The 57,671-nt window shown below is 38.7% G+C and carries 57 protein-coding genes, 1 tRNA gene, 1 pseudogene, 1 riboswitch and 4 other annotated features (2 of these 64 cut by a window edge); of the genes and pseudogenes, 5 read left to right on the top strand and 54 right to left on the bottom strand.

Translation table 11 applies throughout. The features are described from left to right. The 28 genes from ACLHDF_RS14055 to ACLHDF_RS13920 form a co-directional block, all read right to left on the bottom strand. Positions 1–720, bottom strand: the start of a protein-coding gene (locus ACLHDF_RS14055; protein ID WP_413919360.1) for a 2-isopropylmalate synthase. It extends 816 nt beyond the left edge of the window; the window shows 720 of its 1,536 coding nt (coding positions 1–720); it begins with the start codon at positions 718–720; its stop codon lies off the left edge, out of view. Continuing rightward, positions 707–1,732: a ketol-acid reductoisomerase gene (gene ilvC, locus ACLHDF_RS14050; protein WP_221779420.1), complete on the bottom strand. Its 1,026-nt coding sequence runs from the start codon at positions 1,730–1,732 to the stop codon at positions 707–709. The genes ACLHDF_RS14055 and ilvC overlap by 14 nt, the downstream gene beginning before the upstream one ends. 64 nt (positions 1,733–1,796) lie before the next feature. After that, positions 1,797–2,309 carry an acetolactate synthase small subunit gene (ilvN, locus tag ACLHDF_RS14045; RefSeq protein WP_251391588.1) on the bottom strand — a complete coding sequence of 171 codons (513 nt, stop codon included), beginning with the start codon at positions 2,307–2,309 and terminating at the stop codon, positions 1,797–1,799. After that, entirely contained in the window at positions 2,306–4,033 is a 1,728-nt protein-coding gene (gene ilvB, locus ACLHDF_RS14040) for an acetolactate synthase large subunit (protein ID WP_413919359.1), read from the bottom strand. The genes ilvN and ilvB overlap by 4 nt, the downstream gene beginning before the upstream one ends. A gap of 69 nt (positions 4,034–4,102) precedes the next feature. After that, positions 4,103–4,356: a binding site (T-box leader), on the bottom strand. Between the two features lie 327 nt (positions 4,357–4,683). Next, a tRNA-Arg gene (locus ACLHDF_RS14035) sits at positions 4,684–4,757 on the bottom strand. A 125-nt stretch (positions 4,758–4,882) separates the two neighbouring features. Further along, positions 4,883–5,395 carry a metallophosphoesterase gene (locus ACLHDF_RS14030; protein ID WP_413919358.1) on the bottom strand — a complete coding sequence of 171 codons (513 nt, stop codon included), beginning with the start codon at positions 5,393–5,395 and terminating at the stop codon, positions 4,883–4,885. Positions 5,396–5,410: 15 nt separating this feature from the next. Next, on the bottom strand, positions 5,411–6,004 hold the full coding sequence (locus ACLHDF_RS14025) for an XTP/dITP diphosphatase (RefSeq protein ID WP_413919357.1): 594 nt from the start codon (positions 6,002–6,004) through the stop codon (positions 5,411–5,413). Between the two features lie 9 nt (positions 6,005–6,013). Continuing rightward, complete coding sequence (gene rph, locus ACLHDF_RS14020; protein ID WP_413919356.1) at positions 6,014–6,760, bottom strand: ribonuclease PH; 747 nt, start codon at positions 6,758–6,760, stop codon at positions 6,014–6,016. Between the two features lie 135 nt (positions 6,761–6,895). Beyond that, positions 6,896–7,981 carry a GerMN domain-containing protein gene (locus tag ACLHDF_RS14015; protein WP_413919355.1) on the bottom strand — a complete coding sequence of 362 codons (1,086 nt, stop codon included), beginning with the start codon at positions 7,979–7,981 and terminating at the stop codon, positions 6,896–6,898. A 112-nt stretch (positions 7,982–8,093) separates the two neighbouring features. Next, positions 8,094–8,888 (bottom strand): glutamate racemase, encoded by a 795-nt coding sequence (gene racE / locus ACLHDF_RS14010; RefSeq protein WP_413919354.1) that lies wholly within the window; start codon positions 8,886–8,888, stop codon positions 8,094–8,096. A 10-nt stretch (positions 8,889–8,898) separates the two neighbouring features. Continuing rightward, a complete protein-coding gene (locus tag ACLHDF_RS14005; protein WP_413919353.1) occupies positions 8,899–9,342 on the bottom strand; it encodes a MarR family winged helix-turn-helix transcriptional regulator in 444 nt (147 codons plus the stop codon). Positions 9,343–9,552: 210 nt separating this feature from the next. Next, on the bottom strand, positions 9,553–10,167 hold the full coding sequence (locus tag ACLHDF_RS14000; RefSeq protein ID WP_013059383.1) for a PH domain-containing protein: 615 nt from the start codon (positions 10,165–10,167) through the stop codon (positions 9,553–9,555). A 113-nt stretch (positions 10,168–10,280) separates the two neighbouring features. Beyond that, positions 10,281–11,279, bottom strand: a complete 999-nt coding sequence (locus ACLHDF_RS13995) for an inorganic phosphate transporter (protein WP_116742491.1) — start codon at positions 11,277–11,279, stop codon at positions 10,281–10,283. 15 nt (positions 11,280–11,294) lie between these two features. Continuing rightward, positions 11,295–11,927, bottom strand: a complete 633-nt coding sequence (locus ACLHDF_RS13990; protein WP_223260325.1) for a DUF47 domain-containing protein — start codon at positions 11,925–11,927, stop codon at positions 11,295–11,297. 442 nt (positions 11,928–12,369) lie between these two features. Then, positions 12,370–14,388 carry a penicillin-binding transpeptidase domain-containing protein gene (locus ACLHDF_RS13985; protein ID WP_413919352.1) on the bottom strand — a complete coding sequence of 673 codons (2,019 nt, stop codon included), beginning with the start codon at positions 14,386–14,388 and terminating at the stop codon, positions 12,370–12,372. Positions 14,389–14,899: 511 nt separating this feature from the next. Beyond that, on the bottom strand, positions 14,900–16,024 hold the full coding sequence (ssuD, locus tag ACLHDF_RS13980; RefSeq protein WP_413919351.1) for an FMNH2-dependent alkanesulfonate monooxygenase: 1,125 nt from the start codon (positions 16,022–16,024) through the stop codon (positions 14,900–14,902). Then, positions 16,021–16,575 carry an NADPH-dependent FMN reductase gene (gene ssuE / locus ACLHDF_RS13975; protein WP_413919350.1) on the bottom strand — a complete coding sequence of 185 codons (555 nt, stop codon included), beginning with the start codon at positions 16,573–16,575 and terminating at the stop codon, positions 16,021–16,023. Before ssuE ends, ssuD begins: the two co-directional genes overlap by 4 nt. Before the next feature lie 69 nt (positions 16,576–16,644). Then, the gene (locus ACLHDF_RS13970) at positions 16,645–17,499 is read right to left on the bottom strand and encodes an ABC transporter permease (protein ID WP_413919349.1); all 855 of its coding nucleotides are present in this window, start codon (positions 17,497–17,499) and stop codon (positions 16,645–16,647) included. Between the two features lie 10 nt (positions 17,500–17,509). Then, positions 17,510–18,496, bottom strand: a complete 987-nt coding sequence (locus ACLHDF_RS13965) for an aliphatic sulfonate ABC transporter substrate-binding protein (RefSeq protein WP_413919348.1) — start codon at positions 18,494–18,496, stop codon at positions 17,510–17,512. A gap of 34 nt (positions 18,497–18,530) precedes the next feature. Beyond that, complete coding sequence (locus tag ACLHDF_RS13960) at positions 18,531–19,274, bottom strand: ABC transporter ATP-binding protein (RefSeq protein WP_413919347.1); 744 nt, start codon at positions 19,272–19,274, stop codon at positions 18,531–18,533. Between the two features lie 188 nt (positions 19,275–19,462). Then, positions 19,463–20,677 carry a cation:proton antiporter gene (locus ACLHDF_RS13955; RefSeq protein ID WP_413919346.1) on the bottom strand — a complete coding sequence of 405 codons (1,215 nt, stop codon included), beginning with the start codon at positions 20,675–20,677 and terminating at the stop codon, positions 19,463–19,465. Further along, positions 20,678–21,178, bottom strand: a complete 501-nt coding sequence (locus tag ACLHDF_RS13950) for a cation:proton antiporter regulatory subunit (protein ID WP_013085158.1) — start codon at positions 21,176–21,178, stop codon at positions 20,678–20,680. A 148-nt stretch (positions 21,179–21,326) separates the two neighbouring features. Continuing rightward, positions 21,327–21,653 (bottom strand): hypothetical protein, encoded by a 327-nt coding sequence (locus tag ACLHDF_RS13945; protein WP_413919345.1) that lies wholly within the window; start codon positions 21,651–21,653, stop codon positions 21,327–21,329. A 202-nt stretch (positions 21,654–21,855) separates the two neighbouring features. Continuing rightward, positions 21,856–22,080, bottom strand: coding sequence for a spore germination transcription factor GerE (gene gerE / locus ACLHDF_RS13940; RefSeq protein ID WP_013059396.1), 225 nt, complete (start codon positions 22,078–22,080; stop codon positions 21,856–21,858). Positions 22,081–22,253: 173 nt separating this feature from the next. Further along, positions 22,254–22,703: an acyl-CoA thioesterase gene (locus tag ACLHDF_RS13935; RefSeq protein WP_413919344.1), complete on the bottom strand. Its 450-nt coding sequence runs from the start codon at positions 22,701–22,703 to the stop codon at positions 22,254–22,256. A gap of 63 nt (positions 22,704–22,766) precedes the next feature. Next, positions 22,767–23,540 (bottom strand): succinate dehydrogenase iron-sulfur subunit, encoded by a 774-nt coding sequence (gene sdhB / locus ACLHDF_RS13930; protein WP_013059398.1) that lies wholly within the window; start codon positions 23,538–23,540, stop codon positions 22,767–22,769. A gap of 3 nt (positions 23,541–23,543) precedes the next feature. Beyond that, on the bottom strand, positions 23,544–25,331 hold the full coding sequence (gene sdhA, locus ACLHDF_RS13925; RefSeq protein ID WP_413919343.1) for a succinate dehydrogenase flavoprotein subunit: 1,788 nt from the start codon (positions 25,329–25,331) through the stop codon (positions 23,544–23,546). Positions 25,332–25,360: 29 nt separating this feature from the next. Further along, positions 25,361–25,969: a succinate dehydrogenase cytochrome b558 subunit gene (locus ACLHDF_RS13920; protein ID WP_057245013.1), complete on the bottom strand. Its 609-nt coding sequence runs from the start codon at positions 25,967–25,969 to the stop codon at positions 25,361–25,363. 500 nt (positions 25,970–26,469) lie between these two features. On the opposite strand from ACLHDF_RS13920, the gene ACLHDF_RS13915 reads away from it, so the two are divergent. Beyond that, the gene (locus tag ACLHDF_RS13915) at positions 26,470–26,997 is read left to right on the top strand and encodes a YslB family protein (protein ID WP_413919342.1); all 528 of its coding nucleotides are present in this window, start codon (positions 26,470–26,472) and stop codon (positions 26,995–26,997) included. A gap of 51 nt (positions 26,998–27,048) precedes the next feature. Here the strand turns inward: ACLHDF_RS13915 and ACLHDF_RS13910 are convergent, their stop codons facing one another. The 8 genes from ACLHDF_RS13910 to ACLHDF_RS13875 all read right to left on the bottom strand — a co-directional run bounded on the left by ACLHDF_RS13910 (position 27,049) and on the right by ACLHDF_RS13875 (position 36,216). After that, positions 27,049–28,281 (bottom strand): aspartate kinase, encoded by a 1,233-nt coding sequence (locus tag ACLHDF_RS13910; protein WP_413919341.1) that lies wholly within the window; start codon positions 28,279–28,281, stop codon positions 27,049–27,051. Between the two features lie 141 nt (positions 28,282–28,422). After that, positions 28,423–28,600, bottom strand: a riboswitch (Lysine riboswitch). A 65-nt stretch (positions 28,601–28,665) separates the two neighbouring features. Continuing rightward, positions 28,666–30,432, bottom strand: a complete 1,767-nt coding sequence (uvrC, locus tag ACLHDF_RS13905; protein ID WP_413919340.1) for an excinuclease ABC subunit UvrC — start codon at positions 30,430–30,432, stop codon at positions 28,666–28,668. Between the two features lie 224 nt (positions 30,433–30,656). Further along, complete coding sequence (trxA, locus tag ACLHDF_RS13900) at positions 30,657–30,971, bottom strand: thioredoxin (protein WP_013059404.1); 315 nt, start codon at positions 30,969–30,971, stop codon at positions 30,657–30,659. A gap of 196 nt (positions 30,972–31,167) precedes the next feature. Then, positions 31,168–32,148, bottom strand: coding sequence for an electron transfer flavoprotein subunit alpha/FixB family protein (locus ACLHDF_RS13895; RefSeq protein ID WP_413919339.1), 981 nt, complete (start codon positions 32,146–32,148; stop codon positions 31,168–31,170). 33 nt (positions 32,149–32,181) lie between these two features. Further along, positions 32,182–32,955: an electron transfer flavoprotein subunit beta/FixA family protein gene (locus tag ACLHDF_RS13890; protein ID WP_413919338.1), complete on the bottom strand. Its 774-nt coding sequence runs from the start codon at positions 32,953–32,955 to the stop codon at positions 32,182–32,184. 18 nt (positions 32,956–32,973) lie between these two features. Beyond that, on the bottom strand, positions 32,974–33,747 hold the full coding sequence (locus ACLHDF_RS13885) for an enoyl-CoA hydratase (RefSeq protein WP_413919337.1): 774 nt from the start codon (positions 33,745–33,747) through the stop codon (positions 32,974–32,976). An 80-nt stretch (positions 33,748–33,827) separates the two neighbouring features. Next, complete coding sequence (locus tag ACLHDF_RS13880) at positions 33,828–34,412, bottom strand: TetR/AcrR family transcriptional regulator (RefSeq protein WP_413919336.1); 585 nt, start codon at positions 34,410–34,412, stop codon at positions 33,828–33,830. 112 nt (positions 34,413–34,524) lie between these two features. Then, on the bottom strand, positions 34,525–36,216 hold the full coding sequence (locus tag ACLHDF_RS13875) for an AMP-binding protein (protein ID WP_413919335.1): 1,692 nt from the start codon (positions 36,214–36,216) through the stop codon (positions 34,525–34,527). Between the two features lie 151 nt (positions 36,217–36,367). Here ACLHDF_RS13875 and ACLHDF_RS13870 point away from each other — a divergent pair. Next, positions 36,368–36,772 (top strand): annotated as a pseudogene (locus ACLHDF_RS13870) (5-methyltetrahydropteroyltriglutamate--homocysteine methyltransferase); the annotation flags it as partial. A gap of 199 nt (positions 36,773–36,971) precedes the next feature. Here the strand turns inward: ACLHDF_RS13870 and ACLHDF_RS13865 are convergent. From ACLHDF_RS13865 to zapA, 5 genes are all read right to left on the bottom strand, one after another. After that, the gene (locus tag ACLHDF_RS13865; protein ID WP_413919334.1) at positions 36,972–37,379 is read right to left on the bottom strand and encodes a DUF350 domain-containing protein; all 408 of its coding nucleotides are present in this window, start codon (positions 37,377–37,379) and stop codon (positions 36,972–36,974) included. Positions 37,380–37,559: 180 nt separating this feature from the next. Continuing rightward, entirely contained in the window at positions 37,560–39,923 is a 2,364-nt protein-coding gene (locus ACLHDF_RS13860; protein WP_413919333.1) for an endonuclease MutS2, read from the bottom strand. A 19-nt stretch (positions 39,924–39,942) separates the two neighbouring features. Next, complete coding sequence (gene polX / locus ACLHDF_RS13855; protein ID WP_413919332.1) at positions 39,943–41,655, bottom strand: DNA polymerase/3'-5' exonuclease PolX; 1,713 nt, start codon at positions 41,653–41,655, stop codon at positions 39,943–39,945. Positions 41,656–41,854: 199 nt separating this feature from the next. Continuing rightward, a complete protein-coding gene (locus ACLHDF_RS13850) occupies positions 41,855–42,412 on the bottom strand; it encodes a CvpA family protein (protein ID WP_413919331.1) in 558 nt (185 codons plus the stop codon). Next, the gene (zapA, locus tag ACLHDF_RS13845) at positions 42,409–42,669 is read right to left on the bottom strand and encodes a cell division protein ZapA (RefSeq protein ID WP_013059415.1); all 261 of its coding nucleotides are present in this window, start codon (positions 42,667–42,669) and stop codon (positions 42,409–42,411) included. Before zapA ends, ACLHDF_RS13850 begins: the two co-directional genes overlap by 4 nt. Positions 42,670–42,812: 143 nt before the next feature. Between zapA and rnhC the strand changes: the two genes are divergently transcribed. Further along, positions 42,813–43,727, top strand: coding sequence for a ribonuclease HIII (gene rnhC / locus ACLHDF_RS13840; RefSeq protein ID WP_413919330.1), 915 nt, complete (start codon positions 42,813–42,815; stop codon positions 43,725–43,727). A 33-nt stretch (positions 43,728–43,760) separates the two neighbouring features. On the opposite strand, the gene pheT is transcribed toward rnhC, so the two are convergent. From pheT to ACLHDF_RS13825, 3 genes are all read right to left on the bottom strand, one after another. Continuing rightward, positions 43,761–46,175 carry a phenylalanine--tRNA ligase subunit beta gene (gene pheT, locus ACLHDF_RS13835; RefSeq protein WP_413919329.1) on the bottom strand — a complete coding sequence of 805 codons (2,415 nt, stop codon included), beginning with the start codon at positions 46,173–46,175 and terminating at the stop codon, positions 43,761–43,763. Between the two features lie 13 nt (positions 46,176–46,188). Continuing rightward, a complete protein-coding gene (gene pheS, locus ACLHDF_RS13830) occupies positions 46,189–47,223 on the bottom strand; it encodes a phenylalanine--tRNA ligase subunit alpha (protein WP_413919328.1) in 1,035 nt (344 codons plus the stop codon). Between the two features lie 54 nt (positions 47,224–47,277). Further along, positions 47,278–47,513: a binding site (T-box leader), on the bottom strand. A gap of 48 nt (positions 47,514–47,561) precedes the next feature. After that, the gene (locus ACLHDF_RS13825; protein WP_413919327.1) at positions 47,562–48,326 is read right to left on the bottom strand and encodes a TrmH family RNA methyltransferase; all 765 of its coding nucleotides are present in this window, start codon (positions 48,324–48,326) and stop codon (positions 47,562–47,564) included. 140 nt (positions 48,327–48,466) lie between these two features. On the opposite strand from ACLHDF_RS13825, the gene sspI reads away from it, so the two are divergent. After that, on the top strand, positions 48,467–48,673 hold the full coding sequence (sspI, locus tag ACLHDF_RS13820) for a small acid-soluble spore protein SspI (protein WP_413919326.1): 207 nt from the start codon (positions 48,467–48,469) through the stop codon (positions 48,671–48,673). Between the two features lie 56 nt (positions 48,674–48,729). Here the strand turns inward: sspI and ACLHDF_RS13815 are convergent, their stop codons facing one another. Both ACLHDF_RS13815 and ACLHDF_RS13810 read right to left on the bottom strand, forming a co-directional pair. After that, positions 48,730–49,815 carry a M42 family metallopeptidase gene (locus ACLHDF_RS13815; protein WP_413919325.1) on the bottom strand — a complete coding sequence of 362 codons (1,086 nt, stop codon included), beginning with the start codon at positions 49,813–49,815 and terminating at the stop codon, positions 48,730–48,732. Between the two features lie 77 nt (positions 49,816–49,892). Further along, complete coding sequence (locus ACLHDF_RS13810) at positions 49,893–50,381, bottom strand: dUTP diphosphatase (RefSeq protein ID WP_413919324.1); 489 nt, start codon at positions 50,379–50,381, stop codon at positions 49,893–49,895. Positions 50,382–50,513: 132 nt separating this feature from the next. Between ACLHDF_RS13810 and ACLHDF_RS13805 the strand changes: the two genes are divergently transcribed. Beyond that, positions 50,514–50,891 (top strand): hypothetical protein, encoded by a 378-nt coding sequence (locus ACLHDF_RS13805; protein WP_413919323.1) that lies wholly within the window; start codon positions 50,514–50,516, stop codon positions 50,889–50,891. Positions 50,892–50,909: 18 nt separating this feature from the next. On the opposite strand, the gene ACLHDF_RS13800 is transcribed toward ACLHDF_RS13805, so the two are convergent. The 8 genes from ACLHDF_RS13800 to ACLHDF_RS13765 all read right to left on the bottom strand — a co-directional run. Further along, positions 50,910–51,170, bottom strand: a complete 261-nt coding sequence (locus ACLHDF_RS13800) for a DUF1294 domain-containing protein (protein ID WP_413919322.1) — start codon at positions 51,168–51,170, stop codon at positions 50,910–50,912. Between the two features lie 61 nt (positions 51,171–51,231). Then, complete coding sequence (gene rplT / locus ACLHDF_RS13795) at positions 51,232–51,591, bottom strand: 50S ribosomal protein L20 (protein WP_013059425.1); 360 nt, start codon at positions 51,589–51,591, stop codon at positions 51,232–51,234. A gap of 39 nt (positions 51,592–51,630) precedes the next feature. After that, the gene (rpmI, locus tag ACLHDF_RS13790) at positions 51,631–51,831 is read right to left on the bottom strand and encodes a 50S ribosomal protein L35 (protein WP_013059426.1); all 201 of its coding nucleotides are present in this window, start codon (positions 51,829–51,831) and stop codon (positions 51,631–51,633) included. 21 nt (positions 51,832–51,852) lie between these two features. Further along, positions 51,853–52,356 carry a translation initiation factor IF-3 gene (infC, locus tag ACLHDF_RS13785; protein WP_413919321.1) on the bottom strand — a complete coding sequence of 168 codons (504 nt, stop codon included), beginning with the start codon at positions 52,354–52,356 and terminating at the stop codon, positions 51,853–51,855. Positions 52,357–52,425: 69 nt separating this feature from the next. Beyond that, positions 52,426–52,548: a sequence feature (ribosomal protein L20 leader region), on the bottom strand. A 171-nt stretch (positions 52,549–52,719) separates the two neighbouring features. Continuing rightward, on the bottom strand, positions 52,720–54,678 hold the full coding sequence (gene thrS, locus ACLHDF_RS13780) for a threonine--tRNA ligase (RefSeq protein ID WP_413919437.1): 1,959 nt from the start codon (positions 54,676–54,678) through the stop codon (positions 52,720–52,722). 44 nt (positions 54,679–54,722) lie between these two features. Continuing rightward, positions 54,723–54,971: a binding site (T-box leader), on the bottom strand. A 60-nt stretch (positions 54,972–55,031) separates the two neighbouring features. Next, positions 55,032–55,892 carry a sporulation protein YtxC gene (ytxC, locus tag ACLHDF_RS13775; protein WP_413919320.1) on the bottom strand — a complete coding sequence of 287 codons (861 nt, stop codon included), beginning with the start codon at positions 55,890–55,892 and terminating at the stop codon, positions 55,032–55,034. A gap of 96 nt (positions 55,893–55,988) precedes the next feature. Continuing rightward, positions 55,989–56,921: a primosomal protein DnaI gene (gene dnaI / locus ACLHDF_RS13770; RefSeq protein WP_413919319.1), complete on the bottom strand. Its 933-nt coding sequence runs from the start codon at positions 56,919–56,921 to the stop codon at positions 55,989–55,991. Between the two features lie 32 nt (positions 56,922–56,953). Next, a protein-coding gene (locus ACLHDF_RS13765) for a replication initiation and membrane attachment family protein (RefSeq protein WP_413919318.1) crosses the window boundary here: on the bottom strand, positions 56,954–57,671 show its 3' portion. It continues 710 nt past the right edge of the window; the window shows 718 of its 1,428 coding nt (coding positions 711–1,428); its start codon lies off the right edge, out of view; its stop codon occupies positions 56,954–56,956.

Here is a 57,671-nt window from a genome sequence, read left to right as displayed (position 1 = left end):
AAGAGCAGCGTTACCCGCACGCTCTCCGATTCCGTTAATTGTTCCTTCAATTTGAGTAGCTCCTGCTTCAATAGCAGCCATTGAATTGGCAACAGCTAGCCCTAAGTCATCGTGACAATGAGCTGACAAATCGACTTTATGAATATTTGATACATGTTCTTTTAAGTAATTAAATACTGATTGGTAGTCACCAGGAGTAATAAATCCCACTGTATCTGGAATATTAACGACTTTTGCACCTGCATCGATAACTGCTTCTACAATTCTAGCTAAAAACGGTAAATCTGTTCGACATGCATCTTCAGCAGACCATTGAACAACCGGGAATTTCTTGCTTGCGTATTTCACCATTTCCACTGCTGTTTCAAGTACTTCATCAGGTGTTTTTTTCAATTTATGCTGCATATGAATTTCGGAAGTAGCGATAAAGACATGCAGTCTTGGTTCTGCACTTTCTTTTAACGCTTCCCATGCAATGTCAATATCTTTTGTAACAGACCTTGCAAGGCCTGTTACAGAAGAATTTTTGACAATAGACGCAATTTCTTTTACGGATTGAAAATCACCTTTTGAAGAAGCGGGAAATCCGGCTTCAATGATGTCGATACCTAATCGCTCTAACTGCTTAGCAATTTCAAGCTTTTCTTGTAGGTTCAAATTGACTCCAGGTGACTGTTCACCATCGCGTAGCGTCGTGTCAAATAGTTTAATTTTTTGCACTAGCGATCACCGCTTCTTTCTTTTGTTTTTTAACAAACGGCATCATTTCACGTAATTGAGCGCCAACTTTTTCAATTAAATGTTCGTTTTCACGGTTATTGATAGCAGTAAATTCTGGACGGTTTGCTTGGTTTTCTAGGATCCAGCCTTTTGCAAATTTACCTGTTTGGATATCTTCAAGCACTTTTTTCATTTGTTCTTTTGAGCGCTCATCTACAACGCGTGGTCCTGAAACGAAGTCACCCCATTGAGCTGTATCAGAGATTGAATAACGCATGCCTTCCATTCCGCCTTCATACATAAGGTCAACAATTAGTTTTAATTCGTGTAAACACTCAAAATATGCAACTTCCGGTTGGTAGCCAGCTTCTACAAGCGTTTCAAAACCTGCTTTAACTAATGAAGTTAAACCGCCGCAAAGTACTGCTTGCTCACCGAAAAGATCTGTTTCTGTTTCTTCTTTGAATGTTGTTTCTAATACACCCGCACGAGCCGAACCGATTGCTTTAGCATAAGCTAACGCTACGTCTTTTGCTTCACCAGTTACATCTTGGAATACTGCGAATAATGCTGGTACGCCAGCTCCTTCTTCATATGTTCTTCTTACAAGGTGACCAGGACCTTTTGGAGCTACTAAGAATACGTCAACGAATTCAGGTGCGACGATTTGGTTAAAGTGAATGTTGAAACCGTGAGCAAATACTAAAGATTTTCCTGGTTTTAATCCCGGAAGAATTTCTTCGTTATAAACTTTCGGTTGATGCTCATCTGGAAGTAATACCATTACTACTTCTGCTTGTTGAACTGCGTCTTTTACAGATAATACCGTAAAGCCGTCTTGTTCTGCTTGGTCCCATGATTTACCTTTACGCAACCCTACTACCACGTTCACTCCGCTGTCGCGTAAGTTTTGTGCATGAGCGTGACCTTGTGAACCATAACCTACGATTGCTACTGTTTTACCTTGTAATAATTGATCCTTTGCATCTCCGTTATAATATACCTTTGTCATAATAAATCTCTCCTCTTAGTTTATATAGTTTTATATAGTTTACTTTTTTAGTAACTAGCTAGAATTAGATGATTGATGAAAGTTTAGTTGCTGCTTTTTGCGTGCCGCGTGGAACGGCTACTGTTCCTGTGCGCGTTACTTCTTTTAATCCATAGGGTTGAAGTAAATCAATCATTGCTTCAATCTTGCTGGATTCACCTGTTACTTGAATAATTAAGCTGTCGCGGCTTACATCAATGATAGTTGCACGGAAAGGCTCAATTACTGCATAAAGTTCGTTACGGCTTGCTGGTGTAGATGCTACCTTCATTAAAGCAAGCTCTCTTGACACCACCGCTTGATCCGTAATATCTTGAACTTTCAACACGTCAATCTGCTTATTTAACTGCTTAATCACTTGTTCAGCAGCATTATCATGCTCTACGTTCACAACAAACGTCATGCGTGATACATCCTCAGATTCAGTGTGTCCTACTGAAATACTCTCAATATTAAAATTTCTTTTTGTAAATAAACCCGTCACACGATTTAAAACGCCCGCACGGTTTAATACAGTTGCTGTAATGATTCGCTTCATGGTTTCACCCCTACCATTTCATGTAATCCTTTTCCAGGTGCAACCATTGGATATACGTTTTCTTTAGGTGCGACAAAGAAGTTTAGTAAAACAGGTCCCTCTGTTTCCATTGCTTCTTGCAAAGCTGCATGTGCTTCTTCTTCAGTAGAAGCCTGTAAACCTTTGATATCATAGGCTTCTGCAAGCTTCATTAAATTAGGCTGATTCGGAATTAAAGAGTGCGAGTAGCGTTCTTCATAGAAGATTTCCTGCCACTGACGAACCATTCCAAGCGACTGATTATTAAGCACAACCACTTTAACCGGTAAATTTAATTCTCGAATAACTCCTAATTCTTGAAGCGTCATTTGAAATCCACCGTCACCAACGACTGCTACAACTGTTTTATCTTTATTTGCCAGCTGAGCGCCGATTGCAGAAGGTAATCCAAAGCCCATGGTGCCAAGACCACCTGAAGTTACCCATCGATCTGGGTTATTAAATGTGTAGTATTGAGCTACCCACATTTGATGTTGCCCAACGTCCGTTGTGACAACGGCATCTCCATTTGTATACTTGTGAAGCAACTCAACTACTTTTTGTGGTTTTAACACGTCCGCTGAGTTCTGATACCATAATGGATATTCTTGTTTCCACGCTGCTAATTTCTCATGCCATTTCGTATAATCTCCAATTTCTCCTTCTTGCAAAAGCAATTGCTTTAATACTTCTTTCGCATCTCCAACAATTGGAATTTTAGTTGGGACATTTTTTCCAATTTCCGCTGGGTCGATGTCAATGTGAGCAATTTTTGCATTTGGTGCAAAATGCTTTAAGTTACCTGTTACACGGTCATCAAAGCGTGCACCGATACTAATGAGAAGATCGCTCTCATAAATTGCCATGTTCGCTGTGTATGTTCCATGCATGCCAGCCATTCCTAAATGAAGCGGATGATCCGCAGGAAAACAGCCTAATCCTAAAAGCGTATTAATAACCGGAATATTTTGACGCTCAGCATAATTTTTTAATTGTTCTGAACCTTTACTCAATAACACTCCCGCACCTGCTAAGATAACAGGTTTCTTTGCAGCTGCTACTGCGTCTGTTAATTTTTTCACCTGCAGCTGATTTGGAAAATAAGTTGGCTGATAGCCAGGTAAATCAATTTCTCCTTCGTAACTGAATGTTCCATCACCCTGTGCCATATCTTTTGGAATGTCAATTAAGACTGGACCAGGTCTTCCTGTTGTCGCAATATGAAATGCCTCTTTGATGATTCTCGGCATATCGCTGATATCGCGTACTTGATAGCTATGTTTCGTAATTGGCATTGTGATTCCTAGTACATCTGCTTCTTGAAACGCATCAGAACCAATTACACTTGAAGCTACTTGACCAGTAAAAACAACTAAAGGAAGTGAGTCAATCATCGCATCTGCCAAACCTGTTACGATATTTGTTGCACCAGGACCACTTGTTGCGATAACTACACCGGGTTTGCCTGAAATTCTTGCGTACCCTTCTGCTGCGTGAATTCCACCTTGTTCGTGACGAGCAAGTACGTGAAACATTCCTGAACCGTATAGCTTATCGTAAATCGGTAAAACGGCTCCCCCTGGGTAACCGAAGATGACGTCAACATTTTCTCTTCTTAGAGATTCAATCAACATGTCAGCTCCATTCATTTGTGCCCCAGTGCTTACAGGTTCTTTCGTTTGCATATTGGCTCCCACTTTTCTCATCCTTTCGTTTTCTAGATAAAAGAAAAAAAGACTTTTCACCCCTAAATAGACCCTATCAATTGATATAGGTCAAGGGGCGAAAAGTCTTTTGTACTTTACGCGGTACCACCCTCGTTTGTAATCGTAATGATTACCTCATGAATGTATACTATACATTCTTTTTGATAACGAGTGCTTTGGAAGTACACTCGGTCACCCTTACTGAATTTCAGGGTGACACTCTGAGGTGAGTTCATTTTGAGTTGGTAACATCGGCTTCCAGCAACCCGACTCTCTGTTGATACCTAAACATCAAAACTAATTATCCTCTTCAACGTTTTAAAACGCTATATGCTTTTTAATGAGTGCTTTGCACATCATATTTTAAATTAATTGTAACTAATTAAAATTTTTAGAAAACTTATATTTGAGGACTATCTTACGCCCATTTCTATGCATAGTCAACCACTTTTCGATATTTTTTTAGATAATTTAGACTAAACAGAATATTTGAATGCGTTTTCATTATTGATGTAATGAGGGTTTGCAGCAGTTCAAAAAGTTTTTCTGAAACGTTCATTTGTACACACTGAATGAACAAACATTCACTTTTAAAGTAAATAAAAATCCCAGCTTTTACTTTTTAGTAAAAGCCGGGATTTTTTATTGGACGTCCCAGGAGAGATTCGAACTCCCGACCGACGGCTTAGAAGGCCGTTGCTCTATCCTGCTGAGCTACTGGGACATAATATTAAAATGTATCAAGGACAATACTTATTATATTCAAATATAATTTAAAAGTCAACGTTTTTTTGAAATTTTATGAGAAGAGAGGTAAAAAACCTTCTCTTCTCCTTATATTTGGCTATATTATGCTGAAAGTGTACAGGTTAACTGCATGCTAGGGATATGTTTACCGCTTATATCGTAAAACTGCACGGTAGCTTCTGTACCATCCATTACTAATATAGCATACGTACATTCTTTTCTCATACGAGGAAGTAACATACTTCCCGGATTGATAAATAAAACTCCGTCCATGAGCTCAGCTCCCGCTATATGAGAATGCCCAAAACAGACAATATTTGCCCCGACTTCTCTCGCTTTATAATGCAAGTTCATCATAGACATTTTAACATTGTATAAGTGACCGTGTGTAACCAGACACGTAGCTTCTCCAAGTGACTCTACTCGATCATTGACATAAGATGCATCGTAGTCACAATTTCCTCGAACGCCTAAAAATGCAGACATTTCTTTGCTGTCTTGCGGCAACTCAGAGTCGCCACAATGAATCATCTTATCTACATCAGCATGTCTCTCTCTTATGGTGAGCAGTTCTTCTTGTAGCCCGTGGCTATCGCTTACAATTAATAGTTTCACACGTCATCACTCCTTCTAAAATTGCGCATCAATTAGCGGTGCTAGTTTTTGTAACGCATTTGCTCGGTGACTAATTTGATTTTTTTGTTCTTTAGACAACTCTGCCATGGAGCAGTTCCATTTTTCTACAAAGAAAATAGGATCGTACCCAAAACCGTTTTCTCCTCTTTTTTCCTCCAAGATGCGCCCTTCACACGTGCCTTCTACAATTTCTGTGCTCTTTCCAGGCACTGCAATGGCAAGAGCACAATGAAAGCGTGCCGTGCGCTTTTCAAACGGCACGTCACTTAATTTTTGAAGTACCTTCTCTATATTAGCATTATCATCTTTATTTTCACCAGCATAACGCGCGGAATAAACGCCTGGCTCCCCGTTTAAGACATCGATAGCAAGCCCAGAATCATCGGCAATGACCGGCTTATTTAACGCTGATGAGATGGTCTCTGCTTTTAGCGTTGCATTCTCTGCAAATGTAACGCCCGTTTCTTCCACATCTTCAATCTCAGGAAAATCAAGAAGCGATTTTACTTTAAATCTCTTCGGTGAGAAAAGTGTTTCAAAATCTTTTACTTTGCCTGCATTTTTAGTTGCAATAATAATTTCACGCACGTGAATCCCTTACCTTTCTTTAATCGGAATGTAAGCAGCTAGGTGATTAAGGACTTCCTTTTGCTGTTCAACCAATTGATAAATACCATTTTCCCCTAAATCTAGAAGATAATTTAACTGCTCTCTCGAAAAAGTCGATTCCTCTCCCGTTCCCTGCAGTTCTACAAACTGTCCGCTTCCTGTCATCACAATGTTCATGTCAACTTCCGCTGTCGAATCTTCTTCATAATTTAAATCTAAAATCGCATTTTCTCCATGAACACCTACCGAAGTCGCAGCTAAGTAGTCACGAATAGGAATTTCTGTCAGCTTGTTCTCTTCAACCAGCTTCCCAAACGCTAAAACCATAGCCACAAAAGCACCTGTAATGGATGCTGTTCTTGTTCCACCATCTGCTTGAATCACATCGCAGTCAATCCAAATTGTCTTTTCTCCGACCTTTTCAAGATCGACTACAGAACGAAGAGCTCGTCCGATTAGACGCTGAATTTCCATTGTTCGGCCCGTAACTTTACCTTTTGTTGATTCACGCATATTTCTTTGTGCTGTAGCTCGAGGCAGCATAGAATATTCAGCTGTAATCCATCCTTTTCCTTGTCCACGCATAAAAGGAGGTACTCTGTCGTCTATGCTTGCTGTACAAATAACCTTTGTGTCTCCTACCGAGATTAATACAGATCCCTCTGGATGCTTTAAGTATGAAGTATGAAGAGATACAGGTCTCAATTCATTAAATTCTCTACCGTCCAAACGCATTAAGCATGTCCTCCTATTAATTCATTTATATGTATATAGCCTCTTCCATTTTAACTATAAAACAGCGGAAAGAGGTCGCTGTTTCAGCAGACCTCTTTCTACTTAGTCTTTTACTAGTATAACAAAAATTTGTTTTTAAAAACTACCTGTGTTCACATTTTTAGGTCTTGCAACTGGTTCCGTTAACTTTTTCCCTTTTTCATCTTTTAGCGTTTTTTTGCCGTCTACCTTAATTGCAACGCTGTCTACAGCTTTTTGTTCCGTCAGTGATAACACTAAGGAGTCAAGAACACGCTGAGAAATTTCGGTTCCTTTTAAATTTCCAAAGATGTTTTTGTTAAAATTCAACGTTAACTCACCGTCTGCATACTTTGGAGCTGCTACTAGCTTTGCGTCAGGATTAAAGTCTGTCACTAAACCTGACGCAGGTGCGGGCCCTTCTACAAGCTCATTTACAATCGCAGTGTACATATCTTTGTCATCAGAAGCAATCCGTTTTGTCACAGGCACATAATACGTTTGTTTGCCTTCTTGAGCTAAGTAATAGATCGTAACGGGCTTCGTTTGGGTTACGTCAACTACTCCAGTATTATCAAAGTTAATGCCATCGGCTCTGCTCAACCCTTTACTGATTGGCGTATGATTTACAGGCATCTCATCTTTGTCATAGCCGTTAATACGAATTTTAACTTTATTTACTCCTTCAAACTGCGTCAGCGTCCACGTGACGGCCTGCAAGATACGTAGTTCATCTTCTTTTTTATACTCAGCAAATTCCGGTGAAAAATCTGCTACCATTGTGCCGTCACTTTCCAGCTTTGTCCCTAAAACTCTTGTATCAGCAGGAAGAACCGCTCGAAAATTATTCGGCAATAGGTTTGAGACTGGTCCACCTTCTACTAGATATTCAAGAGACTGCTTAGCCACTCCTTTTGATTTAGGGATTTCAAGCGTCTGGGGAACAACATAACCGTTTTTATCAATTAAGTAGAGTTCTCTTTTTGTAGGTGCAGATGTTTCTGCCGCTTTACTCTGTTTTTTATTAGCTTCCGTTAATTTCGCTTCGGTCGCTAATGATTTTTCATCTTTCACATAGGTGACATCCTTTGGCGGATCAATCTCCTTGGCTGCATTATCCCCTCCGAAAAGTCCACAGCCGGATAACAACACAGACGTGGTCACCACGGCGGATATGAGAACAAATTTGGTCTTTTTGGACATTCCTTTCCCTCCTCAGACTGTTTGTACTACTATGTATACGAGCTTTTTTGCATTTTAGACCAGCTCAAAAAAGTTTTTGCCCACAAAAAAACCGTGCATGATATGCACGGTTTTAAAGCTTAATATGTTCAACATTATATACAGGGTGCTCAAACCATTTAGATGCAATCGATTGAAATAGTTCTGTTGATCCTGTTGTAAAGAAGTAGTGTTCAGGCTCCATGTTTCTAGGAGCTAACAAATTGCTGTAAGAAAGAATGGCACTTACCTCTATTGCCGTTTCTTCGCCAGAACTGATTAACTGAACTCGAGGCCCAATTGCCTCTTGAATGACGGGCTTTAATAAAGGATAATGCGTACAGCCTAAAATAAGGGTGTCCACATCTGTATGATAAAAAGGTTTTAATGTTTCTTTTACAATTCGTTGTGCTTCCGGTCCTTCATAATTGCCGCTCTCTACAAGAGGTACAAACAAAGGGCATGCTAAATTTTCCACTTCTACTCTCGTATGAAGAGCGCGTAGTGCATGTGTATAGGCTTGGCTTTTTACGGTTCCGTTTGTGCCGATTACGCCTATTTTATGATTTTTAGTTACTTTAAGCGCAGCGCGTGATCCTGGTTCAATAACGCCTAAAACCGGAATATCGAGCTGTTCTTGAATTTCATCTAGTACAACTGCCGTAGCCGTATTACACGCAATAACAAGCATTTTAATATCTTTATCTACTAAATAATTAGTCATCTCCCACGTAAAAGCTCGTACTTCTTCACTAGGGCGAGGACCGTATGGGCATCGGGCTGTATCTCCGATGTACATAATTTGTTCTTTCGGAAGTTGCCTCATAATTTCTTTCGCTACCGTTAATCCGCCCACACCTGAATCTATAACACCAATTGGTCTACTCAAAACAATCGCCTCATTTTTCTTTCATTTCGTCATGTAATTTTCGTAACGTTACTCGTAAAACTTCCGTTTCACTGGGAGAGAAATTTGCCAGTACGCCATTTAAATACGTTTGTCTCTTTTCAATTACTTCTTCGATAACGCGCTCTCCTTCAGGAAGCAAATGAATACGTACTACGCGGCGGTCTTTCGGATCTTTCACCCGAACCACCAACTTATTTTTTTCCATACGATCTACTAAATCTGTCGTTGTGCTACAAGCAAGAAAAATACGATTTGATAAATCGCCAATCGTCATATCCCCACATTCAAACAGCCACTGCAAAGCAATAAACTGAGGTGGCGTAATCGTATAGTCTTCTAAAATTTCTCTTCCTTTTTGTTTCACAATCGCCGCAATATGTCGAAGTGACTTTTCTAATTCTGCCACTGTATCCTCATTATTTTTTGCTGTCATACCGTAATCCTTTCCACCTATAAGTCTTATTTTCTATTATTTCTATTAGTTAAACCCGCCTCTATTGTTTCTCTTTTCTATTTTATATTGTGCTCTTTTTTCGGTGATTTTTCAAGATTAACATGAGGATTATGCAACGTTCATCATAAGTCTACATACTCTTATTCAGCATAAAAAACAGCTGTTCCATAAAAGGAGCAGCTGTTTCTATTAATTATTGATATACAGCTCGAAAACTGAGCTGAAATCTTTTGTTGTGTAGGCTGTTTTCTTATCTAATAACCAAGAAAACGCAGCCTCGTTAATTTCTTTAAATTCACCAGCGACACTTCCGCTTGTATTTCTTGTACTGCTTAGCGTAGAAGAAGCTAGCTGAATGCTTTGTTTAGCAAAATCGAGCGCAATTTCATTTTCACGCGTTATTTCAGACATTTTAAACAGTGCTTTGTATAAATCTTTTACCTCTTCTATATGCTTTTTATGTACATCGATAGAAAAAGTCTCCGAGCCAATTTTAAATTTAATTTCTACATCTAAATCGACAGTTCCAGCCGTTTCTAGCATCACGTTTGAAATGTGATTTGTGCTGTAGTTATAGCGGCGAAGCATTCGCTTTTTACTTGTAGCACTTGTTCCATCAAGGTGAATGAGCGCTTTGTTAGTAAAGCAGTATTCATCTGACTTTGATTTGATTAGAAAATAAATCTTTTCTTGCTCTTCATGCATGACGTAATCGTCTGCATCTACCTTATCATAATCAACTGGCTTAATAACAGAACCAATATCACTTAGCCCCAACACATCAGCAGCTACTTTTCCAAACATTCTCCCATCTCCCTTTTAAAAACGATTGTATTATTTTCATGATTTAAGTGTACTGTGCAAATGGTGGGATGTAAACAAAAAAAGGAGCTTCTTTAAAAGAAGCTCCCTATTTATTAAAAGAATACATTTAAAATCATATAGATAAGTGCAGCTAATGAAGCTGAAATCGGCAATGTGATAACCCATGTAATCACCATACGCTGTGCAGTTCCCCATTTTACACCTTTCACTCGGTGAGCAGAACCTACACCTAAAATAGAAGATGAAATAACATGAGTAGTACTAACAGGTAAATGAATAAATGTTGCTCCAAAAATAATTGCAGCACCTGTTAAGTCCGCAGCTACTCCATTAACAGGACGAATTTTCATAATTTTACCGCCGACGGTTTTAATGATTTTCCATCCACCAATTGACGTACCAAGCCCCATTGCAACCGCACAAGCCAGCTGTACCCACCACTGAATCTCCGTACCGCTTTGCATATTGTTCGCAATAAGCGCTAGCGTAATGATCCCCATTGCTTTTTGCGCATCATTCGTACCGTGCGTGTACGATTGTAGGGCTGCAGTTAAGATCTGAACGCGTCGAAAACGCTTATTCGTTTTCGTTAAGTTATGATTTTTAAACGTTAGTTTGATAATTGTATAGACAATATAACCTACTACAAAGGCTAGAACCGGTGAAATTAGAAGTGCTTCAATAATTTTAATGAAACCTTTATAATTTAAAGCACCAAATCCAGCTGCTGCAATAGCTGCTCCTGCAATCGATCCAATAATTGCATGAGAAGAACTACTCGGAATACCGAAATACCACGTGATTAAGTTCCACGCAATAGCAGAGATTAACGCAGCTAAAATAACGACAGAACCATTTTGAAGCGTATAAGGGTCAACGATATCCTTTGTAATCGTTTTGGCTACGCCCGTAAACGTCATAGCACCGACAAAGTTCATAGTTGCGGCTAAAAGAATTGCATGTCTCGGTTTTAAAGCTTTGGTTGAAACAGAAGTCGCAATTGCATTAGCTGTATCATGAAATCCGTTGATAAAGTCAAATGCAAGTGCACCAACTACAATTAGAATGGTTAATATTAGCATCGAATCCATTATAATATAGCCCCGTTACGCATTCTTCATAATAACTGATTCTAAGTTGTTCGCAACCGTTTGACAGTAATCCGCAATTTCTTCTAGCGTTTCATAAATTTCTTTATATTGAATAACTTTAATTGGATCTTTACATGTTGCAAATAATTGTTTTAGCGCACGACGATATAATGTATCACAATGTGACTCATACTCTTTAATTTTAATTGCATGCTCACTAATTTGAAGAAGCTTTTTCTCAGACAACAAATTAATAGTAATTAAAATCTCTTCAGCACAACCTTGAATATTTTTAACAAATTCAGCTACATATTCATCAAATTTCGTAATTGAATGAATTTCCATTAAAGCAGCAAAGCTGTCGATGCCATCAAGTACATCATCCATGCTCATCGCTAGCTGTAAAATATCTTCACGCTCAATTGGAGTAATAAATGCTTTGTTCAACTCAGTAATCACTGTATGCACGTATTTATCGCCTTTTGATTCATACGCTTTTAAAACGTTGGCAAATTCCTTTAGGTCAGATACATTTTGAAGTTCAAAGCTGCCTAAAAACTCCGCTGAGTCCTTAATATTTTGGGCAATGTCCATTAACATTTCAGAAAACTTATCTTTTTTTCTTTTGATCACGTTGCAATCCTCCATCCAATTTATCGAAACTTTACCACTCGTTTTTTCTCTCTATCTTTTTATATGTGTTCTAGTTTCTTTTTTCCTTTAAAGTAATGGATAAAACTTAGCTGTTCATTACTATAACGAGAGAAACCACCTCTCTTGTGTATCAAAAAATTCTAAAAAAACAAACGTTTACCAGAGCAAAAGTTCCAAAAAGTGGTTCTTTCACTTATAGGTTATGCGATTCATTTTTTTACGCCAAGTCAAAAATTACTCCTATTATTGTTAATTGTCAATAACTTTTCAAACACATTTTTTTAGGCCTCTTTACAATACATTAACAATAATACGTTAATTTCCTTTAAAATAAGGGTTTTCAGAGTTTGTATAAAAATGGGATTTACAAAAACTTAACATTACTCCTCTTGTGTAAATAATAAAAGCCAGCTCTTTTAGAACTGGCTTTTATTATTTACTTATTGTATTGCTGAAATACATTTTTTACTTTTGGTACGACGTAATGACTTCCGCCTTTATCTTCTACTCCTTCAACCATCATTGAAACGAGTAGGTTTTTCTGTTTTGTGTCCACAGCTACAAACCAGCCGTTTTCCTGACCTTTTTCACCTTGACTTTTCTTTAACTCTGCCGTTCCAGTTTTCCCAGCCAGTGTTAATCCACCTATCTTTGCGGCATGACCCGTACCGTTTTTATCTTCAATGACATCCACTAAATCATTTTGAATTAATTGCGCTGTTGATTTAGATATCACTTGTTTTTTCCATACTCCACTCTGGTCACCGTTCATAAGAATAGGCTTTACTATGTTTCCATCGTTTACAATCGATGTATACATCAAGGCTAGGTGGAGAGGGTTTACTTGCAGTTTCCCTTGTCCATAGCCAGAGTTTGCTAATACTCCTTCATCTTTAATATCTTGATCGCCTGCAATTTTAGACGTTTCAAAAGGATAATTAACAGGCATTTTTTGATTGAATCCAAATTGTTTTAATCCACTGTTAAATTTGTCTAAACCTAGCTTCAATGCAGTCTGCGCAAAATAAATATTGTCAGATGTAACATAAGCATCACGTAAATTAACATTCGGCTTGCTGCCCACTCGTGTTACGTAGAAATTCCCCCAGCTTTTATCCTTCTGCCATTTCTTTCCGCTAATTGGTATACTTTCGTTAGGATTTAGCACGCCTTCATCAACAGCTAAAGCTCCTGTGACTAACTTAAATGTAGATCCCGGAGAATACGTTTTAGTAAAGCGATTCAATAAAGGCTTATTGGGATTCGTCGAAAGGGCTTGATACGCATTAGCATCGATTCCAAAAGAAAAAGAATTTGGATCAAAAGCCGGCGTGCTTACAAGACCTAATATTTCTCCCGTTTTAGGCTGAAGAGCAGTAGCTACTCCTTTTTCGTCTTTTAACTGTTCATACAGGGATTTTTGAACATCCATATCTACTGTAACTTGGATGCTTTCCCCGTCTTTCGGATTTAATTTCGCAATTTCGCTTTTTTTATTACCACCTTTATCTACAGTGTAAATTGTGACACCGTGTCGAGCACGTAGCTTATCTTCATATAAAGATTCTAAGCCAACCATTCCAGCCTTAGACTGAGCATTATACCCTTCATCTTTATGCTCTTTTAAATATTCCGCCGTAACAGGTGCAACGTATCCAACTAAATGAGCACAAGCTTCTTCACAAGGATATACACGCGCATTTATCTTTTTCTGCTGAATGCCTTCTATATTTTTCAAAGAATTCTCTAAATTAGAGGCATCCTTTTGACTAACTGTTTTAATAGGAACAAATTGATTCTCTTTTACCCAAGAAGCGCTCAGTGCTTGATTAATACTTTTTTCTGAAAGAGCAAGGGTCTTACTTAATTGTTGTATAGCTTGCTCTCCGCCTTTAGAAAACTGCTGGGGAACAACTCCCACTTGAATCGCTTCTCCGTTTTGAGCTAAGTATTTTCCTGAACGATCCATAATTTCTCCACGCACAGCGGACTGAGTAGCTACTCTTACTTGCTCTCCTTGCTTAAGTCCTTTAAAAATCATATTAGGCTTCCAATTAATATACCAATTTTCTGCATTCCCTTGTTTTTCTTGAACTACAGCAGCATTTTCTTTAAATGAAATTTCACCCGCTACAGAATTCATGTTCACTTCAAAAGGTAAAACAGTTTTATCGTCTTTTATTTCTAAGTCTTCTACTTTGTGTGCCTTCACTTTAAGCTTGTCCGCTTCAATTGCATCATAGATATTTTTATATCGATTTACAAATTCTTTTTCTGAAATCGTCTTTTTAGCATCTTTAGACAAGTATCCATACATACCTTTAAAATCTTCTTTATTCCACATGGCTACATATTTAGCAAATCGATCCTGTGCTTTCTGTTGATCATTTGAGCAACCGGCAGTTATTAATAAGAGAATTGCCATAGTAAAAAATAGCCACCCAATTCGTCTCATGGTGATTTTCCCCCTTTTTTCAATACCATTTCTATCATATAGAATTTTACATAAACTTTCCATCACAAAGTTATATACAGGAATTAATTGGTATTACAACCCACTAATTTTACATATCGACAAAAAAATCAATAGGTAAATGAGAAAAAAATTGAACATTTTGTGAATATTTTGTGTCTTTTTTGGAAAGTATTTGATATAATAATTGTAAGAAGAAAAAGAATAGGAGGCGACTAAAATGAGAAGATTCTTACAGTTTTACTTTATGTTTAGTTCTCTGTTCTGTTTTGGAAGCGTTTTCGTCCTGCTTATGTCTCAAGAATATTATTTCGCACCGTTATTCCTCACACTGGGATGTTTAAATATTTTTCTCTTTAAGGTATATATTCAGGAAAGTCGAAAAGATAAACAAGCTGCACCTGAAAAACCAAAACCAACAATTTAACGAACTCGTCTCTCCGTTGAGATGAATGTGAAAGAAGAACCGGTGAATTTTTCACCGGTTCTTCTTTTACGACGTTGAAGCTTTTGGAAACCTATCGTTTGCAATAATCTCGCCGATGCTTTCACTCTTTCCTTCACTGTCATCAATATTCAAAAGGGGGAACAATAACTCCCCTACGTGATAAGCTTCTTCTAGATGCGGATAGCCTGATAAAATGAAAAATTCAATTCCTAAAGCTTCATATTCTTTTATTCGTTTCGCTATATTTTCAGCACTGCCTACTAAAGCAGTTCCTGCACCTCCACGAACGAGCCCTACACCTGCCCATAGATTAGGACTAATTGTAAGTTCCTCCCTAGTTCCTCTATGAAGGCTCGCCATTCGCTGCTGTCCCACTGAATCATACCTAGAAAAAGTGCGCTGTGCGGCTTGAATAGTGTCGTCGTCCAAATGCTGAATTAATCGATCGGCTGCTTGCCAAGCCTCTTCTTCTGTTTCTCGCACAATAATATGCAAACGAATCCCAAACTTAACAGTTCTGCCTTCTGCTTCTGCTTGCTTTCTCACAGCGGTTATTTTTTCTCTTACTTGTTCAGGAGGCTCGCCCCACGTTAAATATACGTCTGAATGTTTCGCTGCCACTTTTTGTCCTGCGGGTGAAGATCCTCCAAAATAAATAGGTGGAGAAGGTTTTTGAACAGGCGGATACAACAGCTGACTGTTCTCTACACAAATGTGTTTTCCTTCATAATTAACCGTATCTCCAGCCAATAATCCTTTCCACACATCTAAAAATTCATCCGCAGCTTCATAACGTTCATCATGTGATAAGAAAAGGCCGTCTCCAGCTAATTCTGCTGGGTCTCCTCCTGCTACTACGTTGACCAATAAACGGCCGTTTGAAATTCGATCAAGAGTGGAAGTCATGCGCGCTGCCACGGAAGGAGCCATAATGCCAGGGCGTACAGCTACTAAAAATTTTAAGCGCTCTGTCTCAGGTATAAGTGAAGCAGCCAATAGCCATGGATCTTCGCATGATTTCCCCGTTGGAATCAGCACTCCTTCAAACCCTAACCGGTCAGCTGCTTGAGCAACTTGCCGGAAATATGAATAGTCTGCTGAACGACCTCCTCGATTTGTCCCTAAATATCTTCCATCTCCATGGGAAGGAATAAACCATAATATTTTCATGATTCAACACCCCTTTTCGTTTGTTCTAAATGATACCCCAGCTCTTTTAATGAACGTTTAACTCTCACTTCCGCTTCTTCCGCAATAAACTCAATTTCATTTTCTTTGGTATAGGCCACTTCTGAATCAATAATATAAACTCCATGGATAAGAGCAGTAGCTCCTAAAACGGATAAAGTCGGCTTAAATACATAGTCGAGCGCTAATAGATGAGCAATGGTTCCTCCTGTAGCTATTGGAAGCACCGTTTTATGGTTCAAACCTTTTTCAGGTATTAAATCTAAAAATGTTTTTAAGATTCCTGTGTAGCTAGCTTTATAGATTGGACTGATAATAATAACGGCATCAGCATCTGCCACTTTCTTTTGAGCTTCTTGAATCGCTGGGCTAGAAAAGTTAGCATATACTAAGTCTTCAGCGGGCAGATCGCGGACATGCACGGTTTTTACTTCATATTTCTCATCTTGTAGATATGCTGCAATATACTCGCTTAAAGCAGTTGACCTTGATTGTTTTGAAGGACTTCCTGTGATAATTGTAACCTGGCTCATCAACATCTCTCCTTTTAACTTATAAAACTGATAGATTTACAAGGATTAATACGTATATAAATCCTTATTTTATTTGTCACCTGCGTAGCTGTCTCTCCATTTGAGAAGACGCTTTTCTAATATTCGGACGAAAGAATCTGTTAATTTTCCTACAACAGCAAAAATGATAATTCCAACAAAAACTACGTCCGTTTGAGAAAACTGTCTAGCATCCATAATCATATATCCTACACCTTCACTTGCTCCCATTAATTCAGCAACTACCAGTCCGAGCCAGGCAATACCTAAAGACAATCGGACACCAAGTAAAATATTAGGAAGCGCAGCTGGCAAAATGAGCTTTGTTATTTGTTTCCATTTACTGAATTGAAGAACACGAGCAACGTCAAATAATTTTGAATCAACACCACGAATGCCCAGATACGTATTTACATATATCGGAAAAAAGGCACCATTTGCAATTAACAATACTTTTGAAATTTCCCCAAAACCAAACCATAGGATAAACAAAGGAGCCAATGCAAGATGGGGAACAGTTCTAAGCATTTGAATAGAAGGATCCATATACTGCTCCGTTTTCTTTGAAAAACCGACAATGACACCAAATAGCAACCCTAGACCTGCTCCAATGCCAAAACCTATAGCAGCACGCAAAATACTAATTTGAAGGTTAGCTCCAAGTTCCCCTGATACAATTAGCTGTTTGAAAGAAAGTACAATATCAACAGGTGTAGGAAGAACTGTTTTGGATACATAGCCTGCAGAACCAATAATTTGCCACGCAACGATAAGCAGAATCGGCACGACAAGAGAACGAAGGAAAATTCCCTTCTTATTTTTCGCTTCTTCTTTTCTTTTTTTCACTTTTTGCAAGTGAGCTGCTGAAGACTGAACATGACCTGAAACCACAGATGTTTTACTCATTTTCATCACCTCATTTTTCTTTTAATGCTTTCTCAATAAATGAATTATCAACAACATCCCCAGTGTCAATTTTCTTTCTAATAACGCCTAAAGATTGTTGAAAATCAGCCGTACGCTGCTGTTCTGCAATAATTTCTTTAGAAGTTGGGCGATTGTAGGCAGGATTATTTTTTAATACTTGTCTTACTACATCTTTATCTAGATTTTTTTGCTTTGCTAAAATATCCGCGGATTCTTCAATATGTTCGTTTTGCCACTTGAGCGCTTTTTGATAAACTTGTAAAAACTTAACGACTAAATGTGGATGTTCTTTCGCAAACCCTTCTCTTACAATAGTAAAACCTGGTGAAGCAACCTTTAATGAATCCCCGTCTGCTAAAATATGCGCTTCATTTTTTAAGTTTTGCAGTGAGATAAACGGTTCCCAAATTGACCATGCATCAACTGATCCATTTTCAAATGCTGGCTGGGCTTCGTCTGGCTGAAGCTGAATAATCTTTACATCGCTTGGCTTCAAACCATTTTGGTCAAGAGCTCTGTACAATAAATTAAAACCACTGCTTCCTTTTGCAACCGCAATCTTTTTACCTTTTAAATCTTTTATGCTTTTAATCTTGCTGTTTTTTCCTACTAAAATAGCATTCCCTTTTAATCCGTCGCTGGAATTAGCAATTTCTAAAAATGGAATGTCTGCGCTTTGACCAGCAATAACCGGTGAATTTCCAACTTGACCGAAATCCAAGTGTCCAGATGCTAAACCTTCAAATTGCGGAGGGCCGCTTTGAAACTCTGTCCATTTGACATTTACACCTATTTTTTTAAATTCTTTTTCAAACCATTTTTGGTTTTGTGCCAGCATTAAAGGACCTAGGCTTTGTTGGATACCAATATTAATTGTAACGTTTTTTGGGTCTTCTCCGCTCGCTTTTTCTTTCGTTCCGCACCCAGCCAATGCGAGAACAAGTACAATAGCTGCGGTTAAAAGTAGCTTCTTCATCAGTTCTTGTCTCCTTCTCTGTCTTATTGAACCTTTAATGTTCTCCTGCTTCTTCAAATTCTTTTAATACTTGCTGCCTTAGCTGTTGGAAAGGTAATTCTGTCTTTTTTCGCGGATGACTAATTTCTACTGGAACGACCCGGCTAATTTCTCCTGGTCTAGCACTCATAATCACAATTTTAGTCCCCAAGTAAATTGATTCATCTAAATCATGTGTAACAAAAATCATGGTTGTTTTTTCTTTTTTCCATATATCTAGCAGCACAGCTTGCAAATGAGTGCGAGTGAAAGCATCTAACGCACCAAACGGTTCATCTAACAATAAAACCTCTGGATTTCTTAAAAGAGCACGCGCTATAGCAACTCGTTGAGACATCCCTCCAGATAGTTCTCGAGGATAAGCTTTTTCAAATCCTTTTAGCCTGACAATATCAATTAGCTCATCTACGCGACGCCGAACGTTCGAATCTTTCAGCGATAAGTCAGCAGCTATATTTTGCTCAACGTTAAGCCACGGGAACAAGCGGTGTTCTTGAAAGATCATTCCTTGCTTAATACTAGGGCCAGCTATGTGCTTCCCATTAATTTCAATGCGCCCTTCATAATCCATATCAAGTCCTGCGATCATTTTAAGCAGTGTACTTTTCCCGCATCCGCTCGGACCAATAACGGTTATAAATTCACCTTTATTAATAGTAAGATTTACATTTCGCAATGCTTGAGTTACTTGTTCCCCTTTTTGAAATGAGCGGTTAACAGATTGAATCATGACACTCACAGCAATTCCTCCTTTGGTAATTTTTAAATCAGAAGCTATTTCACCTAAAAAACACAAAAGCTCCTACCTGAAAAAGGTAGGAGCTTTCGGTTGACCGATCAGCCCGTTGCTATATTTAACTGATTTGTTATTGGATTATTTTGAATTTTATCATATTAATCCGATTTGTCAACTTTGTTTTGTGTATTTTATCCTTCTGATTCTCGAGGATTTGGCTTTTTCCATTTAAATATTCGATTTAAAAATCCGTATATATGCTTAGACTCCTTCGTTAACAAAGGACCAATAATAGCTAAAATCAATACATAAAGCGCAGCGAATGGCTGAAGAATGGCAGATAATCCTCCTTCAATTCCAATGTTAGCCATAATGATAGAAAACTCGCCTCGTGACATGATTGTTAGCCCAATGTTGGTAGAAGCCTTGTGTGACAGCCCGCTTTTTCTTCCTGAAATCATACCAGCTGTAAAGTTACCAATGATCGTAAGCGCAACTGCTCCAAGCGCAAGCCAGCCTGCATCCCATAACGTGAGAGGATCAATACTTAATCCAAAACTGAAGAAAAAGATGGCTCCAAAGAAATCACGAAACGGTACGACAAGATGTTCAATACGATCGCGATGCTCTGTTTCAGAAAATACAAGTCCAAGCAATAATGCGCCAATTGCTTCTGCCACGTGGATCGTTTCTGAGAAGCCTGCCACAAAAAACAACACCGCAAAAACTACAATAATAAAGATTTCATTTGATGAAATATTTAAAAGTTTATTTAATAGCGGCGTGGCTTTTCGAGCAATGATAAAGAATAGCATCATATAGCCAAACGCAATCAAAATAGATGTTAAAGACCCAGCAAGCGATCCGTGATCTCCAAGCACCAACCCTGAAACGACAGAAAGATAAACGGCTAAGAAAATATCTTCAAACATGATAATCCCTAATATTAGTTCCGTTTCTGGATTCGCTGTTCGTTTTAAATCCACCAATACTTTTGCGACAATTGCACTGGAAGAAATCGTAATAATTCCAGCGATTATAAGCACTTCAAGAAGAGGATTTCCTGTCAGGTATCCATACAATAATCCTAAAGTGAAGTTAATTAAAATATAAATAGACCCTCCTACGGCGATGGACCTACCTGATTTAATTAACTTTCCAACTGAAAATTCTAATCCTAAATAAAACAGTAAAAAGAGAACTCCAATTCTTCCCATAAATTCAATAATCTCTTGGCTTTCAATAAACTTTAAACTGAATGAGCCAAATTCAGGAGCATGAGGACCAACCGCCATGCCTAGCAGAATGAGGAATGGAATAATTGTGAATTTAAATTTATGTGCTAGTATAGCCGCTAAAGCGACTAGTAACAAAGCTGTCCCAACTTCAAATACTAAATGATTCAATTATGAACTACCTCCTTGTGAAAGCAATTCTTTAATGAGCGTTTTTAAATTTCCTCTTTCTCCAGAGATGACAAGCGTGTCTCCTTCTTCAATTAACGTATCTGGTCCTGGAGTTGATAATTTTTTTTGCGTATTTTTAATGACGGCAATGATGGTGACGTCATAGTTACTGCGAACGTCAATTTCACCAATTGTTTTGCTGTGAGCTTTCGCCTGTTTTTCAACTTTGTACCATTCAATAACTAAGTCATTGAATGCCACTTCAATAGTTTCCATTGCTTTGGGCTTGTAAATCATGCCGCCTAAAATTGCAGCTAGCTGTCTTGATTCCGTATCTGTTAACGTAATATCAAAAATGCTTTCTTCTAAATCTTTTTGATCGAAGTGGTAGATTTCACGTCGTCCATCATCATGAATGATAACGACTACACGGTTTCCTCCGCTTGTCTCAATTTCAAATTTACGTCCGATTCCTGGTAATTCCGTTTCTTTAATCATCATTGAAAGATCACTCCTATAAAGTTTTTAAGAAGAATTTTAAAATTTTATCGCATTATTTGTATAGAAAATTTGCATAACAAATAAGCCTAAGAATAGTTGGTAATTTTAGGTTTGAAGAAAAGGCTGTTGAAATTTCAACCTTTTTTATTTAATTGAGGTAACTTGATTGAAAGATTTTCGGATAAAAAAGTGTTTTCTTGAGGATAAAATACGCAATTTGATGCGTCGGAATGATGAGTTTGGCACTCGCCCATACTAAAGCAAAAGTTAAGATCACACTTTGTATGAGGGATCCTATTTGTTTAACGCTGTGCTTGGCTCCTGGAGACATGTGCACGATATCCGTGTAATGCTGCACCGAACTTTTTGTGACTTTTACTTTTTCAAAGTCATTATCAATAAATTTATCTGGCAAACTCGCAAAAGGCAAACAGAATATCATACACAACAATACGCTCACCCATACGTTTTTCATCATCTCACCTCTCTTTCTTTTGAACTAATATCTCCTTACTTAAAAGTATACGTACTCTGAATTTTAATTTCAAGCAATAAGTTTTTTTTATAAAGATTTACCTTTTTTATAACATTTCCTTAACGAAACTCTTTCTAGATACATATGCGACACTTTAAAAATAAACAAAAAGCTGGCTTTCTAAAAAGAAAGCCAGCTCATGTTATAGTTCAAGTTCTCCCATTCGAAGGAGTTCTACGACTGCTTGAGAACGCCCCTTGACTCCAAGCTTTTGCATCGCATTAGAAATATGATTTCGAACTGTTTTTTCGCTAATGAATAGTTCACTCGCGATTTCTTTTGTTGTTTTGTCCTGTACTAAAAGCTCGAATACTTCTCGTTCACGCTTTGTAAGTAGCGGTTTAGGTTGAAACTCTTTTTCTTTCAATGTAACCCTCCTTGCCTGATCCTGAGTTGAACTATCGGATGGGTGTAAATTTAGTCAACATATCTTATGTGCGGTATGCCTACGCGGTTACTAGTTTTAGAAAAAATATGAAAAAAAACTCTTTTTTACCTTTTAAAAAGAAAAAAGCCTGAAGGAAGAGCCTTCAAGCCATTTTATATATTTGATAAACTCTTTTTCATCTCTTCATTCCAAGGCACACTTTTTCCTGTTTCCTTAGAAATTTGCACCATTGTCCCTCTCCCTGTGAGTACAACCTCTCTTTGCTCATTTTGAATCATGTAGTGTAAATCAACCGAAGAACGTCCAATTCTATGAGCTTTTACAAAAACAGATAGGATATCGCCGAAATATACTTGTTTTACATAATCGCACTGCAAATCAGCCACTACTGGTATCGTTCCCTCGTGCCCACTTGTCCACTTTTGCATAAAGCCAATATACTGAAAGAATTCAGTGCGTATTTGTTCAAAATAAACAAAAGGAACCGTATTGTTTAAATGCCCAAACATATCTGTTTCAGAAAATCTCACCTTGATTTTCTGCTTAAACGAAAATGACTCTTTCCAGTGATCCATGTCCTCAATATACGAAATATTATTCATCTATATTTCCTCCGTTCGTCATAGGCAAAATAAAACCTCTCCATAGGGAGAGGTTTTGAGTGATTATACTTGATCGCTACCAAAGAAGCTTCTAAATGCTTGAATTGTTGTATCGCGGTTCAAGGCTGCGATTGAAGTAGTTAATGGAATTCCTTTTGGACATGATTGAACGCAGTTTTGAGAGTTCCCACAGTTCGCTAGTCCTCCATCACCCATAATAGTCTCTAAGCGTTCTCCTTTATTTAACGCACCCGTTGGATGGGCATTAAACAAGCGAACTTGAGAAAGCGGTGCTGGACCGATAAAGTTTGACTTGTCGTTTACGTTTGGACAAGCTTCTAAACAAACGCCGCATGTCATGCACTTGGATAACTCATACGCCCACTGACGTTTCTTTTCTGGCATACGGGGTCCTGGACCTAAATCGTACGTGCCATCAATCGGAACCCATGCTTTTACTTTTTTTAGTGAATCAAACATACGGCTGCGATCTACCTGCAAGTCACGAACAACAGGGAATGTTTTCATTGGCTGCAAGCGAATCGGCTGTTCTAGTTTATCAACAAGAGCTGTACATGACTGACGAGGTTTACCATTGATAACCATTGAACAGGCTCCGCATACTTCCTCTAAACAGTTCATTTCCCAGTTTATCGGAGCAACCTCTTTACCTGAAGCATCAACAGGGTTACGTCTAATTTCCATCAGTGCTGAAATAACGTTCATATTCGGACGATACGGAATTTCAAACTCCTGATTGTAAGGAGCAGATTCAGCTGAATCTTGACGTGTAATAATGAAGCGCACTGTCTTTTGGACTGTTTGTTGTTCACTCATTGATTAACGAACCCCCTCTTGTTGTTTTTTTGGCTTTTCATCTTTTTTCTTAGTGTAATCACGCTTACGCGGTTTGATTAACGATACGTCTACCTCTTCATAATGGAAAGAAGGAGCCGTTTTCTTATCAACGAAAGCTGCCATTGTTGTTTTTAAGAATTCTTCATCGTTACGATCTGGGAAATCTGGCTTATAATGAGCACCGCGACTCTCATTACGGTTGTAAGCTCCCAGCGTTACAACACGTGAAAGCTGAAGCATGTTTTGTAGCTGACGAGTAAATGTTGCCGCTTGATTACTCCATTTGGCCGTGTCATTAATGTTAATACGATCATAACGTTCAATTAACTCTTGAATCTTTTCATCTGTTTTTAATAGTTTGTCATTATATCGTACGACTGTCACGTTGTCAGTCATCCATTCCCCTAGCTCTTTATGAAGAACGTATGCATTTTCTGTACCTTGAAGATTCATGATATTGTTCCATTTCTCTTCTTCTTCTTTTACATGACGATCATATACGCTTGAAGAAATAGCATCTGCGCTCTTTTCTAAACCATTGATGTATTCAACAGCTTTAGGACCTGCGACCATACCACCATAAATAGCTGATAATAATGAGTTTGCTCCTAAGCGGTTCGCTCCGTGCTGTGAATAATCACACTCGCCAGCTGCAAATAATCCAGGGATATTTGTCATTTGGTCGTAATCCACCCATAAACCGCCCATTGAATAGTGCACGGCTGGGAAAATTTTCATTGGTACCTTGCGTGGATCATCACCCATGAATTTCTCATAGATTTCAATGATCCCTCCAAGCTTGATGTCTAGCTCTTTTGGATCTTTATGTGAAAGATCAAGATAAACCATGTTCTCTCCATTAATTCCTAACTTCTGCGCTACACAGACGTCGAAAATTTCACGCGTTGCAATATCACGAGGTACCAAGTTACCATATGCCGGATATTTTTCCTCTAAGAAATACCAAGGCTTACCATCTTTATATGTCCAAACGCGTCCGCCTTCTCCACGAGCAGATTCACTCATAAGTCGAAGCTTGTCATCTCCGGGAATAGCAGTTGGGTGAATTTGAATAAATTCTCCGTTTGAATAGTATGCACCTTGCTGATAGACGATAGATGCCGCTGAACCTGTATTAATGACGGAGTTCGTTGATTTTCCAAAAACAATCCCAGGTCCACCTGTAGCCATAATAACTGCATCAGCTGGGAACGTTTTAATTTCCATTGATTTTAAATTCTGTGCAGAAATCCCACGACAGTTGCGCTCGTCATCAAGAACAGCACCTAAGAATTCCCATCCTTCGTACTTTGTCACAAGTCCGGCAACTTCATAGCGACGAACCTGCTCATCTAATGCGTATAATAATTGTTGACCCGTTGTTGCTCCAGCAAAAGCTGTACGGTGATGCTGCGTACCGCCAAATCGTCTGAAGTCTAACAAACCCTCAGGAGTACGGTTAAACATAACACCCATGCGGTCAAGTAAATGAATAATACCAGGAGCTGCCTCACACATTGCCTTTACAGGTGGCTGGTTGGCTAAAAAGTCTCCGCCATACACTGTGTCATCAAAGTGTTCCCATGGTGAATCTCCTTCACCTTTTGTATTTACGGCTCCGTTAATTCCACCTTGCGCGCAAACTGAGTGAGATCTTTTTACCGGAACTAGTGAAAATAAATCTACTTGCTTGCCAGACTCAGCAATTTTTATTGTTGCCATCAAGCCAGCTAAACCGCCACCGACTACGATGATTTTTCCGTTACTCATCGGAACCCCACTCCTTCAAAACCTTAATTTTATGCAAATGCGAATAATGTACGAACACCTACGAATGTAAGTGCTAAGAAGATTGCTAATGTCACATAAGTTGAAATTCTTTGAGAACGTGGTGTTACAGTTAACCCCCAGCTAACTCCAAATGACCATAGACCATTTGCAAAGTGGAAGATTGTAGATACAACACCAACTATGTAGAATGCAAGCATTGCCGGGTTGCTTAAAATTTGTTCCATCATTTGAAAATCTACTTCTTTTCCAAGCGCAGCTTGTATTCTGGTTTCCCATACGTGCCATGTGATGAAGATAAGTGTGATTACACCTGAAACACGCTGAAGGATAAACATCCAGTTACGGAAAAATCCATAGTTGTTAACGTTTGTTTTAGCAGTGAATGCGATGTAAAGACCGTATATTGCGTGAAAAACGATTGGTAAGAAAATAATGAAAATTTCTAGAGCATAGCGGAAAGGTAAGCTCTCCATGAAGTGAGCTGCTTGATTAAATGATTCTTCTCCCTTTGTCGCGAAATGATTCACAACTAAATGCTGTGTTAAGAAAATCCCGATTGGTATTACTCCAAGTAATGAATGGATTCTCCGATATTGAAACTCTCTGTTTGCCGCCATCTGCGTAGACCCCCCTTAGTTAAATGAACATAGTTTGTGAAGAACTTTCTTACTCCCACTAGACAAATAGATTAATCGTTAATACAGGAAATGAAAACCTTTGCATTTCCTAATAAAGTATGTGACAGGTTAATTTTACTCCCATCGATTAAGAGCGTCAAGGCAAGATGTTTAAATCTTCTATAAAATATAAATTTATAAAATTTTAATTTTGTTAACGCTTACTATATTAATATTAAAGGAATATTAAAGATTTTTTCTTTCTATTATATTATCGCTTGTCAAAATTAAGTAAGCGTTTACTTTATACTTTTATTGTAAACAAGTTCACAAAACATTTACACAGGTAAGATTACCCTTTTAAAAGGAATTTTATGGATTTTCCACCTTTACATATAACTCTTTTTACCATAATAAAGATCCTCTTACATTTTATCAAAAAAATGCGTGAGAGGTTTTTTAGATTTGTATATAATAGTAGTAAAGAAAGAGGGGAAAGCATGAGCAATTTACAAACAGAATTACAGCAAGAACTTGAAGAGACGATGGAAACATCAGAACCTAATGTCGCAACTCAAACAGAGAAAGCTCTTGATCACGTTCCATATTTCGGATACAGCCTTTTACGCGACGTTTTAATTCCAGAGCTTCTTGGAGACGAAACGAATACCATCTCATACTGGGCAGGAAAACACCTTGCGCGTAAGTATCCATTAAATACAATGGATGAAATCGTCGCCTTTTTTAAAGCAGCCTCTTGGGGAACACTGACGCTTGCAAAAAAAGACAAATATTCATTAGAACTTGAATTATCAGGTGATGTGGTCTGCAAAAGATTTCATCAGGAAACTTGTTCGTTTCATCTTGAATCAGGGTTTGTAGCTGAACAGATTCAGCGGCAAAACAACTGCCTAACAGAAGCCTATTTAACACCTAAAGAAAAGAACGGAAAAGTGCTGATTTCAGTTCAGTGGGATCGAAAAGATATCTTACCTACCGAAACACGTGCGGAGCGTTATAAAAAGTGAGAAATACGTATATATAAAAGACGTGGAGGCACCACGTCTTTTTTCTATTCTTTATACTTGTACTGCTTGCTGCTCTTCTAATTCAAATGCTACGTGGAGCGTCTCAACAGCTTTTACCATATCAGCATGCGGTACAACTGTAGATACTTTAATTTCAGACGTGCTGACCATCTTCACTTCAATTTTCTCTCCTGCTAGTACTTCAAACATTTCGGCTGCAACACCTGGATTAGAAATCATACCAGATCCGACAATCGATACTTTAGCGAGGCCGCTTTCATGTTCAATACGCGTATATCCTAAAATAGATTTATACTCTTTTAAGACAACAAGAGCAGCTTCTACATCTACGGTTTTAATAGAAAATGAGATGGATAGACGATTATTAGCCGTTACGTTTTGAATAATAATATCCACATTTAACTGTTCTTTTGCTAATGCTGTAAAAATGGTAGAAAGAGTTTGTAACTCGTTGTTTAACCCTTCAATTGTCACGCGTGAAATGTTATCTTCAAACGCAATTCCTCTTACGACTAAGTTTTGTTCCATTGAAACTTCCTCCTCAACAATCGTTCCATTCTCGTTTTCTAAGCTTGAACGTACCTCTAGCGGTACTTGATAATTTTTTGCAAATTCAACAGCGCGCGGATGCAGCACCCCGGCTCCCAAATTTGCTAATTCTAACATTTCGTCATATGAAATAGAGTGAAGTTTACGAGCATCTTCTACATAGCGTGGATCTGTCGTAAACACTCCTGTTACATCTGTATAAATATCACATTTTGCAGCTTTTAGTGCTGCGGCAAGAGCTACCGCCGTAGTGTCAGAGCCGCCTCGACCTAATGTTGTAATGCTTCCATCTTCTGAACAGCCTTGGAATCCAGCTACTACTACGATTCGTCCGCTATCTAACTGACTTTGAATGCGAGTCGTGTCAATATGCTGGATTCGTGCATTGCTGTGAATTGCTTCCGTCTGGATGCCAGCTTGCCAACCTGTTAGCGAAGTGGCTTCATGTCCTTTGCATTGAAGAGCCATTGTTAACAGTGAAATCGTCACTTGTTCTCCAGTTGTAAGAAGCATATCCATTTCGCGTTTGCTTGGACTGTCCGTAATATCACTTGCTAATTTCACCAATGCATCTGTGGTTTTGCCCATCGCGGATACCACAACGACTACTTGGTTACCGCGCTCTGCTTCTTGAATAACACGATTTGCTACATGTTGAATACGTTCAACAGAACCAACAGATGTTCCACCAAATTTTTGAACGATTAATGCCATAATTTTGTTCATTCCTTTTCAATAAATTTGCATATGCAGGATGATGAGAAGCTAAATTTTTTTACTCAGACAATAAAAAAAGCAATGAGATGAGCTCTCATTGCTTAACGAACGAAAATTATAAAACATAACCGTCCACTGCCGTGAGATAGCTCTCCAAGAATCTACATCTTGACAATCCTACGTTTATTCAACGCAGAACCAGCAATCATTACTATGAGGTAATGTTCACTTCGGCAAATTTCCCTTTCCGTATCATTCATAAGGGCTCATACCCTTCCTGATACGTACTGATTAAATTTGCACCTCTATCTTCACTTCATTTGATGAAGTGTCGTATGAAATTAGTTAATAGCTTATCAAATATTTTCTATTATTTCAAGACTATTTTTGCAATGTTTCATAAATTTTTTCAGCGATGTTTTGAGGAACACCTGAATTCCGAATATCTTCAACCGTTGCTTCTTTTAATTTTTTCACAGAACCAAAATGCTTTAACAAAGCTTTTTTCCGCTTTTCTCCCACTCCTGGAATGTCGTCTAGAACGGACTGAAAAACGGACTTAGAACGCACTTGACGGTGGAAGGTAATCGCAAAGCGGTGAACTTCATCTTGAATTCGCTGAAGCAAATAGAACTCTTGACTATTGCGTTCAAGCGGTATGATTTGAGGAGGCTCACCAATCATCAAGTTGGACGTTCTGTGCTTATCATCTTTGACAAGACCTGCTGTAGGCACTAAAAGTCCTAATTCATTCTCGAGAACGTCCTGCACCGCAGCCAAATGACCTTTGCCTCCATCTACAACAATCAAATCGGGAAGCGGAAGGCCTTCTTTTAACGCTCTCGAATATCGCCTGCGAACTACTTCTCTCATGGAACTGTAATCATCTGGTCCCTGTACGGTCTTAATTTTATATTTGCGATATTCTTTCTTTTCAGGTTTCCCATCAACAAAAACAATCATCGCAGAAACTGGGTCTGTTCCTTGAATATTTGAATTATCAAATGCTTCTATTCGGTAAGGTGCGGCGATTCCAAGCTCTTCTCCTAACCGCTCGACTGCGCCAACCGTCCGCTCTTCATCTCGTTCAATTAAATAGAATTTTTCACCGAGCGCAATTTTTGCATTTTCACACGCAAGTTCTACCAATTCTTTCTTTTTACCTCTCTTTGGATGCTGAACCTCTACTTCTACTAATTTCTCAGCTAATTCTGCATCAATCGTTGCTGGAACCATCACTTCTTTTGGCTTAATATTTTTGGTATAAAACTGTCCAATAAAAGTTAAGAAATCTTCTTCTGGCTCTTTATAAAACGGAAACATAGAAACTTCTCGCTCGATTAATTTTCCTTGGCGAATAAAGAAAACTTGAACACACATCCAGCCCTTATCATAGGAGTAGCCAAACACATCACGATTAACAAAATCATTAAACGTTACTTTTTGTTTTTCCATCGTCGCTTCAATATGAGCAATTTGATCTCGATATTCTTTAGCCCGTTCAAAGTCGAGTTCTTCTGAAGCTTTTAACATTTTTTCGGTTAACTCTGTTTTGACATGCTCATATCCACCATTTAAAAACCGGGTAATATTTTCAATAATTTGCTTGTTTTGCTCTTCTTTTACTTCTTTTACGCATGGAGCTAGACATTGACCGATATGGTAATACAAACATGGCCTGTCTGGCATGGTAGAGCATTTTCTCAATGGATAAATGCGATCAAGAAGCCGCTTTGTTTCATTTGCAGCTTGAACGTTAGGATAAGGACCGAAGTATTTTCCTTTATCTTTTTTTATTTTTCTTGTAATAACAAGTCTAGGCTGTTTTTCAGCTGTAATCTTAATAAATGGATAGCCCTTATCATCTTTAAGCATGATATTGTATTTGGGATCATGCTTTTTAATTAAATTCATTTCTAAAATAAGCGCTTCTAAATTAGAAGATGTGACAATATATTCAAAATCGACAATGTCGTTTACAAGTCGAAGCGTCTTACCGTCATGAGATCCCGTAAAGTAGGAACGTACTCGATTTTTTAATACTTTTGCTTTTCCTACGTAAATGACCGTTCCATATTTATCTTTCATCAAGTAACAGCCGGGCTGATCCGGTAAGATAGCCAGCTTTTCTTTTAAATAATCGTTCATACTTTTCTCCTTTCTCTTCTCTTACTCTGTCCATCTATGCAATCGCTTATGAAGCGTAACCTGCCTTCTTTATTGCTTTACACTACATGGATAGAAGCCTGATTTATGACAGTGTTCCTTACATCTAGTATAAAACAAACGAACGCATATTCGCTAAATAAAAGTATTCCCAAAACAGAAAAAGTGGAGAAAAAGAAAAAACCTAGCCTGAGCTAGGTTTGGACTTACGCGTGTTTATTAATCAATTCTGTTAATGCTTCTTTTGGTTGGAAACCAACTACTTGGTCAACTTTCTCTCCATCTTTGAATAGTACTAAAGTTGGGATACTCATAACACCAAATTTTCCAGCTGTTTCTTGGTTTTCGTCAACGTCTACTTTCACGATTTTAACTTTATCATTAAGCTCGCCATCGATTTCTTCAAGAACTGGAGCAATCATTTTACAAGGTCCACACCATGGTGCCCAAAAGTCAACAAGCACTAGGCCTGATTTAATTTCATCTGTAAAGTTTTTATCTGTAGCATGTGCAATAGCCATTTTAATTCCTCCTAAATATATGCAATATCCAAATTCTAATCACAGTATATCACCTTCAAATAAGGTTTGCTAACTTTTTGCTTACATTTATACTGTTTATTCTCCGCTCTAGTTTGTACAATTTACATAAAAACATGCATAGAAAATTTCTTTTTCCATGTAAAAAAGCCCTTTTAAGTAAAAGGACTTTTACTATTTATGCAGACTGTACTTTGAGCTTTTTGAATTCTTCTGTTAGAAGAGGCACCACTTCAAATAAATCTCCAACGATTCCGTAATCCGCTACTTTAAAAATGTTTGCTTCAGGATCTTTATTGATTGCAACAATAATTTTTGAATTTGACATGCCGGCCAAATGCTGAATGGCACCTGAGATTCCGCAAGCAATGTATAAATCTGGTGTCACTACTTTGCCCGTCTGACCGATTTGAAGAGAATAGTCGCAGTAATCTGCATCGCATGCTCCGCGAGATGCTCCAACAGCCCCATTTAACACGTCCGCCAGTTCTTGGAGAGGTCCAAAACCTTCCGTGCTTTTTACACCTCGACCACCTGCAATTACGACTTTGGCTTCAGATAGATCAACCCCTTGTGTTGCTTTACGTATAACTTCTTTTACAACTGTACGCAAGTTTTTGATTTCAACATTTAAATCCTCTACATCGCCTGTACGTCCCTCATCTTTTGCAGGCGGTGAAATATTATTTGGACGAATCGTGACAAACGTAAAAGCATCAGTCATGATTTTCTTTTCAAATGCTTTACCAGAATAAATTGGGCGAGTGAAGACTACTTGACCCCCTCCAACTTCTACATCCGTCACATCGGAGATAAGTCCTTTGTCTAAGCGAGCTGCCAGTTTTGGCGCTAGATCTTTACCAAGAGCCGTATGTCCAAATACGATAGCTTCAGGCTGTTCACTTTCAATGATGGCTAATAATGCCTGAGCGTAACCATCGGATGTGTAAGCAGCTAAGTCTTCGTGCTCCGTCACAACAACTTTATTCGCTCCGTACGCAATAAGCTCTTCACTTAAAGCTTTTACGCCCTTTCCTACTAATGCTGCAACAATTTCTCCCCCGTCAGCTACAGTAGACGCTGCGGAAATCGCCTCGAACGATACGTTTCGTAATCCCCCATCACGTGCTTCTCCTAGAACTAACACTTTGCGTCCCATTACAATACCCCCATTGTTTTGACTTTTGACTTATTAAATGACTTTTGCTTCCTTATGCAGTAAATTGACCAGCTCTGTTACTTGATCTTTTATATCTCCTTGTAATACGCGCCCTGCATCTTTTTTCGGTGGTAAATAAATTTCAATTGTCTTTGTTTTTGCTTCTACATCATCTTCATCTAAATCTAAATCATCCAATTCCACTTCAACCAACGGTTTCTTCTTCGCTTTCATAATCCCTGGAAGAGATGGATAGCGAGGCTCATTAAGTCCCTGCTGAGCTGTTACTAAAAGAGGAAGCGACGTTTCAATAACCTCCGAATCGCCTTCCACGTCACGTACAACAGTCACTTTTTCACCTTCAATATCCAGCTTTGTAATCGTCGTAATATAAGGGATCTCTAACTGTTCTGCTACGCGCGGCCCCACTTGGCCAGAACCTCCGTCAATCGCTACGTTTCCTGCCAAAATTAAGTCAGGAGATTGTTCTTTTAAGTACTGTGCCAGCAGCCTAGAAGTCGTGTACTGATCGCCATCTGCTATGTCATCTTCCGTATTGATTAAAACTGCTTTATCTGCTCCCATAGCCAAAGCTGTTCGGAGTTCTTTTTCTGATTCTTCCCCTCCTACACTCACGACCGTAATCTCTCCGCCATGCTTTTCCTTTAGCTGAATAGCTTCTTCAACTGCATACTCATCGTAAGGATTAATAATAAATTCAGCTCCATCTTCAACAATTTGACCATTTTTTAGTGAAAGTTTCTCCTCTGTATCGAATGTTCTTTTTACTAACACATAAATATTCATTCAATTCCCCTCCTAAACTTATTTTCCTAAAAATTTAGGCTCGCGCTTTTCAATAAAAGCGGCTACGCCTTCTTGAGCATCGCGGCTTTTGAATACGCTTCCAAAAAGCTGCGCTTCTTTTTTGATGCCGCTGTAATAGGCATCTGTTTTTACATGCTGAAGCAGCTGCAAGGTAGCTTTGACAGAGATTGGACTTTTTTTGGCAATTTTTCTAGCAAGTAAAAATGTCTCATTGATAAGCTGACTTTCTTCAAAAGCTGCGTTTGCTAACCCTAACTTCACTGCCTCACTTCCAGATATTGGATCACTTGTCAGCATCATTTCACAAGCCTTGTGAACCCCGACGTAACGAGGCAATCGCTGAGTCCCTCCAAACCCTGGTATAATTCCTAACTGAAGCTCAGGTAAGCCTAGCTTAGTATTTTCCGTTACCAAACGGATATGGCAGCTCATAGCAAGCTCCAACCCTCCACCTAACGCAGCTCCGTGAATAGCTGCAATCACTGGTTTTGGGTAATTTTCAATATACTCAAAGAGCTCTTGACCATTAACAGCAAGCTTCTCGTATTCTTTTTCCTGCTGAAGTGCTGTGAACTCTTTTATATCAGCCCCAGCACAAAAGAACTTCCCTTCGCCTTTAATGACGATAACCCTTGTCTCTTTACTATCTTCTAAGTGTTTTAAAACACTTGAAAGATCTTTTAATAAATCTTGAGACAAAGCGTTGGCAGGTTGTCTATTTAACGTAATGAAGCTTATTGCATCAACAGTTTCAACCTGAATAATCTCCATTTGTTTACGCCACCCTTTCTTTTGATCTTAATCACCTTGCACTTCTTTTCCTTGCAAGGAAGCAGCAGACTCTCTTATGATTAAGAGCCGCTGCAGCCGTTTAACAGCAAGGAATGGACTTTATCCACCGATTCTACTAGACCGTATCGATGATCGTTCATTACCCATGTGGTGACAGTTTCATCAATCGTTCCAAAAATCATCTGCCGTGCAAGACGGATATCTATATTTTCAGAAAACTCACCTGTTTCAATCCCTGTCTGCAATATAGAATCAATGAGAGTCAGGTAATCTTTTAATACATCGTTAATTTTCAATCTTAAATCTTTGTTAGATTGACGCAGTTCGAGCTGTGTTACTGTAGCTAAATGATGATCCTCCGCTAGAAACGAAAAATGCTTATCAATTAACACATGAAGTTTTTCTCCCGCGGTTTCAATTCCCGCCAGTTCTTCATAAATTTTTTCTACAAATTGTCCCATCTTCTCTTGAAACAAGGAAATCAAGACATCTTCTTTGTTTTTAAAATATAAATATATCGTACCGTCTGCAACTCCAGCCTGCTTAGCAATTTTAGAAACCTGAGCATTGTGGTATCCGTTTTCTGCTATTACTACTACAGCTGCATCGATAATCTGCTTATACTTTGGCTTATTTCTTCTCAATCTTATACGCTCCTTTAAAATATGAATGATTATTCATTCATATCTTTATAATAAAGAAACCGCAAGTATCTGTCAATTATGTTTCAGCAAAAAAATCAAAGGCGACGATCGGTTATGTCGCCCTTTTATGCTTTTCATTTTCTTCATCAATCAGCGCTCGTCGCAGAATCTTACCGACCGCTGTTTTGGGAAGCTCATTTCGAAATTCATACAGGCGCGGAACTTTATAAGCAGCTAAATATTTTCTAGAAAACTCATTTAACTCTTCTTCAGTACATCTTACACCATTTTTTAATACAATGTAAGCCTTCACTGTTTCTCCTCTATATGGGTCAGGCACACCTACCACTACAGCTTCTTGAATTTTTTCATGCTCATATAATACTTCTTCAACTTCTCGAGGATAGATATTATATCCCCCAGCAATAATAATATCTTTCTTTCGGTCTACTACATAAAAATAACCTTTATCATCCATATAGCCAACATCACCTGTTAGCAACCATCCGTCTTGCATAACAGCCTCCGTTTCTTCAGGCTGATTCCAATATCCTTTCATTACCTGAGGGCCTTTAACTGCAATTTCACCTACCTCGCTCACAGCAGCTTCTTTGCCTGTTTTAAATGAGAGAATTTTGGCATCCGTGTCTGGCCACGGCACTCCAATACTTCCTGATATTCTCTCTTTCCAAAGAAAATTAGCATGAGTCACGGGAGAAGTTTCTGTTAAGCCGTATCCTTCCACTAATTTACCCCCGGTGAGCTTTTCAAACTGCTCCTGCACTTCAACAGGAAGAGGAGCGGAGCCGCTCATACATGAATCAACGGAAGATAAGTTGTATTTTGCTAAATCAGGATGGTTTAATAATGCGATGTAAATTGTGGGGGCACCTGGAAATAAAGTAGGCTTCTGCTTATGAATCGTTTTGAGCGTCGTTTTCGGATCAAATTTAGGCAGAAGAACCATCTCATAGTTTTGCAAAACCGATAAAATGAGTACCGTTGTTAAGCCGTACACGTGAAAAAATGGAATGATTCCAAGCACTTTTTCTTCTCCATACTTGCAGCGGTATAACCAATGTGAACACATCGTTGCATTGGCTACCAAATTTTTATGAGTAAGCATGACTCCTTTTGGAAAACCTGTTGTTCCCCCGGTGTATTGTAAAATCGCGATATCTTCGTCTGAAATTCCCTCGGCATTACATACTTCTGGAGAGGATTCATTTATAATGCGTTTAAATAAATGAGTAGTCTCCGTATGACTTACATTCACGCTTATCTGCTGCTGTTTGCGCTGAATAAATGGATAAAGTATGTTTTTGGGAAATGGGAGATAATCTTGAATAGAGGTGATGACTACGTGCCTTATTTTTGTTAACGCTTTCATTTTTGCTACACGCGGATATATCAAATCGAGTGCAATAATCATGGTGGCTTCTGAATCATTAAGCTGATACTCTAATTCTCTTTCCGTATACAAAGGGTTTGTTTGAACGACTACTCCCCCTGCAAGAAGAACAGCATAAAAGGAAATGACAGCTTGAGGGCAATTTGGGAGCATAATGGCTACTCTATCCCCTTTTTTTAATCCCAATTCAATAAGGTAAGATGACAGCTTCAGAGAATCTTGATGGAGCTGGGAAAACGTCATTTTTTTCCCTAGAAAATAGATTGCGTTTTTTTTAGGATCTTTTTGAACTGCTTCCTCAAAAAGCTGCGCTAAATTTTTTCGTTCATAATGAAGTGTAGCAGGTATTTCATCTGGATATTGAGAAAGCCATATCTTTTCGGTGGATTCCACGCGTATCCTCTCCCTCAAAAAAATAAAAAATTAGAATTTTCTAATTAAAATTATAGTTCATTCTTTTTTTAGATGCAATCGTTATTAAATGTTCTCTTTCCAACCTATTCATCTTTTCATCCTGCAGCTTAATAAATAAAAATTAGATTTTTTTACGGATGCGATAAATGAATCCATTGCTCATAAGCCAGATGATATGGTCATTACAATGCATATTTGCAGAGGGAATTTTCAGTCCAATTATACAACAAGCGGCGGATATGAAAATGCGTCAAAAGCTATTTTCGGTCAGTTAAACGTGGGTAGATTATTTTTAGAATTTGATGATAAACGCTCCGAAAGATTTGAACCTCTTCGCCATGTAAAGCGAGATGACCTTCAGGTTGTACTTGGCCTTATCACATCGAAATTTGGAGATTTAGAAGACCCTGAGTCAGTAAAAAAACGAATTGCTGAAGCGGAAAAATTTGTTTCTCTTGATCAAATTTGTTTGAGTCCCCAGTGTGGATTTGCTTCTACAGGAGAAGGAAATTTACTAACAGAAGAGCAGCAGTGAGATAAAGTAAAACACGTGATTTCAATTGCCGAAGACGTATGGAAGTAATCATAAAAAAAGCTGGCCTTAAAACAGACCAGCTTTTTTGCTGTCATCACAATGTTAGGAAAAGCTATATAGATAAATAGATAAGACCAATAAGCATAAACACTCCGCATAAAACAAGCAAAATTTTCGCTAACTTCTCCATGACTCTCTCCTATCCTATTCCCGCTCCTATTACATAGGACATACCGATTGAAATAACAAGTGAAATAAACCCAACGGCTCTGTTATCTTGTTCAATTTCATCATCGATTCGAAATTTTGGCGTCAAAAATTCGAAAATAAAATAGCTGACTAGTAAAAGAACAAACCCATATATTCCCCATCCGAGCATTCTTAACAAATTGTCATTATGCTCAATTGAATAGCGAAAGATATTAGCTAATCCAAATATTTTACCGCCTGTAGCCATCGCAACAGCCATATTTCCTTTTTGAATCTCTTCCCAATTCTTATACTTGGTAACGAGCTCAAACACAACGAGAAAAACGACAATGCTCAGAACAACCACACTGTAATAAGCGGCGGATTCAATATACGGGTCTCTCCAAAAATCCCTCATTTTTGCATCACTCCTATTTTATATTACGCTCCACGTAATGAACTGACAGGTTTTTTTCTTTTACTTGTATCGTTCTTAAAAGAGATAGAAAATCCAGCATAGCCATGAGCCATGTCGGATTTTCTATCTTCATATATGCTTGTTCAACGTATCGATTGACACCATTGTTTCAGCATTCTTTTATTTAAATTCCACAACCGTAACGCCAGAACCTCCTTCAGAAGCTTCTCCGAAACGAATATTTTTAACAGAACGATGATTTTTCAAATATTCCTGTACACCTTTACGAAGAGCTCCAGTTCCTTTACCGTGGATAATTGAAACACGCGGATAGTTGGCTAACAAGGCATCATCAATATATTTTTCAACTCGAATCAACGCATTTTCATAGCGCTCTCCTCTTAAATCCAGTTCAAGATTTACGTGGTAATCTTTTCCTTTTACCGTAGCAAGCGGCTTCGTTTCCACAGGTTTTGGGGAACTAATATATTCGAGGTCTTTTTCTTTCACCTTCATTTTCATGATTCCCATTTGTACTTGCCATTCGTTATTACTCACTCGTTCCACAAGCGTTCCTTTTTGTCCCCAGCTTAAGACCTTCACTTCATCTCCAGCTTGAAGAATGCGCTCTTGTTTTTTCGGCACAGCCGGTTTCTTTTTACTTTTTTCAAGAGTTGGAACTGCATCTTCTAGACGTTTACGTGCTTCAATCAGTTCGTGCTCTTTTACAAGCGCATGATTTTTTTGACTCATTTTACGCAAGTCGCTAATAATTTTCTCAGCTTCTTCAGATGCTGCTTTAACTGTGGCTTGAGCTTTTTCTTCAGCTTTTTCATACAGCTTATCTCGTTTTTCATTAAATTCAATAATCTGACTCTGTAATTCTTTATGAAGCTTCTGAGCCTCTTTTCTTAGCTCTTCTGCTTCTTCTAGCTCGTGTTCCGATTGGCGACGACTGTCTTCAAGAGAGGCAATCATATTTTCTACTTTATTTGTTTCTGAGCCAATATAGCCTTTAGCACGCTCAATTACTTCTGCACTTAAACCTAAACGTTTTGAAATCTCAAAAGCATTGCTTCGTCCCGGTACACCAATCAACAGTTTGTAAGTAGGGCTCAATGTTTCAATATCGAACTCTACACTAGCATTGACCACTCCTTCACGGTTATATCCGTACGCTTTTAATTCAGGATAGTGAGTAGTCGCAACTACGCGAGCGCCTCTTTCGTATACTTGATCTAAAATCGAGATCGCGAGCGCTGCACCTTCTTGAGGATCTGTTCCTGCTCCTAACTCATCAAACAAGACCAAACTTTCATGATCTACTTTTTGTAAAATATCTACAATGTTAACCATATGAGATGAAAAGGTACTCAAACTTTGTTCGATCGACTGCTCATCTCCGATATCGGCAAATACGTGTTTAAATACAGCCATTTCCGATCCATCCAGCGCAGGAATCTGCAAGCCTGCTTGAGCCATTAACGTAAATAATCCAAGCGTTTTTAACGTTACAGTTTTACCTCCCGTATTTGGCCCTGTAATAACGATAGACGTATATTGATCACCTAGCTCAATGTCATTAGCAACGACAGCTTCCTGCGCAATAAGAGGATGTTTTGCCTTTACTAATTTAATATAGCCCCGGTCGTTCATTTTAGGTTTTGAAGCTTTTAGCTCATGACTATAGCGTCCTTTAGCAAACATGAAATCCAGCTCACCTAATAGATAAACGTTTTGACGAAGTTCATTTGCTGCTTCAGCTACCTGAACGGTTAAAGCAATAAGAATACGTTCAATTTCTTGTTTTTCTTTTACTTTTGCTTCTTGAAGCTCATTGTTTAATGTCACAATCGCCTGCGGCTCAATAAATAAAGTCGCTCCAGATGAAGACTGATCATGAACAATGCCTCCATACGCACTGCGATACTCTTGCTTAACAGGAATAACAAAACGTTCATTTCGAATGGTCACAATTGCGTCTGACAACATTTTTTGAGCAGATGATGAGCGAATAAGACTTTCTAGCTTTTCGCGAATACGAGACTCCGTCGAGCGAAGTTTTTGACGAATGCCTCTTAGCTGGTCGCTTGCACCGTCTAGCACTGTGCCATTCTCATCAATGCTCATTTTAATTGTTTGTTCTACGTCAGGAAGAGGTATTAGTTTTTCAATATGTTCAGATATAATTGGGAGCTGTAAATCTTCGTCTTCTACTACTTGCTCGATAAATTGCTTTACTTGTCTTGCTGCATAAATAGTACTTGCTACATCAAGAAGTTCATTAGAGCTTAGCGTTCCTCCAATTTCAGCGCGCTTTACGCTAGGTCGCACGTCAAAAATGCCTCCTAGCGGTACGTGGCCACGCAAACGCAGCACGGTTGTAGCTTCGTCTGTTGCTTCCTGCCATTTGACTACTTCTTCATACTGAGTCGAGGGAATCAAATTCGCTACTTTTTCTCGGCCTAAAGAAGAAGCTACTTTTTTCTGAAGCTGTTCCTTAACTTTATTAAACTCTAGTACATGAAAAATACGTGATTGCAAAACTGATTCCTCCTGTTGCTTATTTATGTCGATTTAAAAAAGCGGTTAATTCTTTGAGGCTGTACGTATTTAATACCGTTTCTGGTTTAAGCCAGCCTTTAATACCCGTAGATATTCCAATTTCCATATGCTCTAGCATGTCTAGATTATGAGCATCTGTATTAATAGCAATCTTAACTCCTGCTTCTTGTGCTTTTTTTATGTGCTCAGCCGCTAAATCTAAACGGTTTGGATTTGCATTTAGTTCAAGAGCCGTTTTTGTTTCTTTAGCTAATTCAATGAGCATATCAATATCTACATCATATCCGTTGCGTCGGCCAATCAAACGACCGGTCGGATGAGCAATTAAATCTACATGAACATTATTTAACGCTTGCTTTAAACGATTCATAATTTCTTCACGAGATTGTGAAAAACTAGAGTGAATGGATGCAATAACAAAATCTAGCTCAGCTAGCAATTCATTATCATAATCAAGTGTTGCATCAGGCAAAATATCCATTTCAATTCCAGCTAGTATTGTAAAATCATCAAACTGGGCGTTCAAACGATTAATTTCTTCACGCTGTTTACGAATGCGTTCAGGCGTTAGACCGTTAGCTACTTTTAAATACTGAGAATGGTCTGTAATTGCCATGTACTCATAGCCTCGCGTGCGACATGCTTCCGCCATTTCTTCAATCGAATACGCTCCATCGCTCCAAGTGGAGTGCATATGCAAATCACCTTTTACGGCACCATATGTTACAAGCGTTTGAGGTTTTATAAATGCATCTACTTCCATTCCATCTTCACGAAGTTCTGGGGGAATAAAAGACAGCCCAAAATGTTCATAGAATGCTTGTTCAGATTCAAAGGTCAGGACTTCACCTGTCTCTGCATTTTCAACGCCATACTCACTAATTTTCTCACCGCGTTCTTTTGCTAATTGACGCATGCGCACATTATGATCTTTTGATCCTGTAAAATGATGAAGCGTTGTGGCAAACGCTTTATCTTCTACAAGACGAAAATCTACCGAAACATCGTACTCATAGGCTAACGTTACCGATACTTTTGTATCTCCATTTGCAATAACATCCTTCACGTTTGGCAGCGATACTAACTGTTCGCGGACAGCATGAGGTTCAACTGTTGAAATAATAAAATCAAGATCTTTTACTGTTTCCCTCATGCGGCGAATGCTCCCTGCCTGAGAAAAACGCTCAATGCTATGCATGTGTTTAAGGGCTTCTAAAATTTCGTCCGCTATTGGAAGCATAAAAGCAAGGGGCAAACGTTCAGGGCGTTTTCCAAATTCTTCAATAGAAGCAATAATTTTCTCTTCTGTCTTTTTAGCAAAACCGCTTAGTTCCTGCACTCGATTTTCCATACAAGCCTGATGCAGTGATTCCATATCTCGAATATCTAGCTCTTTATATAATTTAGCGATTTTTTTACCTCCAAGCCCTGGTAACTTGAGCAGAGGAATAAGTCCTTCAGGAACTTCTTGCTTTAGTTCTTCTAGTACACTTGACTCATTTGTTTCCATATACTCTTTAATGACTGCAGCCGTTCCTTTTCCAATCCCTTGGAGCTTGGTAAAGTCCTCAATTTCTGTCAGCGTTCTCTCGTCAGTTTCTAACGCTGCAGCCGCTTTTCGAAAAGCAGAAATTTTAAAAGGGTTATCTCCTTTTAATTCCATATATGTAGCAATTGTTTCTAACAATTTAATAATATCTTTTTTATTCATCTCTTTTCACCAGCCTATTATCATAATAACGAAACTTTTGAAAACATGATGAGGTACATACATAATCTCTCAAATTTTCATTCAAAAATACCTTTATCCTTGTCAAAACTGCAGCATCAGACTGCGATAAAAAAAGAGGGTATCTCAAAAGTATTATGACACTTTCGACACACCCTCTCAACAAGCTATTGTAATTTCATTACATTACACCATACTGAGTCCACAAATCTTGAATCGCAGACGATAAATATGGAGTATTTTGTACGATATTGATTGCAATTGAAGACTGTTGAATTGGCGTTTGAATTTCACTTACAGGAATCACGGCCCCAATGTATAACAAAATAAAAACGATGATATACACTTCAACGAATCCAAGTGCACCTCCGCCCCATTTATTTAACTGGCGCAGAATTGGCAGTTCGGTTAAAGCCGTTAAAACAGAGCCTGCAAGACGAAGTACAATGTGAGTAACAAAAAATAAAATCGCAAATGCAATCATTCGATAAAAAGCGTCTTCTATCGTTCCAGAATCAAATACAAATGATGCGACACTTTGCTGCTGAATATTGTCTGGAAACGGAATTAACAAACGAAGTCGGCTTGCCAAATCTCCGCTAAACATATAGGCAACGATAAACGAAACCGCAAAACTGACAATATGAATGAGCTGCAAAATAAATCCTCTTTTAAGACCTGTTACAAAGCCCAAAAGAAGCAACACAATTAAAATGATATTAAGCATTGACTCAGTCATTCCTCTTTTCCATAAAGTTTTTGTTCAAGTCTCTCATAGTCTTCTTTCAGTTTTATATATTCGTGTACAGCATTGACAGCTGTTAATACTGCTAATTTATTGATATCTAAAGAAGGGTTTTTAGTACTGATTTCACGCATTTTTTCATCCACTATAGAGGCGACAAGTCGAATATGGCTTGTACTTTCGCTACCGACGATGCTGTACTGCTGACCAAAGATGTCAACTGTCGCACGTGTTTTATCTTGTCTTGACACGAGAAAATCCTCCGTTCCACGAAAAATCCTAATCCCTATCATACCACGAAGAAGGCTTCAATGGAAACATATCTATATTTAAGCTATCATAAGGGATAGTGCTTATAAAGTAAACTAAAATACCCCGAAAGGAGTGAAGCATTATGTCACATGCTGTTATTAAAGTGTCAGCTGAGCAAATAGCTAAAATGAAGCTTCATTATACATCCTATTTGCAACCAAAACTGCCGCAGGGAAGTATTTTTTCGGCTAAAACCCCCGGCTGTTCTATCACTGCATACCGCTCTGGAAAAGTACTTTTTCAAGGAAAAGAAGCTGAAACAGAAGCAGCCAAGTGGGGAGGCTCTTCAGAGGCTACCAAAAAGGCGCCCGTCTCACATCTACCATCAAACTTCAGCTCACTATCTGTCATCGGTTCTGACGAAGTAGGAACAGGAGATTATTTTGGTCCTATGACCGTTGTTGCTGCCTATGTTCAAAAAGAACAGCTTCCTTTGTTAAAAGAATTGGGAGTACGAGATTCAAAAGAGTTAACGGATGCTAAAATCATTGAGATTGCTAAGCAGCTTGTTTCATTTATTCCCTACAGTTTGCTTGTTTTACATAACAAAAAGTATAATGCATTTCAAGAAAGAGGCATTTCACAAGGTAAAATGAAAGCTCTGTTGCACAATAAAGCTTTATCCAATGTGTTAAAAAAATTGGATCCTGAAAAGCCTGACGCCATTTTAATCGACCAGTTTGTCGAAAAAAACACCTATTATAAACATGTCGTAAAGGAAAAAGAGATTATCAAAGAAAATGTCTTTTTCAGTACAAAAGGAGAAAGCGTTCATCTATCTGTAGCTGCTGCTTCCATTATTGCCAGATATGCATTTTTAAAACAAATGGATTTGCTGACGGAAAAGACCGGAATGGTCATTCCTCGCGGAGCTGGGGCACAAGTTGATATCGCCGCTGCTAAAATTATTAAAAAGTATGGCGTTAACGCCCTGAACTCTTTAGCTAAAATCCATTTTGCCAATACAGAAAAAGCTTTAAAATTAGCTAAAAAATAAGAGATGTGGAAATCCACATCTCTTTTCTTATTCTTATGAACGAAGCGCTGCACCAAATTCTTTTTCAACAGCTTCTAACACTGCATCATGTGCTTTTGCTACTTCTTCATCTGTTAATGTACGTTCAGGATCTAAGTAACGTAAAGAGAAAGCTACGGATTTCTTGCCTTCTTCCATACGCTCACCTTCATATAGGTCAAACACAGTCACATCTTTTAACAGTTCTCCGCCTGCTGCATAGATGACGCGCTGAACTTCTCCTGCAAGAATGTTTTTATCTACCACAAGTGCAATATCACGTGTAATAGATGGGAATCTTGGAATAGTTGAATAACGAACTTCTTCCACGTCTGCAGCTAACAGCTCTTGAAGGTGTAATTCAAATACGTATGTTTCACGAAGACCATACTGTTTCTGAGTCACAGGATGAACTTGACCTACGTATCCAATTTCTTTTTCATCTAACCTTACAGCTGCTGTACGTCCAGGGTGCATACCGTCTTTTTTAACGGGAGCATATGAGATTCGTTTCTCTAAACCAAGCTGTGCAAATAACCCTTCTAGTACACCTTTAATCACGTAGAAATCAACGGCTTTCTTCTCACCTTGCCAGCCGTGAGCATGCCATAGACCTGTGATTGCACCAGCTACGCGCTCCTGCTCATCCGGTAATTCTCCTTCACCTTTAGATAAGAACACTGAACCTGTTTCGTATAGCGCAATAGAATCGGATTGACGAGCATTATTATGCTTCACTGCTTCAAGCAAATGAGGTACTAAGCTTTGACGAAGGACACTGCGATCTTCACTCATCGGCATTGCTAACCCAATCGTACTTGTTGCATTTAATGCAAACTGAGTAGCTTTTTCAGCGCTCGTTAACGAATATGTTGTTGTTTGTGCTAGTCCCGCTCCTTCTAAGAAACGGCGAACTTTACGGCGTCCAAGCTGATACTCTGTTAGTTTTCCTGGAGTTGCCACCGTGACAGGAAGCGTTGTAGGAAGGTTGTCGTAGCCATACATACGCGCTACTTCCTCGACGATATCTTCTTCAATTGTAATATCGCCTCGACGAGTTGGCACTGTTACAACGATTGTTTCATCTTCCACTTTGCTTTCAAATTGAAGACGGTTCATAATATCTTGTACTTCTTCCATTGATAGTTCTGTACCAAGTACATTGTTAATACGTCCAAGTGACACAGCTACAACAGCGGGTTCAATAGTTAGTGTATCTACTTCTACAGTACCGCTTACCACTTCACCTGAAGCGTATTCAGCCATTAATTCTGCTGCGCGATCAGCTGCTACACGCGTACGGTTAGGATCAATTCCTTTTTCAAAACGAGCGCTTGCCTCACTGCGAAGACCGTGTTCTTTTGAAGCTTGACGAACCGTTAACCCTTTGAAGTAAGCTGATTCAATCAGAACATTTACCGTATCGTCTTTTACTTCAGAGTTTGCTCCGCCCATTACACCTGCAAGAGCTACCGGCTCACTTCCGTTTGTAATGACAAGCTGATTCCCTTTTAATACGCGCTCTTGATCATCAAGTGTTACAAATTTCTCGCCTTCTGATGCAAGACGGACAACAATTTCTTTTGAACCAAGACGATCATAGTCAAAAGCATGCAGCGGCTGACCGTATTCAAGTAAAATATAGTTGGTAATATCAACAACGTTGTTATGAGGGCGAATACCCGCTGCCATTAAACGCGTTTGCATCCATAATGGTGACGGAGCAATTTTTACGTTTTTCACAACGCGTGCTACGTAAAGCGGATTGTCTTCTTTTGCTTCTACTTTAACGGAAATATAATTAGATGCTTGCTCATCAGACGTTTGCACGTTTACTGATGGATACTTCACTTCACGACGTAAAATAGCAGCCACTTCATGTGCTACACCCAACATACTTAAGCAGTCTGAACGGTTTGGTGTTAGCCCTAGCTCTAATACTTCATCGTTTAAGTTTAGCGCCTCTAGTGCATCCGCTCCTACTTCAGCATCGCTTGGGAAGACGAAGATGCCTTCTTGATAATCTTTTGCCACAAGCTTGCTTTCAATGCCAAGCTCTTGAAGAGAACAGATCATGCCATTCGATTCTTCACCGCGAAGCTTAGCGCGCTTGATTTTAAAGTTACCTGGAAGTACAGCTCCCACTTTTGCAACCGCTACTTTTTGACCTTGTGCCACGTTCGGTGCTCCGCACACGATTTGAACGATTTCTCCTCCACCAAGATCTACTTGACAGCGGCTTAATTTATCAGCATTTGGATGCTGTTCACGTTCTACAACATGACCAATCACCACTCCGCTGATGCCTTTATTTAAGTTTTCTACACCTTCAACTTCAATTCCACTTTTTGTGATTTTATCTGCTAACTCTTCTGCCGTTACGCCTGATAAGTCAACATACTCTTGTAACCAACGATAAGATACAAACATCGTAGTCCCTCCTTTATACTTGTTTAAATTGATCTAAGAAACGAACATCATTTGTGTAGAAATGACGAATATCATCCACACCGTGTTTTAACATAGCAATACGCTCTACACCGATTCCAAAAGCAAAACCACGATATTTAGTTGAATCGTATCCAGCCATTTCAAGAACATTTGGATGAACCATGCCGGCTCCTAAAATTTCAATCCATCCCGTTTGTTTACATACATTACAGCCTTTACCTCCACATTTTGCACAAGATACGTCTACTTCTACAGACGGCTCAGTGAATGGGAAGAAACTTGGACGAAGACGAATTTCACGGTCTGCACCGAACATCTTTTTCACAAATACTTCAAGCGTGCCCTTTAAATCACTCATACGAATGTTTTCATCTACTACAAGACCTTCAATTTGCATAAATTGATGAGAATGTGTAGCATCATCATCATCGCGGCGGTACACTTTACCCGGGCAAATAATTTTAACAGGTCCTTTTCCTTCATTCTTGTTCATAACACGAGCTTGAACCGTTGATGTATGCGTACGAAGAAGCGTTTCTTCCGTAATATAGAATGTATCTTGCATATCACGCGCTGGGTGACCTTTTGGCAAGTTCAGTGCTTCGAAATTATAGTAGTCCTGCTCTACTTCCGGTCCTTCTGCTACTTCATAGCCCATTCCTAAGAATAAATCTTCTACTTCTTCAACTACGCTTGTTAGCGGGTGATGCGTACCTGCTTTAATAGGGCGTCCTGGCAGCGTTACGTCAATTGTTTCTGAAGCAAGTTTACGCTCTACCTCAGCTGCTTCTAACGCCGTTTGTTTTTCTTCAATTTTAGATGCAATAGCTTCACGTACTTCATTTGCGAGTGCTCCCATTACAGGACGCTCTTCAGCTGAAAGCTTTCCCATACCGCGAAGTACTTCCGTGATAGGGCCTTTCTTCCCTAAATAAGCTACGCGTACGTCGTTTAATTCTTTTAAAGCACTTGCTGCTTCGACTTTTGCAATTGCTTCTTGTTGAAGTTCTTGTAAACGTTCTTTCATCACTTATTCCTCCTTTTAACGTAAAAAATGACAAATAAAAAAACCTCCTCCCAAAAAAGGGACGAGGATTAGTCGCGTTACCACCCTTGTTAACTATATACACAGACGTATACAGTTCACTTCATTCAAGTTAACGGAATCTCCGGAACACCTTTACATCTATGTAAGATGGTCTAAGTGTCAACTCAAGAGGTGAATTCGCTTATTACATTTATAAAAATGCTTTCAGTCACGGCATTTTCTCCCTGCATAAACGGACATAAGCTACTGCTCTCTTTCATCGTTTTTTACATATGTAACTATTGTATTATTATAGTAAAAACACGTTCTTGATGCAACTACATTCCACGTAAATAATAAAGTAAGATTCCAGAAGCGATGGCAACATTTAGCGATTCGCTCTTTCCGTAAATGGGAATGTACAGATTTTGATCCGTTTGATCCAGCACTTTCTCGCTTACACCGTTTCCTTCATTGCCCACAATCAACGCGAATTCGTTTGAAGGTTTTATGTTTGTGTAGACCTTTCCATTTTGTAACGACGTGCCGTAAATCGCTATTCCTCTTTCTTTTAACAGTGAAATTGTTTCAAGTAAGTCACCTTTTACAATCGGAAGATGAAAAATAGCTCCTTGCGTTGAACGCACAACTTTTGGATTGTACACATCCACGCTGCCCTCTCCGATGACAATAGCTTCCACTCCAGCAGCATCAGCTGTTCGAATGATTGTGCCTAAGTTGCCTGGATCTTGCACCGCATCTAAAAGCAATACTTTTTGTGCGGTATGAACGATTTCTGCATGCTTCGTTTGAAAACACACGGCAATAATTCCTTGAGGTGTTTCTGTGTCAGATAATAATTTAATAATTGCTTCGTTTACAACGGTTATTTCGATACCGTCTATATTCCACTGTGCTGGCACTTCGGTCGATTCGCGTATAATTAGTTCTTTTACGCAATCATTATTTTTAATGGCTTCTTCGACTAAATGAAAGCCTTCTACCATAAAAAGACCCTGCTTATCACGATCTTTTTTATTATGCAGCTTTTTCCACGCTTTTACCTGCGGGTTTTTAACTGAATCAATTTGTTTCACAAACATAACTCCTTTATCTATACAAAAATAAATAGTTCGATTACATTTTCCTCAATAATCATTAGATAAGTTTCACTTTATTGTACATAGAAATCACAAAGAAAACAAAAACTATTGGTAACTTTACGATAGCTGAGGTGAAAATGATGGATCTTAATTTACGAAATGCTGTTATTGCAAACGTTTCAGGAAACTCAAAAGAAGAGCTTGAGGCTACAATTTCTGACGCTATTCAAAGCGGTGAAGAAAAAATGCTCCCTGGACTTGGTGTTTTATTTGAGGTGCTTTGGGAAAAGTCCCCGCAATCAGAAAAGGAAGAAATTCTGACAACGCTTGAAAACGGTTTAAAATAAATAGCCTTTTTCTATGTACGACAAAAAGCTCATTCTCCTAAGAGAATGAGCTTTTTTTAATTATACGTAATGGCATTAACCGTATCTCGGTCTAAACGTTTGATTACTTCCGCAATTAATTTAACTGCATTTTCATAATCATCGCGATGAAGCATCGCTGCATGAGAATGGATATAACGAGTTGCAATTGTAATCGAAAGTGCTGGCACACCGTTAGCTGAAATATGGATAGAACCTGAATCCGTACCGCCTCCAGCGATTGCATCAAATTGATACGGGATATTTAATTCATCTGCCACATCTACCACTGTATCTCGAAGTCCCTTGTGAGAAACCATGGAAGCGTCATATAAAATGATTTGCGGACCGTCTCCCATTTTAGAAGATGCTTCTTTATCAGAAACGCCAGGTGTATCTCCTGCGATACCGACATCAACGGCAAATGCAATATCCGGTTCAATAAAGTTAGCCGACGTTTTTGCACCTCGAAGTCCAACTTCTTCTTGCACGGTTCCTACGCCATACACAACATTTTCGTGTGCTTCACCTTTTAAAGCCTTTAATACATCAATAGCGATCGCACAGCCAATACGATTATCCCAGGCTTTCGCTAGCAACATCTTTTCATTGTTCATAACCGTAAATTCGAAATAAGGCACAACCTGATCACCAGGTTTTACTCCCCACTCCGCTACTTCTTCTCTACTAGAGGCGCCAATATCGATGAACATATCTTTAATGTCAACTGGCTTTTTACGAACTTCTGGAGGCAGGATATGAGGAGGCTTTGAGCCAATAATCCCCGTTACCTCTCCTTTAGAAGTAACGATGGTTACGCGTTGAGCAAGCATAACTTGAGACCACCATCCGCCTACCGTTTGAAAACGAATAAAGCCGCGTTCATCAATTTGAGTCACCATAAAACCTACTTCATCTAAGTGACCGGCTACCATAATTTTAGGTCCTTGTTCGTTGCCCACTTTTTTCGCAATCAAACTGCCTAGCCCATCCGTTGTTACTTCATCTGCATAAGGTGCAATATATTTCTTCATAACCTCACGCGGTTCACGTTCATTGCCAGGAATTCCTTTTGCATCTGTTAGTTCTTTAAGCATCGTCAATGTTTCATCTAACTTTGTCATATGGATTACCCCTTTCATATGTATACCTCTATTATAGCTAAAAAGAGGTTGAAGTAAAATTTCCCATCGTTTTATTTCTAGTATCCTTGTTCTTGGCGTTTAAAATTCACTTCATTTTTTGAGATGTAGGCCTCTTCAATATGTTCAGCCGAAAAACCAAACATATCGCCAAGCGTCATGTAAGATACAAACATATTCACATAGTTTTCTTTCGACAAGTCCTGCTCGAAAGCAGATACTTGTGCAAACACCTGTAAAAATTGTGCTGTTTTTGAATCCCTTGCTTTTGCTTTCGGCAGCTCAGTTAAATCATCGTATCCTTTTTCAATACCTAGGGAAAGGATAAAATGTACGCCGTCCACAAATTCTTCTAAAATAACAGCGTCTTCAGCTGGAGGTTTAATGCTCCAAAATTTGAAGCAGCGCGTTTCGTTTGCCAACTCTCCCATTTCGACAAGCAGTGCTAAAAGCTTTCTCGGAACCAAGTCTTCCTTATGAAGCTCATGCTTATCTTCTATATGCTGATCCAGCTGACGCTGCATGGTAAATAGCTGTTTTAAATTCAATGTAATCACTCCTGTAATTATGTATATCTTCTTCTTTTTAAACCAATAAAGAAATTATATCAAAAATCATGAAACTTTTTAGAAGCTCGAACGTAAAGTAAGAAAACTGTGCCTTGTAAAGGAGGGAGCGTTATGTTTGTTATTGTTATCGTTCGTGTGTTCATTTTCGCGCTTGTTGCTTACACACTATTAAAGCTGGTTCAGTATTTTCGCAGTCCAAAGCGGAAGCTTGTAGCAGCTCAGGAACATCAGCAATTTTTTGTCGTTGACGAAAAAACGAATATCCGCAAAAATTTTCTACTAACGTATAAAGGTATTTTATTTGAAGGAGAAAAATACAGCAATCCCAATGAACCAGATTCTTTGTCAATTACAATGGTGTTAACAGATCCATCTCGATTACATGAACTGCAAAAACAAGATTTCAAGCTGCTCGAAAACCACGTACACGACATGTATCCAAATGCTCCTATTCGCTGGAAAAGCCCCGTTCGAGAGTTTTTACACTGAGCACAAAAAAATTTGTGCTCAGCTGATAACAAAAAAGAAAAATAAATCAAGAACAGCAAGAATAGGAAAACCTACTGTAAATGCTGTGTGCTTCGTTTTATGACGATAGCAATACATACCAATGAGTCCTCCAAGAGCTCCTCCGATAGCAGCTACCGTCCACAGTGTGCTTTCGGCAATTCTCCACTCATGCCTTTTCGCTTTTTGTTTATCTCTATACATCATTCCTATCCCTACTATATTAATGATAATAAAATAGGTAAGCAGCAGTTGGTTCATGATATATCCTCCGATAGCAAAAAAGCCTCATCATCCAAAGATGACGAGACTTTATAATCAATTACTTATCTAAGCCTTTTTTAGCAGCAGTTGCTAATTCAGCAAATGCTTTTTCATCAGCTACAGCTAAGTCAGCAAGCATTTTGCGGTTAACTTCAATACCTGCTAATTTTAAACCGTGCATTAAACGGCTATAAGAAAGACCGTTCATACGAGCAGCTGCATTGATACGTGTGATCCATAATTTACGGAAGTCACGTTTTTTCTGACGACGGTCACGATAAGCATACATGTGAGATTTCATAACTTGCTGATTAGCAACTTTATATAATCTATGCTTCGAACCGAAGAAACCTTTAGCTAATTTTAAAACTTTTTTACGACGTTTGCGTGTTACTGTACCGCCTTTTACGCGTGGCATAATTGTTTACCTCCTGTATTGTTTCTATCTCAACCCAAATTACTTAATGTTATCTAATAAGTGACGGATACGTTTGAAGTCACCTTTGCTTACTAAAGAACCTTTACGTAATTTACGCTTTTGTTTTGTAGATTTGTTAGCGAATAAATGGCTTGTGTAAGCACGAGCACGTTTTAATTTACCGCTTCCAGTCTTTTTGAAACGCTTTGCAGCGCCACGATGTGTTTTCATTTTTGGCATGGGGTGTTCCTCCTCGTTCTATTACTTTTCGTTTTTAGGTGCCAAGATTAAGAACATGCTGCGGCCTTCCATTTTAGGAGCCGATTCAACTGCACTTACATCTTCGCAAGCTTGTGAAAAACGTTCAAGTACTTTTTGGCCAATCCCTTTATGAGTAATGGCACGACCTTTAAAGCGAATAGACGCTTTCACTTTATCACCTTTTTCAAGGAACTTGCGTGCGTTACGAAGTTTAGTGTTAAAATCATGTTCATCAATTGTTGGACTTAAACGAACTTCTTTTAAGTTTACAACTTTTTGGTTTTTACGAGCTTCTCTTTCTTTACGTTGTTGCTCATAGCGGAATTTACCGTAGTCCATAATACGACATACCGGCGGTTTCGCATTTGCAGCAACCATTACTAAGTCAAGATTTACTCGTGAAGCAATTTCTAATGCTTCATTTTTTGATTTAATTCCTAATTGTTCACCGTTTTGATCAATTAGACGAACTTCGCGAGCTCGAATGCCCTCGTTTACCATCATGTCCTTGCTAATAAGTAGCCACCTCCAAGGTTTAATGAGCGAATACGCTTGCTTAGACCGATTATTAACTCACACAAAAAAGTGTGAGTACATACTGCACCCACACTTCTATCGTTTTAATTAAGATACGATGTACCTGCTAACTGCCCTATGCGTCAATCAGGTGAGAAGCGGGTGCTTCTTCTTCTGTATAAACAAGTATTCAATTACTTAAGCTATTATAGTATCAACAAAGACAAAAGTCAATGATTTCGTTCTTTTTTCACAACAAAAATTATTGTATCAAAGGAAAAACATTTATGCAACAGTTTTTTATAAATGTTGCATAAAAAAGCAGAGAATTTCGATTCTCTGCTTTTTTCATTAGCGGGATGCTTCTGCTTTTACGTTTTGTAAAAAGGCTTGGAAATCAACTGTTTCTGAATTCTGCTCACCGTATTTACGTACGTTTACTGCTTTATCTTCTACTTCTTTATCCCCTACAACAAGCATGTACGGAATTTTTTGCATTTGAGCCTCACGGATTTTATAGCCGATTTTCTCATCACGCGAATCAAGTTCCACACGAATACCTGCAAGCTGAAGCTGTTCTTGTACTTCTTTTGCATACTCAAGGTGAACCGTAGGTGATACCGGAATCACTTGAACTTGTACAGGTGCTAACCACGTTGGGAAAGCTCCTTTATATTCTTCGATTAGGAAAGCTACAAAACGTTCCATTGTTGACACCACGCCGCGGTGAATAACAACAGGTCGATGTTGTTTTCCGTCTTCTCCTACATACGTTAAATCAAAACGTTCAGGAAGTAAGAAATCCAATTGAACTGTAGATAGCGTCTCTTCTTTACCGAGAGCCGTTTTAACTTGAACATCTAGTTTTGGACCATAGAATGCCGCTTCGCCTTCAGCTTCATAATAATCAAGGTCAAGTTCATCCATTGCGTCTTTTAACATACTTTGCGCTTTTTCCCACATTGCATCATCATCGAAGTATTTTTCCGTATCTTCAGGGTCACGGTAAGATAAACGGAATGAATAATTTTCAAATCCAAAATCTTTATAAACCGCTTCAACTAAGCGAACCACACGAATAAATTCTTCTTTGATTTGATCCGGACGTACAAAGATATGTGCATCATTTAGCGTCATGCCTCGAACACGCTGAAGTCCTGATAACGCTCCTGACATTTCGTAGCGGTGCATCGTTCCAAGCTCAGCAATACGGATTGGCAGCTCACGATAGCTGTGAATACCTTGTTTGTATACCATCATGTGATGAGGGCAGTTCATTGGACGAAGAACCAAGTCCTCGTTATCCATTTCCATTGCAGGGAACATATCATCTTGGTAGTGCTCCCAGTGACCAGACGTTTTGTAAAGCTCTACACTTCCCAGCACTGGAGTGTAAACGTGCTGATAACCAAGGCTTACTTCTTTATCTACGATATAACGCTCGATAATACGGCGAATTGTCGCACCTTTTGGGAGCCATAAAGGCAGACCTTGTCCTACTTTTTGAGAGTTCGTAAATAAGTTTAACTCTTTACCAAGTTTACGGTGGTCACGTTCTTTTGCTTCTTCAAGAAGACGAAGATGCTCGTCTAAATCTGCTTTTGTAAAGAATGCTGTACCGTAAATACGCTGCAGCATTTGATTATCGCTGTCTCCACGCCAATAAGCACCGGCCACGCTTAATAGCTTAAATTCTTTAATTTTGCCTGTTGACGGCACGTGCACGCCTCGACAAAGGTCAAAAAATTCGCCTTGTTGGTAAATCGTAACCTTTTCACCTGCTGGAATCGCATCGATCAATTCGAGTTTTAGTTCATCTCCAACTTCTTTATAAAGTTGAATTGCTTCTTCACGAGAAACTTCTTTTCGTTCAATTTCAATATTTGAATTAACGATTTTTTTCATTTCTTTTTCAATTTTACCTAAATCTTCAGGAGTAATTGACTCTTCCATATCGATGTCATAGTAAAAACCATTTTCGATAACCGGGCCTACACCTAGCTGTACTTTTGCATCTTTGTATAAACGTTTGATTGCTTGAGCCATTAAATGCGCTGTACTATGACGCATAATTTCAAGCGCTTCAGGAGCATCTTGCGTAATGATTTCAAGACTGCCATCTTGTTCGATTGGCGTACGCAAATCCAGCAGCTCACCGTTTACTTTACCTGCTAAGGCTTTTTTCTTTAATCCCGGGCTAATAGAAGCCGCAATATCTTCTGTTGATGATCCTTTTGGATACTCTTTAACAGCTCCATCAGGAAATGTCATTTTGATTACTTCTGACACAACTTTCCACTCCTTTAACATAACTGAATAAACTTTTTGTAAAAACAAAAAACTCGTCCCTTATAAAAAGGGACGAGTTGTGTATACACGCGGTACCACCCTTGTTTCCTCTTCGTATCTTGGATAACCCAAAGAACCCGAAGCGGCTCGAGGTTTTATAACGGAAATTCCGTCAGTAATTACTAAAGACACTGCTCGTTTACTACTGAAGTTTAGAGGTGGTAAGAATATATTTCGTGTTAGGAGATTTTCAGCCTAGATCTCCCTCTCTACAAACCGTAAATATACACTCATGTCCTCATCATAACTTGTAACATATAGCTGTTTTTCAATATGCATTTATTATATTCATTTTCAAAATAGAAATCAACCTTTCACGTTATATTTTGCTTTTGATCAAACGGAAATTCATTTTTTTTATATAACATAACTTTTTCTTGAAAAATATTTTGAATGGTATAAACAAAATCATGATCATACTGGTCGCTATACAGATGAATAGCAGCTGGAGATAAACTTAGCAAAGGCGCGATAATAGTCGGGTCTATGTATAATGATTCTTGTTCAGATAAAAAGGCCTCTGCTAGAGCTGCACATTCACGTTCAGGAACATATCTATTATTGTGGTCGTACAGTACAAACTTGTTTTTATTCAGATGCATCACATAAACATCACCTGTAGACGACTGTCTTTCATTAGCTGCTTGACGCAGCTGATGAATAAGAATTTGATAGTCTTGTTCAAGCTTATATTCATCAATCGCCAGCTCAGCATAATAGCTTAGCCGCTCTTGATATTCTTTTAAACGGAATTGGAGGAAAGACTCAAAGGTGAACGTTACATTATGAATGAAGAAGTCTTGAAGAGCTTGGCGGATAAGTAATTCCCTTGGAAGAGAAAATGTTTTTTGCGGAATTTCTCCTCTCTCTCCTTCCATAATCTCCCCCATAATTTGAAGCAGCAAATCTTGCTCTTCCTCTTCTGAATAGAAAAATTGTTCTTTTAATATGTTTACCATCATCTTTTTTTCTTTCTTTTTTAAAATCACATGCGTTAATACCGGTATCACCATGTCTTGTAAAATGGCCTCTCTATTGTATGTCTCATCAATTACTAAAAGCTGATTGTTCACCAGCTTCAAGCACTGCGAACCATATGATAAAGCGCTTCGCTTAGCGCATAAAGACTCATATACAACGACTGCGTCTTCTACATATTTAAAGAATATTTTCATTCCTCATAGCCCCCCTTTGGACACGCTTTATTAATGTATATGGGGCAACATGCAAAAAAATGAGCAAGTCGTTACAAGAAATGTAAAACGACTCGCTCAGTTATTTCGTTTATTCTCTCCATTCATTTCAACAGGAATAGCGAGAGATTTAATTCGTTCCATGACACGAGCGGCTTTTAGCTCTTCTTGCTCGCCTCTTTGTGTATAAGTCAAATGATGTTGAAGCTCTTTGAAATTTAAATTTGAACTGAAAAATGTGGGCAAATTTTCAAGCATACGGAACTGTAAAATCGTTCCGAGCACATCGTCTCTCATCCAGCTCGTTACAGATTCTGCTCCCAGATCATCAAGCATGAGAACCGGTACTTTTTTTACATACTCTATCTTCTCATTGAAGCTTTGATCTTGAAACGAACCTTTTAACTCACGCAAAAACTCTGGGACGTACAGAATTGTAGACTTCACTTTCTTTTCGGCTAACGCATTGGCAATTGCTCCAAGAAAGTAGGTTTTCCCCACACCAAATGAACCGTGTAAATATAAAGCTTTCATCTTCTTATTTGGCTCATATTCTCGCACAAAATCCCTTACTAGTTTAATGGCCTCAAATCTTCCCTGCTCAATTTCAATATCAGACATCGTGGCTTGTAAAATTTCTTTGGGCACGTACATACACTGAATAAAAGATTCTTGTTCTTTTCGCTCATCTTCTTGTACTTTCCTAGGACAGCGTTCATACTGCAAATCAATGTTACGGCCTTTTACAACTAGCTGAGGGTGATAGCCCTTCACCATGTTGACACAGCTTTGCAGAGAAGGACATTTGTCACAGCATTTGCTTTGATCGATAAATTCATGCATCTTCATCAAGCCTCGGTCGACCATTTGCTCATCCAACTCATGGCGGTGCTCTTGCAGAAACGTTTTAACTTCGGAATTAGAAAGGATACTGTTTTTTAATGCTTCTAAGCGTGCTTTAAAATCCTTTTTGTTCACTAACTGATTTAGCGAATCATTGATAGGCTTCATCTTTTTCACCTCATCTCTATCATACCTGCTTTTTATTCTTTATGCTTTTGTTTTAGCTCTTGATCTAACTGCTTCAGTTCTTCTTGTAGCTTTCGTTTTTCTTCCTCAAATCCGTCTACTTCTTTTGAAGGCTGCTTTTTCTCTTCTTTTTCTTCATCGTTCAGCCAGTCTGGCACCATTTCTTTACGCACAATCTTTCTTCCAGCTGCTTTTTTATTCTGCTTTGCTTCCGTCCAATTTTGATATTCTTTCTGTTCATTTTTAGCTAAATTCATGGCCTCTTGAACAGTTTGTACCTTTTTGCGCGCCCAGTGTCCCGCAATTTTCTCTACATAGCTCTTAGATAATTTCATATCGGATCTTAGCATAACATAGTAAATCAGAACATTTACTACCCCGGGTGAAAGCTTTTGATTAAACATCACTTCTTCAATCATTTGAAGATCTGCTTTTGATGGCTCTGCTCCCCCTGAAAACTCGATTAACAGCTGTCGTGGAGAAGTCACTTCAAGCTGTTGGATGAGCTGCTCTTCTTTCGTCTGAGGCTGCTTTTCCTGCATAGTACGAAGCATAGGAGGCTGAATTTGTTCGCTTAGATTTGGAAGTGCTTCTCCATTTTCAAATTGGTAAAAGGATTGTGCTGCTTTTCTAAGCAATTCAATATCCACTTGATCATTCTCGTTCAGTGAATCGAGCACCACATTTTTCATTTGAAGAGGATCGATGCCGTATAAAAAGGCTAGCTTTTCA

Origin of the sequence: Priestia megaterium, assembly GCF_046599315.1 — a bacterium.
Taxonomy (GTDB): domain Bacteria; phylum Bacillota; class Bacilli; order Bacillales; family Bacillaceae_H; genus Priestia; species Priestia megaterium_F.
The sequence above is the reverse complement of the archived record's forward strand: the minus strand, read 5'-3'. Positions and strand labels throughout refer to the sequence as shown.

Excerpts from the sequence above, each read along its gene's own strand:
- polX (WP_413919332.1), bottom strand. The coding sequence starts at position 41,655 with ATGAATAAAAAAGATATTATTAAATTGTTAGAAACAATTGCTACATAT.
- ACLHDF_RS13825 (WP_413919327.1), bottom strand. The coding sequence starts at position 48,326 with ATGTTTGTGAAACAAATTGATTCAGTTAAAAACCCGCAGGTAAAAGCG.
- rpmI (WP_013059426.1), bottom strand. The coding sequence starts at position 51,831 with ATGCCAAAAATGAAAACACATCGTGGCGCTGCAAAGCGTTTCAAAAAG.
- ssuD (WP_413919351.1), bottom strand. The coding sequence starts at position 16,024 with ATGAAAATATTATGGTTTATTCCTTCCCATGGAGATGGAAGATATTTA.
- ACLHDF_RS13890 (WP_413919338.1), bottom strand. The coding sequence starts at position 32,955 with ATGAATATTTATGTGTTAGTAAAAAGAACATTCGATACAGAGGAGAAA.
- ACLHDF_RS13935 (WP_413919344.1), bottom strand. The coding sequence starts at position 22,703 with ATGAATAATATTTCGTATATTGAGGACATGGATCACTGGAAAGAGTCA.
- trxA (WP_013059404.1), bottom strand. The coding sequence starts at position 30,971 with ATGGCTATTGCACATGCTACAGATAAAAACTTTACAGATGAAATTAAA.
- ACLHDF_RS13945 (WP_413919345.1), bottom strand. The coding sequence starts at position 21,653 with ATGAAAAACGTATGGGTGAGCGTATTGTTGTGTATGATATTCTGTTTG.
- ACLHDF_RS13910 (WP_413919341.1), bottom strand. The coding sequence starts at position 28,281 with ATGGCATTAATCGTTCAAAAATTTGGTGGAACATCTGTTGGTTCTGTT.
- rnhC (WP_413919330.1), top strand. The coding sequence starts at position 42,813 with ATGTCACATGCTGTTATTAAAGTGTCAGCTGAGCAAATAGCTAAAATG.
- rph (WP_413919356.1), bottom strand. The coding sequence starts at position 6,760 with ATGCGTTTGGACGGTAGAGAATTTAATGAATTGAGACCTGTATCTCTT.
- pheS (WP_413919328.1), bottom strand. The coding sequence starts at position 47,223 with ATGAAAGAACGTTTACAAGAACTTCAACAAGAAGCAATTGCAAAAGTC.
- ilvN (WP_251391588.1), bottom strand. The coding sequence starts at position 2,309 with ATGAAGCGAATCATTACAGCAACTGTATTAAACCGTGCGGGCGTTTTA.
- ACLHDF_RS13815 (WP_413919325.1), bottom strand. The coding sequence starts at position 49,815 with ATGACAAAGTTAGATGAAACATTGACGATGCTTAAAGAACTAACAGAT.
- ACLHDF_RS13985 (WP_413919352.1), bottom strand. The coding sequence starts at position 14,388 with ATGAGACGAATTGGGTGGCTATTTTTTACTATGGCAATTCTCTTATTA.
- ACLHDF_RS13895 (WP_413919339.1), bottom strand. The coding sequence starts at position 32,148 with ATGGGACGCAAAGTGTTAGTTCTAGGAGAAGCACGTGATGGGGGATTA.
- infC (WP_413919321.1), bottom strand. The coding sequence starts at position 52,356 with ATGATGGTAAACGAGGGCATTCGAGCTCGCGAAGTTCGTCTAATTGAT.
- dnaI (WP_413919319.1), bottom strand. The coding sequence starts at position 56,921 with ATGAAGCCTATCAATGATTCGCTAAATCAGTTAGTGAACAAAAAGGAT.
- ACLHDF_RS13885 (WP_413919337.1), bottom strand. The coding sequence starts at position 33,747 with ATGGAGATTATTCAGGTTGAAACTGTTGATGCAATAAGCTTCATTACG.
- ACLHDF_RS13920 (WP_057245013.1), bottom strand. The coding sequence starts at position 25,969 with ATGGCGGCAAACAGAGAGTTTCAATATCGGAGAATCCATTCATTACTT.
- uvrC (WP_413919340.1), bottom strand. The coding sequence starts at position 30,432 with ATGAACGATTATTTAAAAGAAAAGCTGGCTATCTTACCGGATCAGCCC.
- ACLHDF_RS14000 (WP_013059383.1), bottom strand. The coding sequence starts at position 10,167 with ATGTTTGGAAAAGTAGCTGCTGATGTGTTGGGGCTAAGTGATATTGGT.
- ACLHDF_RS13970 (WP_413919349.1), bottom strand. The coding sequence starts at position 17,499 with ATGAGTAAAACATCTGTGGTTTCAGGTCATGTTCAGTCTTCAGCAGCT.
- ACLHDF_RS13995 (WP_116742491.1), bottom strand. The coding sequence starts at position 11,279 with ATGGATTCGATGCTAATATTAACCATTCTAATTGTAGTTGGTGCACTT.
- ACLHDF_RS13915 (WP_413919342.1), top strand. The coding sequence starts at position 26,470 with ATGAGCAATTTACAAACAGAATTACAGCAAGAACTTGAAGAGACGATG.
- ACLHDF_RS13965 (WP_413919348.1), bottom strand. The coding sequence starts at position 18,496 with ATGAAGAAGCTACTTTTAACCGCAGCTATTGTACTTGTTCTCGCATTG.
- pheT (WP_413919329.1), bottom strand. The coding sequence starts at position 46,175 with ATGTTTGTATCTTATCGTTGGTTACAAGAGTATGTTGACTTATCAGGC.
- sdhB (WP_013059398.1), bottom strand. The coding sequence starts at position 23,540 with ATGAGTGAACAACAAACAGTCCAAAAGACAGTGCGCTTCATTATTACA.
- ACLHDF_RS13850 (WP_413919331.1), bottom strand. The coding sequence starts at position 42,412 with ATGACTGAGTCAATGCTTAATATCATTTTAATTGTGTTGCTTCTTTTG.
- sdhA (WP_413919343.1), bottom strand. The coding sequence starts at position 25,331 with ATGAGTAACGGAAAAATCATCGTAGTCGGTGGCGGTTTAGCTGGCTTG.
- ACLHDF_RS13950 (WP_013085158.1), bottom strand. The coding sequence starts at position 21,178 with ATGATGATTAAAGAAACGGAATTACCAGGAATCGGACGTAAATTTGAA.
- ssuE (WP_413919350.1), bottom strand. The coding sequence starts at position 16,575 with ATGAGCCAGGTTACAATTATCACAGGAAGTCCTTCAAAACAATCAAGG.
- rplT (WP_013059425.1), bottom strand. The coding sequence starts at position 51,591 with ATGCCACGCGTAAAAGGCGGTACAGTAACACGCAAACGTCGTAAAAAA.
- ACLHDF_RS13805 (WP_413919323.1), top strand. The coding sequence starts at position 50,514 with ATGTTTGTTATTGTTATCGTTCGTGTGTTCATTTTCGCGCTTGTTGCT.
- ytxC (WP_413919320.1), bottom strand. The coding sequence starts at position 55,892 with ATGAAAATATTCTTTAAATATGTAGAAGACGCAGTCGTTGTATATGAG.
- ilvB (WP_413919359.1), bottom strand. The coding sequence starts at position 4,033 with ATGAGAAAAGTGGGAGCCAATATGCAAACGAAAGAACCTGTAAGCACT.
- ACLHDF_RS14005 (WP_413919353.1), bottom strand. The coding sequence starts at position 9,342 with ATGACAGCAAAAAATAATGAGGATACAGTGGCAGAATTAGAAAAGTCA.
- sspI (WP_413919326.1), top strand. The coding sequence starts at position 48,467 with ATGGATCTTAATTTACGAAATGCTGTTATTGCAAACGTTTCAGGAAAC.
- ACLHDF_RS13800 (WP_413919322.1), bottom strand. The coding sequence starts at position 51,170 with ATGAACCAACTGCTGCTTACCTATTTTATTATCATTAATATAGTAGGG.
- ACLHDF_RS14015 (WP_413919355.1), bottom strand. The coding sequence starts at position 7,981 with ATGTCCAAAAAGACCAAATTTGTTCTCATATCCGCCGTGGTGACCACG.
- ilvC (WP_221779420.1), bottom strand. The coding sequence starts at position 1,732 with ATGACAAAGGTATATTATAACGGAGATGCAAAGGATCAATTATTACAA.
- thrS (WP_413919437.1), bottom strand. The coding sequence starts at position 54,678 with ATGTTAAAGGAGTGGAAAGTTGTGTCAGAAGTAATCAAAATGACATTT.
- ACLHDF_RS13990 (WP_223260325.1), bottom strand. The coding sequence starts at position 11,927 with ATGGAGGATTGCAACGTGATCAAAAGAAAAAAAGATAAGTTTTCTGAA.
- ACLHDF_RS13865 (WP_413919334.1), bottom strand. The coding sequence starts at position 37,379 with ATGAGGGATTTTTGGAGAGACCCGTATATTGAATCCGCCGCTTATTAC.